The sequence below is a fragment of the Nostoc foliaceum FACHB-393 genome (assembly GCF_014698505.1).
GTDB lineage: Bacteria > Cyanobacteriota > Cyanobacteriia > Cyanobacteriales > Nostocaceae > Nostoc > Nostoc foliaceum_A.
The window spans coordinates 1-57,671 of record NZ_JACJTD010000010.1; the positions used below are offsets into that span (position 1 = coordinate 1).

General features: G+C 41.2%; 42 protein-coding genes (1 of these 42 running past the window's edge). 28 read left to right on the forward strand and 14 right to left on the reverse strand.

Annotation, left to right across the window (positions count from 1 at the left end):
* Window positions 1–57 precede the first annotated feature (57 nt).
* Both H6G92_RS10755 and H6G92_RS10760 read right to left on the reverse strand, forming a co-directional pair.
* A complete protein-coding gene (locus tag H6G92_RS10755) occupies window positions 58–561 on the reverse strand; it encodes an HNH endonuclease (protein ID WP_190893639.1) in 504 nt (167 codons plus the stop codon).
* Entirely contained in the window at window positions 558–791 is a 234-nt protein-coding gene (locus tag H6G92_RS10760; protein ID WP_190893641.1) for a hypothetical protein, read from the reverse strand. The genes H6G92_RS10755 and H6G92_RS10760 overlap by 4 nt, the downstream gene beginning before the upstream one ends.
* 39 nt (window positions 792–830) lie before the next feature.
* Between H6G92_RS10760 and H6G92_RS41085 the strand changes: the two genes are divergently transcribed.
* Both H6G92_RS41085 and H6G92_RS10770 read left to right on the forward strand, forming a co-directional pair.
* Window positions 831–908 carry a hypothetical protein gene (locus H6G92_RS41085; RefSeq protein ID WP_390625475.1) on the forward strand — a complete coding sequence of 26 codons (78 nt, stop codon included), beginning with the start codon at window positions 831–833 and terminating at the stop codon, window positions 906–908.
* Window positions 896–1,231 (forward strand): XisI protein, encoded by a 336-nt coding sequence (locus H6G92_RS10770; RefSeq protein ID WP_190893643.1) that lies wholly within the window; start codon window positions 896–898, stop codon window positions 1,229–1,231. The genes H6G92_RS41085 and H6G92_RS10770 overlap by 13 nt, the downstream gene beginning before the upstream one ends.
* Before the next feature lie 120 nt (window positions 1,232–1,351).
* Here H6G92_RS10770 and H6G92_RS10775 read toward each other — a convergent pair whose 3' ends face one another.
* The gene (locus H6G92_RS10775) at window positions 1,352–2,599 is read right to left on the reverse strand and encodes a bifunctional sterol desaturase/short chain dehydrogenase (protein ID WP_190893645.1); all 1,248 of its coding nucleotides are present in this window, start codon (window positions 2,597–2,599) and stop codon (window positions 1,352–1,354) included.
* Window positions 2,600–2,937: 338 nt separating this feature from the next.
* Here H6G92_RS10775 and H6G92_RS10780 point away from each other — a divergent pair, with 338 nt between their 5' ends.
* Both H6G92_RS10780 and H6G92_RS10785 read left to right on the forward strand, forming a co-directional pair.
* Window positions 2,938–3,240 carry an AbiJ-NTD4 domain-containing protein gene (locus tag H6G92_RS10780; protein ID WP_190893647.1) on the forward strand — a complete coding sequence of 101 codons (303 nt, stop codon included), beginning with the start codon at window positions 2,938–2,940 and terminating at the stop codon, window positions 3,238–3,240.
* A 669-nt stretch (window positions 3,241–3,909) separates the two neighbouring features.
* On the forward strand, window positions 3,910–4,722 hold the full coding sequence (locus tag H6G92_RS10785) for a PEP-CTERM sorting domain-containing protein (RefSeq protein ID WP_190893649.1): 813 nt from the start codon (window positions 3,910–3,912) through the stop codon (window positions 4,720–4,722).
* A 139-nt stretch (window positions 4,723–4,861) separates the two neighbouring features.
* Here H6G92_RS10785 and ebsA read toward each other — a convergent pair whose 3' ends face one another.
* Window positions 4,862–5,236 carry a type IV pilus biogenesis protein EbsA gene (ebsA, locus tag H6G92_RS10790; RefSeq protein ID WP_190893651.1) on the reverse strand — a complete coding sequence of 125 codons (375 nt, stop codon included), beginning with the start codon at window positions 5,234–5,236 and terminating at the stop codon, window positions 4,862–4,864.
* A gap of 676 nt (window positions 5,237–5,912) precedes the next feature.
* Between ebsA and H6G92_RS10795 the strand changes: the two genes are divergently transcribed.
* Complete coding sequence (locus H6G92_RS10795) at window positions 5,913–7,319, forward strand: glycosyltransferase (protein ID WP_190893653.1); 1,407 nt, start codon at window positions 5,913–5,915, stop codon at window positions 7,317–7,319.
* Window positions 7,320–7,385: 66 nt separating this feature from the next.
* Here the strand turns inward: H6G92_RS10795 and dnaX are convergent, their stop codons facing one another.
* Window positions 7,386–10,718: a DNA polymerase III subunit gamma/tau gene (gene dnaX, locus H6G92_RS10800; RefSeq protein WP_190893655.1), complete on the reverse strand. Its 3,333-nt coding sequence runs from the start codon at window positions 10,716–10,718 to the stop codon at window positions 7,386–7,388.
* Window positions 10,719–11,103: 385 nt separating this feature from the next.
* Here dnaX and H6G92_RS10805 point away from each other — a divergent pair, with 385 nt between their 5' ends.
* Together H6G92_RS10805 and H6G92_RS10810 are read left to right on the forward strand one after the other, a co-directional pair.
* Window positions 11,104–11,790 carry a hypothetical protein gene (locus H6G92_RS10805; protein ID WP_190893815.1) on the forward strand — a complete coding sequence of 229 codons (687 nt, stop codon included), beginning with the start codon at window positions 11,104–11,106 and terminating at the stop codon, window positions 11,788–11,790.
* 298 nt (window positions 11,791–12,088) lie between these two features.
* Complete coding sequence (locus H6G92_RS10810; protein ID WP_190893657.1) at window positions 12,089–15,952, forward strand: CHAT domain-containing protein; 3,864 nt, start codon at window positions 12,089–12,091, stop codon at window positions 15,950–15,952.
* Between the two features lie 58 nt (window positions 15,953–16,010).
* Here the strand turns inward: H6G92_RS10810 and recR are convergent, their stop codons facing one another.
* Both recR and H6G92_RS10820 read right to left on the reverse strand, forming a co-directional pair.
* Window positions 16,011–16,568: a recombination mediator RecR gene (recR, locus tag H6G92_RS10815; protein ID WP_199344772.1), complete on the reverse strand. Its 558-nt coding sequence runs from the start codon at window positions 16,566–16,568 to the stop codon at window positions 16,011–16,013.
* A gap of 237 nt (window positions 16,569–16,805) precedes the next feature.
* Window positions 16,806–17,156 carry a histidine triad nucleotide-binding protein gene (locus H6G92_RS10820; protein WP_190893660.1) on the reverse strand — a complete coding sequence of 117 codons (351 nt, stop codon included), beginning with the start codon at window positions 17,154–17,156 and terminating at the stop codon, window positions 16,806–16,808.
* 221 nt (window positions 17,157–17,377) lie between these two features.
* Between H6G92_RS10820 and H6G92_RS10825 the strand changes: the two genes are divergently transcribed.
* From H6G92_RS10825 to ribD, 5 genes are all read left to right on the forward strand, one after another.
* Window positions 17,378–18,904: a glycosyltransferase family 39 protein gene (locus H6G92_RS10825; RefSeq protein WP_190893662.1), complete on the forward strand. Its 1,527-nt coding sequence runs from the start codon at window positions 17,378–17,380 to the stop codon at window positions 18,902–18,904.
* A 208-nt stretch (window positions 18,905–19,112) separates the two neighbouring features.
* Window positions 19,113–21,059, forward strand: a complete 1,947-nt coding sequence (locus H6G92_RS10830; protein WP_190893664.1) for an amino acid transporter — start codon at window positions 19,113–19,115, stop codon at window positions 21,057–21,059.
* Between the two features lie 29 nt (window positions 21,060–21,088).
* Complete coding sequence (locus tag H6G92_RS10835) at window positions 21,089–21,676, forward strand: Uma2 family endonuclease (protein ID WP_190893666.1); 588 nt, start codon at window positions 21,089–21,091, stop codon at window positions 21,674–21,676.
* A 330-nt stretch (window positions 21,677–22,006) separates the two neighbouring features.
* Window positions 22,007–22,147 carry a hypothetical protein gene (locus H6G92_RS39085; RefSeq protein ID WP_190971463.1) on the forward strand — a complete coding sequence of 47 codons (141 nt, stop codon included), beginning with the start codon at window positions 22,007–22,009 and terminating at the stop codon, window positions 22,145–22,147.
* A 225-nt stretch (window positions 22,148–22,372) separates the two neighbouring features.
* The gene (ribD, locus tag H6G92_RS10845) at window positions 22,373–23,611 is read left to right on the forward strand and encodes a bifunctional diaminohydroxyphosphoribosylaminopyrimidine deaminase/5-amino-6-(5-phosphoribosylamino)uracil reductase RibD (RefSeq protein ID WP_190893670.1); all 1,239 of its coding nucleotides are present in this window, start codon (window positions 22,373–22,375) and stop codon (window positions 23,609–23,611) included.
* A 40-nt stretch (window positions 23,612–23,651) separates the two neighbouring features.
* Here the strand turns inward: ribD and H6G92_RS10850 are convergent, their stop codons facing one another.
* The 3 genes from H6G92_RS10850 to H6G92_RS10860 form a co-directional block, all read right to left on the reverse strand.
* Window positions 23,652–23,870, reverse strand: a complete 219-nt coding sequence (locus H6G92_RS10850; RefSeq protein ID WP_190893672.1) for a hypothetical protein — start codon at window positions 23,868–23,870, stop codon at window positions 23,652–23,654.
* 392 nt (window positions 23,871–24,262) lie between these two features.
* Entirely contained in the window at window positions 24,263–26,116 is a 1,854-nt protein-coding gene (locus H6G92_RS10855; protein ID WP_190893674.1) for a serine/threonine-protein kinase, read from the reverse strand.
* A gap of 383 nt (window positions 26,117–26,499) precedes the next feature.
* Window positions 26,500–27,546, reverse strand: coding sequence for a hypothetical protein (locus tag H6G92_RS10860; RefSeq protein ID WP_190893677.1), 1,047 nt, complete (start codon window positions 27,544–27,546; stop codon window positions 26,500–26,502).
* A 927-nt stretch (window positions 27,547–28,473) separates the two neighbouring features.
* Between H6G92_RS10860 and H6G92_RS10865 the strand changes: the two genes are divergently transcribed.
* From H6G92_RS10865 to H6G92_RS10875, 3 genes are all read left to right on the forward strand, one after another.
* Window positions 28,474–30,402: an alpha-amylase family glycosyl hydrolase gene (locus H6G92_RS10865; protein WP_190893679.1), complete on the forward strand. Its 1,929-nt coding sequence runs from the start codon at window positions 28,474–28,476 to the stop codon at window positions 30,400–30,402.
* Between the two features lie 363 nt (window positions 30,403–30,765).
* A complete protein-coding gene (locus tag H6G92_RS10870) occupies window positions 30,766–31,503 on the forward strand; it encodes a hypothetical protein (RefSeq protein WP_190893681.1) in 738 nt (245 codons plus the stop codon).
* Between the two features lie 127 nt (window positions 31,504–31,630).
* Window positions 31,631–32,368, forward strand: coding sequence for a class I SAM-dependent DNA methyltransferase (locus H6G92_RS10875; protein WP_190893683.1), 738 nt, complete (start codon window positions 31,631–31,633; stop codon window positions 32,366–32,368).
* A gap of 159 nt (window positions 32,369–32,527) precedes the next feature.
* Here the strand turns inward: H6G92_RS10875 and H6G92_RS10880 are convergent, their stop codons facing one another.
* On the reverse strand, window positions 32,528–32,935 hold the full coding sequence (locus H6G92_RS10880; protein WP_190893685.1) for a hypothetical protein: 408 nt from the start codon (window positions 32,933–32,935) through the stop codon (window positions 32,528–32,530).
* Window positions 32,936–33,124: 189 nt separating this feature from the next.
* Between H6G92_RS10880 and ppsA (H6G92_RS10885) the strand changes: the two genes are divergently transcribed.
* From ppsA (H6G92_RS10885) to H6G92_RS39335, 6 genes are all read left to right on the forward strand, one after another.
* Window positions 33,125–35,584 carry a phosphoenolpyruvate synthase gene (ppsA, locus tag H6G92_RS10885; protein ID WP_190893686.1) on the forward strand — a complete coding sequence of 820 codons (2,460 nt, stop codon included), beginning with the start codon at window positions 33,125–33,127 and terminating at the stop codon, window positions 35,582–35,584.
* Between the two features lie 271 nt (window positions 35,585–35,855).
* Complete coding sequence (locus tag H6G92_RS10890; protein ID WP_190893688.1) at window positions 35,856–36,449, forward strand: GNAT family N-acetyltransferase; 594 nt, start codon at window positions 35,856–35,858, stop codon at window positions 36,447–36,449.
* Between the two features lie 38 nt (window positions 36,450–36,487).
* Window positions 36,488–38,029 (forward strand): dolichyl-phosphate-mannose--protein mannosyltransferase, encoded by a 1,542-nt coding sequence (locus H6G92_RS10895; protein WP_190893690.1) that lies wholly within the window; start codon window positions 36,488–36,490, stop codon window positions 38,027–38,029.
* Window positions 38,030–38,324: 295 nt separating this feature from the next.
* A complete protein-coding gene (locus tag H6G92_RS10900; RefSeq protein WP_190893692.1) occupies window positions 38,325–39,395 on the forward strand; it encodes a Photosystem Q(B) protein 1 in 1,071 nt (356 codons plus the stop codon).
* Between the two features lie 262 nt (window positions 39,396–39,657).
* Window positions 39,658–39,849 carry a hypothetical protein gene (locus H6G92_RS10905; RefSeq protein ID WP_190893694.1) on the forward strand — a complete coding sequence of 64 codons (192 nt, stop codon included), beginning with the start codon at window positions 39,658–39,660 and terminating at the stop codon, window positions 39,847–39,849.
* Window positions 39,850–40,023: 174 nt separating this feature from the next.
* Entirely contained in the window at window positions 40,024–40,128 is a 105-nt protein-coding gene (locus tag H6G92_RS39335) for an adenine deaminase C-terminal domain-containing protein (RefSeq protein WP_242059091.1), read from the forward strand.
* A gap of 65 nt (window positions 40,129–40,193) precedes the next feature.
* Here the strand turns inward: H6G92_RS39335 and H6G92_RS10915 are convergent, their stop codons facing one another.
* Both H6G92_RS10915 and H6G92_RS10920 read right to left on the reverse strand, forming a co-directional pair.
* Entirely contained in the window at window positions 40,194–40,814 is a 621-nt protein-coding gene (locus H6G92_RS10915) for a CBS domain-containing protein (protein WP_190893696.1), read from the reverse strand.
* Window positions 40,815–41,026: 212 nt separating this feature from the next.
* Complete coding sequence (locus H6G92_RS10920) at window positions 41,027–41,479, reverse strand: hypothetical protein (protein ID WP_190893698.1); 453 nt, start codon at window positions 41,477–41,479, stop codon at window positions 41,027–41,029.
* Between the two features lie 540 nt (window positions 41,480–42,019).
* Between H6G92_RS10920 and H6G92_RS10925 the strand changes: the two genes are divergently transcribed.
* On the forward strand, window positions 42,020–43,120 hold the full coding sequence (locus tag H6G92_RS10925) for an ATP-dependent 6-phosphofructokinase (protein ID WP_190893700.1): 1,101 nt from the start codon (window positions 42,020–42,022) through the stop codon (window positions 43,118–43,120).
* A 170-nt stretch (window positions 43,121–43,290) separates the two neighbouring features.
* On the opposite strand, the gene H6G92_RS10930 is transcribed toward H6G92_RS10925, so the two are convergent.
* The gene (locus tag H6G92_RS10930; RefSeq protein ID WP_190893702.1) at window positions 43,291–43,686 is read right to left on the reverse strand and encodes a response regulator; all 396 of its coding nucleotides are present in this window, start codon (window positions 43,684–43,686) and stop codon (window positions 43,291–43,293) included.
* Between the two features lie 513 nt (window positions 43,687–44,199).
* Between H6G92_RS10930 and H6G92_RS10935 the strand changes: the two genes are divergently transcribed.
* The 6 genes from H6G92_RS10935 to H6G92_RS10960 form a co-directional block, all read left to right on the forward strand.
* Window positions 44,200–44,337: a hypothetical protein gene (locus H6G92_RS10935; protein ID WP_190893822.1), complete on the forward strand. Its 138-nt coding sequence runs from the start codon at window positions 44,200–44,202 to the stop codon at window positions 44,335–44,337.
* A 135-nt stretch (window positions 44,338–44,472) separates the two neighbouring features.
* A complete protein-coding gene (locus H6G92_RS10940; protein ID WP_190893704.1) occupies window positions 44,473–47,397 on the forward strand; it encodes a PAS domain S-box protein in 2,925 nt (974 codons plus the stop codon).
* Between the two features lie 179 nt (window positions 47,398–47,576).
* Window positions 47,577–50,039: a phosphoenolpyruvate synthase gene (ppsA, locus tag H6G92_RS10945; RefSeq protein WP_190893706.1), complete on the forward strand. Its 2,463-nt coding sequence runs from the start codon at window positions 47,577–47,579 to the stop codon at window positions 50,037–50,039.
* Window positions 50,040–50,616: 577 nt separating this feature from the next.
* Complete coding sequence (locus H6G92_RS10950; RefSeq protein WP_190893708.1) at window positions 50,617–52,434, forward strand: ShlB/FhaC/HecB family hemolysin secretion/activation protein; 1,818 nt, start codon at window positions 50,617–50,619, stop codon at window positions 52,432–52,434.
* A gap of 410 nt (window positions 52,435–52,844) precedes the next feature.
* Window positions 52,845–55,862: a two-partner secretion domain-containing protein gene (locus H6G92_RS10955; RefSeq protein ID WP_242059092.1), complete on the forward strand. Its 3,018-nt coding sequence runs from the start codon at window positions 52,845–52,847 to the stop codon at window positions 55,860–55,862.
* Between the two features lie 165 nt (window positions 55,863–56,027).
* Window positions 56,028–57,671, forward strand: partial view of a filamentous hemagglutinin N-terminal domain-containing protein gene (locus H6G92_RS10960; RefSeq protein ID WP_190893712.1) — the 5' portion only. The gene runs 1,434 nt beyond the window's last position; only the first 1,644 of its 3,078 coding nucleotides appear in the window; it begins with the start codon at window positions 56,028–56,030; its stop codon lies off the right edge, out of view.

The window sequence follows — 57,671 nt, forward strand, 5'->3', positions numbered from 1 at the left end:
GTAGGCGTTGTTTTAGTTCCTCTTCGCTTTCAGCGATTTCAATCTTAAATGGGCGGCTCATGGGTATATCAACTTACCGACTTTGCTTCTACCTATTATATGCATCTTCATCTTAAATTGGTATAAATTATTAATAAATACGTTAGATTTGTGCTTATTACAGGTATGGCAGCAAGGCAATAAATTTAAAGAGAAAACTGCAAATTCGGGAAAAATGCTTCTTGGCAAATAGTGGTCAAATGTATTAGCAGAACCTATCCCACAGTACTGACATTGACTACGTATAGGCAAAACCTGTGACTCTATAATATCAGCCAAAAGTCTATTCAGTGGATTTGTCTTACCTAAATAACAATCTTCTAAATCTTCTTTCTCTAATCCGGTAAAACCTATTGGATACATTACTGAAAGGTCAGATATAGAATCACAATAAATTTTATAATAAATACAGATTTCTGGAGCTATTCTTTTCAAACGTTCTCCTCTTTCTAATCTTTTAGCTGAAGCTATATCATTAAATACCTGATGCGGTTCTAATGAAGATGGAACTAATTTCCTCATACATCATCTTCCTCTATTTTGTCTTCATAAATTGAGAGTAAAAAAGATTTAGTATTAAGGCTTAACTGCCTATCAAATAATTCAATTATTTCCTCATAACTATAAGTTTTCGATAGGTTTTTAAGATGGGTGCGGTAATTATTACGCTCTTCTGATGTCTCAAAAACCTCATCTATTATAGTTGTCAAATTTTCACCAAAACACTCAATTCCTAGCTGGCTATTCGTCAAGAAACCTACTCAGAACTATTTCAAGAACCAATTGGTAAAATATTATTAGAAAATCAACGCCTTTGTTTACTTGTCTTCGACTCAAAACGAGAGGTGGTACTGCAATGGATACCTTAGATAATTATCGCCAAATCATTCAAAAAATATTAAACGAATACGCTCAACTACCCTACGCTTATGGAGAACTAGAAAGACAACTAATTATAGACCAAACCGCTAACCATTACCTACTACTAACATTAGGCTGGGAAAATAATCAACGGGTGCATGGTTGTTTAATCCATATTGACATTATCAACGATAAAATCTGGATTCAAAGAGACGGTACAGAATACGGTATAGCCAACGAACTTGTTAACGCTGGTATTCCTAAAAATCAAATTGTTCTCGCCTTCCAACCAATCGATATTAGACAGTACACTGAATTTGCAGTTACTTAATTAAGTGTAATTTAGTAGGTGCGTTAGCGACAGCATAACGCACCCTACGAAAGTTGTAGGTTCTCAAGTCTAAGATCCTAAACTATTTGAAATAGTCACTGGCTTATAATCTGGCAATTATTAACTTTTCGCTGTCCGGCTGAAGACTCGATAGTATAGCGATGTACTAGTTTCTTTTAAGGGAAACAGCAAATAGGTGAGAGGATTTATTGCCACAATAATATTTCGGAAGTCTCGCCGAGCGAAAAATAAGATAGCACGAGCAACTTGCTGTGCAGACATCACTCCATAAGGATTCAGTTGACTCTTAAACGGGCCAAGAATTAACTTGCGAATTACACAATCCCCGTCCAAACGCTTCAGGGTAACAATCTCTCCTAGCGATCGCTTGCTGAGTTCATAAAGCGGACTCAACGCGGGAGAAACCTCAGCCTCAGAAGTGTTTACCCAGATTTCCTTGGTTGCTTTTGCTTGTGGGCCTGTTACAGTTGTCAAAAATATATCCATCAACCGCAATGCTGAAAAGGTATTCACTTCATAAGAAGAGTTGATAGCCTCCGGTGTGCGACTGGCATAGACATTGATCCCGTGGTTGATAATTAAAATATCTACTTTCTCTAAACTATTCCTCAGTTCGGCTTCGTTACCCAACTGCCAGGGAACCACCTTCACCCCAACTTGTTCTACTAATTTTTCTGGATTAGTAGTTAATGCCACAACTTTAGCATTATTCTTTACAAGTTCAGCCGCCAACGCTTGTCCCAACGCTCCTGATGCTCCGGTTAAAGCGATGGTTTTACCCTTGAGAGACAGTCCTGTGCCAAGAATTTTATCCACTAGGGGAAAGACACCACTGTAATAAGCGTTGACATCATCAAAATGATGCCGCCAATGGTAAGACCGATTTACCCACCAAATGGATGGAATTGTTTCTAAAGGGCCGGGTAGGTGGTTGTAGTCTGTATCAATTTTTCCCTGGAAATATCGCACAGACGCGCCATACAAGAAGGTGCAACCATAAGCTACTCCTAACCATAACCCCATTTGCTGGACAATTAAGGCAATTACCACCAATACCACCAGCAATAAACTCGACTCTAAAATGTCGTGATAGAGCTGGGATTCTTGATAAACTTTCAGGGAAACTATTGATAAATCGCGGCGATAAGCCATGTGGTGCTTGTTGTGCCATTTAGCAAGCCAATTGACTTGGTGACACAAAGCATGGTAGCTGTCTCTCAAGACCTCAGCGAGTAAAAGTGAGAAGAGTGCCCAACTAGCAAACTGCAAGCTGGCATTTAGCCAAACCCAATTAATTTGTAATTTTGCCTCAATTCCAATCAAGTTTTCAGCTAGCATTTTTATCATGTTTGTCTATACTCGTTTTTCTTAATCATTCTTCATGATCTGATAAAGGTGCATTAAGGTCGAGTCTAGAGCAAATTAAAATCAAAGGAAATAGGGAACAGGTGACAGGTGGCAGAGGAATGAGGAGTAGGCAGGGATAGTAAAATGTAACTTTTGTTGTAAAACAGGATGAAAAACAATTTGTCTTGAGTTGTCAGCAACCTAGCTTTGCATCCTCCGCCCACGGCACGTTGACGAGGCTTGGTCTGTTGAGTCTCAAAGTATATGCTGCTAAAGCTGGGCATTAGACCATCAAATGCTTTCCGCTTCAATCCAGTTAATGCCCGCAACAGTCGATCTTGCTTCAGCGCACCTTCAATATTCAGCATCATCCTTGCCTAGCACTGCTGTCTATTCTCTCTTATTTCCCGACAACTCTAATCAACTGTTTCAGATATCCTAAACTAGTAAAAGATATAAACTCTGTATTACAAAGAGATCTAGCAGGTTATAGATTTGTCGGAGGTGTATTTACAGATATCACCAATGAGCAAGAAATTGAAATGCTTGAGCAAGCAGTAAATGATAAAAATTTTCCTGCTGTGTCCAGCCATTTGAAGCGCTCCCTTGCTTTAATGAGTGACAAGGAAAATTCTGACTAAAGAAACTCTATAAAAGAATCTATTTCTGCTGTTGAAAGTGTTCAAAAGCTATTACTGGAAAACCAAAGGCAACTTTAGGATAAGTCCTGAAAGTTATAGAAGTTTCTAACGAGTTACATCCCGCTTTAAAAAATTCATTCTTAAACCTGTATGGATATACAAGTCATCAGGAAGATATCAGACATGCTATGTTGACTGAGCCTGATCTAACTATTGCTTATGCAAAGTACTTTTTACTTTCATATACGTCTTTCATAAATTACCTGAAATCGAAGATTTAGAGCGCGATCGCTTCTTGGTTATATTTTAGGATATGAGGAGCGATTATCTTCGACACGCTCCGCGATCGCAAGCAAGAATAAAAATAGCGATCGCCTTGTTTCTTTGTGTAAAGATGAGAAGGATTAAATTCTGATTTGTACTAAATATTAGAGGTTGTAATCTAAGAACCACTTAGATAATTTAGTTTAAAAAACTTGTAATAAATTTGGTTTAGACAGAAGCACAATCCCTGCAAAATGTTCCTGCTTTCGATGACAATATTTTTTGCTACCGATGAAACTTACATCGCAAACTTGGGAATAATAAATCGTGCCTGAGAAATATTTGAAATGAATCTCGGCAGATTAAGTGTGTTTTCTCATTGGCGATTAAAGGAGCAAATTGTTAATGAAAGAGAGTTCATCAGGGATTAAGCTAGGCTGTGCAATTGTTAGCAACACTTGTTTAGCAGCAGTAGCGATCGCTTTAAACGGAGCGAGTGCTTTTGCTGCTCAATTCATCACAATTCAAAGCACTGGCACATTATCAGGAACTATCGAACTTCCCAGAAATAATCCCAATTTCAATAACAGTATTACTCGTATTGATACGGATGACACTGGAACTTATTACCGGAACTTAGGTACTAATAATAATCCTAACTATGTTCCTGTATACCAGTCAGACTATTTAAAAGTAGAAACACGCTCTGATGGAAGTCTGCATTACTTTGTTGACTTTAAAGGTATTCCCTTTGTCTCTTTCGATGGTGTTCTCACATCGCCAGTTCTCTCTGGTGGTCAGTTGACACCCTATAAATACCAAGGACAATTGGCAGGAACCACATTTCAAGGAGTAGTTCAAGATGAATTTAATCTTACAAAAGCCTTCTACACTGGTACTGTAACTGACCCAGGCACCGGAAAGCAGTATCAAGGCACTTTTGAAGTGAGTGGATATGGGGTACGATATAGCGATCACAATGGTAGTTTAACTCCCACAGTCTTTGATTTTCAGTCCGATATCCCAGGTTTGCCAAGCGTAACATCCTTGACCATCACTAATGCTACCTTGGCGAATTTAAGAATTAAAGTACCTATAGATGAAACTTCTATTCCAGAACCCGCTAGCGTTTTGGGAACCTTTCTAGTAGCTGGTTTTGGTATGGTTTTGAAAAGAAAAAAAGACATCTGCTTTAAAAGGATGTTTGAAAAGCCGTAAAGTATACTAAAAAACCCTCTTTCGTTCTTGAGAGACTTTGAAATAGCATTCCCGCACTTCGTGCAACAGCACGAAGTGCGGGAATGGGGTTTAGGTTTCTAAACACGAGCCGAACTGGCAAAAGCCCAGCTGAATTTAATCAATCATCTATACGCAGTAGTTTGCGGTAAAACGGTTGTGAAAAATCGGTTGCACGATGACGTTTATAGTTATCCATAAGTTCAATTAAAAAATTAATAAACTCGAAACTAGCCATCATCAGTTCGTAACTTAGGTCAGCGTTGCCATCAAACTGGATTCGGCAACGGGTTAAGTCTGAGGGTAAAGTAGCAACATTCCAGGAGGCGACAAAGGGAACATGTTCACTGGCTTCTATCTTCCGGTGTCCCTCCAAGACCCCTTTTTGATAGAGACTGATGGCATAAGGTAAGAAATTCCGCTTAGTACCCTGAACGTAAGGTAAGTAAACACTGGCTTGTTGTTGAGTGGCTGGCTGGAGTTGGTCAATAGACATTGTTAAATATTCCTCAAGTTAGTTGGCAACTAGGGATATTAGTGGATGTTAGTAGTATTCCCAAAAGATGTGTCTAAAGCACACAGTGGGGAGTGGGTAGAGACGCGATTAATCGCGTCTGAACTGGGAAGCAGAGGGAGAAATCAATTCAAAATTCTAAATTAAAGAACTTCTGCCTTCTGCCTCCTGCCTCCTCTTTCTCATTGCCCACTGCTCTATAAATGAAGTTACTGCTAAGAAATATTAAAATTTCGGTTAGAATAATGCTGCATTAACTTTTATCGAAGTTGGGGATGATAACACTAAAAATCTCCACTGTTAAAGTGGTGGATGTTATTATTGCTGTTTCTCCCAAAAACGAGCTGCTGCTACCTTGCTATTACTTTGCCCAAACCTGAGTTCTCATTGGAGAAAGTCCCACTCTACAAGCTTCCTGCCCAAGTGGCTATTAAAGGAATCAAGCCTCTGTCTAAGAGTAGCAAACGTGGTTAATGTGAGGTAATTACGCAGAGTGGCGGTGACAACAAAGGTAGTCCCAGCGGCTTTTGGCTTAGGGATAGCGGGTATTGCAGTTTGCCCATTCCGATTAATATCGGGAAAAGTAGCTTAGGGATATTTGTCCGTAAAATTACTAACTGTAGACAAATAGTGGTTTTTGAATCAAGCAACCTAACCTATGCCAGCGAATTCCTGGCCCGAAGAAGATTCTTATCAAGAGCTTGATCCGCTCAACTCCTTGTTGTCTGACCTATCAGTAGATGAGGAGTCAGTGTTAGAGACAGATTCTATGTCTCTACCATCCCGGTTTCAAGGTCGTAGAGGCAAAGCCGCTCTAGTCTTGACTATCGTCTGGAGTGGCACGATCGCTCTACATTTAGTTTCTTGGGCTTCTATTTTTATTCTAGGACTGACCACCATTCTAGGATTTCATGCCTTGGTGGTGGTGTTTACTAAATCCCGTCGCTATCCAAAAGAAATACAGGGAGATTTGCCCTTTGTATCTGTGCTAGTGGCTGCGAAAAATGAGGAAGCAGTAATTGCGAAATTAGTCAAAAATCTTTGTAATCTGGAATATCCAGGTGGGCAGTACGAAATTTGGATAATTGACGATCACAGCAGTGATAGTACGCCGCATTTATTAGCAGAACTCGAACAGAAACACGACCAGCTGAAAGTACTAAGGCGTTCAGCAGAAGCTACTGGTGGCAAATCGGGGGCGTTGAATCAGGTATTGCCGCTGACAAAGGGCGATATTATAGCAGTATTTGATGCTGATGCCCAAGTAACACCAGACTTACTGCAACAGGTAGTACCTTTATTTCAAAGAGAAAACGTGGGGGCGGTGCAGGTGCGAAAAGCGATCGCCAACGCTAAAGTAAACTTTTGGACTAAGGGTCAAATGGCTGAAATGGCCCTTGATACCTGGTTTCAGCAACAGCGGACTGCCCTTGGTGGCATTGGCGAACTGCGCGGCAATGGTCAATTTGTCCGGCGTTCAGCCTTGGAAAGCTGCGGTGGCTGGAACGAGGAAACCATTACGGATGATTTGGATTTGACAATCCGCTTACATTTGGATAAATGGGATATTGAGTGTGTTTTCCATCCAGCGGTGCAAGAAGAAGGAGTGACAAGTGCGATCGCACTCTGGCATCAGCGCAACCGTTGGGCAGAAGGCGGTTATCAGCGCTATTTGGATTATTGGGATTTAATTCTCAAAAACCGCATGGGAACTCGCAAAAGCTGGGATTTGCTGATTTTTATGCTGATTATGTATATATTGCCAACAGCAGCAGTCCCAGATTTATTAATGGCGATCGCTCGTCATCGTCCACCAATCTTAAGTCCCATCACAGGATTATCCATTTCTATGTCGATGGTAGGGATGTTTACAGGTCTGAAACGGATACGTCAAGATCAGAAATTCCCACTTTCTACATATTTTATGATGCTGGTGCAAACCCTGCGCGGCAGTTTATATATGTTGCACTGGTTAGTCGTCATGAGCAGTACTACTGCCCGCATGTCGGTAAGACCAAAGCGCCTAAAATGGGTGAAAACTTTGCATACGGGGAATGGGGAATAGCCCCTTTGGGGAATTCAAAATTAAAAATTAAAAATGCAAAATTACCAAAAATAATTTTGCATTTTTTTATTCATCATCAATTTCTGATTCTTCTACCCATTCTGGTGTAGTTATGGAATCGGAGAATTCTGGGAAATCATCTGCAAAACGGATAATTTGTCCATTGAAAAATTCTGCTAGACGTTGAGCTGCGATCGCTACTTCGTCAGGTTCCCAATCAGTTGCGGGTGTTTGTTTTGGGGGTGGAGGCACAGTTTGCATCCCGTTTCCATTTGCCCCGTTTCCATTTACCCCATTTCCATTTCTTCCTGCCAACTCGGTTTTTTGTGGTGCTGGTGGTGAATTAATTGGTTGTGTTACTGGCGCTGGAGGCGAAATTTGCTGGTTGTAACTGGGTGTGGGTGGTTGCTGAACGCGAGTAGAGTCTTTTGGCGGAGGATTTTTTTTAGCTGAGGTAGAGTTTGAAGAAATTCCTTTTTCTATATTTATCTGGATTTCACGCTGGAAAGTCTGCTGGAAAGCTGCCGTAATCATCGGTAGATAAGATTTCCCTTTGTCATACCATGCCTGTTTGATAGCAATTCGAGCCACAACACCGTCGAACTCGATAAGTTGGCTCATTTGACGCAGCATTTCTTGCCTTGATTTTGGCTGGAGGTTAGCAAGAACTTGTTGCCAAACCTGAGTTAAGTCATATTCTGCTTCCCCAACAACTTCTGAAGTTACTGGTTCAAAGTTCACAGGTGACACAGGAACAGCTACAGGTTCTGGGGTTGGTGGTGAAACTGAGTTAGCAGCAGAATTGTGATTTGTTTGCCGTTCAACTGGGGGAGATGAAACGACGGGCTGATTTTGGGTAGCCGCTAGATGATGGTTTGCAGAATTATGATTTTTTTGCGGTTCAGCTAGAGGTACAGAAGAGACTGGGTGATTTTGGGCAACTGCTGGAGGATAGCTTGGAGATACAACAGGTGTGTTAACTCGCGGCGCAACACTTGGCGCTTGTGGCTGAATATTTGTCGCACTAGGTAACAATCCTAGTAATGTTACCTCTAACCATAAACGCGGCTGGGTGCTGTTTTTAATTTGCACTTCCGATGTTCGCAGGTGTTGCTGTCCTGCCAAAATCACGCTCATATCGAAGTATTGAGCAAACTCAACCAGCGCTGTCCAGGTTTGCTGAGTACAAGCAACCAAATCGTGGCGATTGGGCGCAGTTTTGGCAATGAGTAAATCGCGGTAGAAGGCGGCGAGATTTTGCAGAAGAGTTAGGGGTTCTCGACCACGATCTAGAATTTTGTGGGTACAGTCGAGAACTGCTTCGGGTTTATCTTGAGTGATCGCATTTAGAAGCCCCAGTAAGTCCTGCTCGCTCACTGTCCCAACCAAATCCCAAACTCTATCCGGTGTCACTTCACCCGCTAATAAACCCAATTGGTCAAGTAAACTTTCGGCATCTCGCAACCCTCCCTGAGAAAGTTGGGCTACCAGGGTGACAGCATCAAGTGAAATATGAATGTTTTCAAAAGATGCGATCGCACTTAAATGCTTCACCATCGCTTCTAACTGAATGCGTCTAAAATCAAACCTTTGACAGCGCGAAATAATTGTTGGTAATACCCGTTGCGGGTCTGTTGTCGCCAACACAAAAACTACATGTCTTGGTGGTTCTTCTAGGGTCTTAAGTAGCGCGTTGAATGCCTGGGTACTTAGCATGTGGCAATTATGCACTAAAAGTCCATTTGCCACAAAATTATGATTATCTGCTACTTCAATGTCATAAACTCGCTCAACGCCAGCGAGGTGAACAGATTCGACTGTCTCCAAACTTGTAATCCATCGAGGGGATGGAATATTGTTTAAGGTCTGCCAGCCATTTTCTACTGGTGCTTGCGCCCATCTAGATGTAGTGGTATGTTTTGCTTGTACTACTTCTGGTATAAAATTTTGTTGCGGCTGAATACCCCATTGTTGTAAGCCAACTGGCGATAAGTTGATTTTCTGCTCCAGAGAATCCTTCTGTATGCAATTGAATTTGTGGACTTCCTTGTGGACTGAGACTGAGTGAGCCATCATCCATGTACCACCAAGCAAGTCCTTCTGGGGTAATTCGATTAAGCCAGTCGATAGAGACGAGTTTTTTATCCCTATTTGGTTTAACGATGTCAAAGACATCTTTGAGTTGGGGATGACAAGCTGTGTTACAGGTAACTGAGATGTTTCCGTATCCTTTGTTAGCTGTAATTCACAGTTTTGGACGCAATTCTTGAAGGCGATAGGCTTTGTATTCCAACCATTCTTGCTGCTTTTCTGAGTGTGTCCAACACAATCTGGGGAATCTGCTGTATTTATTGGGATAACTGATAGAGCAATCTCCAAGCTAGGTTCCGTAGATAAGCCCAAGTGCATTTGGCTGGATAACTGACGCATCTGCAAGGAACTTTTCTGTTCTAAGTTCCCAAATTCCGTGTCCTTTTTTATATGGATGTTTTTCCCAGCGAGACTGGATACTGATGATTCCTCTGCCCTTTTTTTGTAAAAAGGTTGGGATATCAAGCTTTTCTCCACACCCGCAAGCACAGAAAGGTCGGAGTAATTCGGCTTGTTTAAGGATAGATTCCAGGTCGTATGATTTTTGACCTGATGTATTGCCTTTAAACTGATGTCGGCTAGCAAATCTCCGGGTACGTCCATCGATACCAAATTTGTAAATGAGGATGCCGCATCCACATTCACAGGGGATAGTATCTCCACTCCTTCTTTTACGTCCTTTGCTTGTAACCATCCCTGGTTTGTCCTAATTAAATGATTACCCGTACATCTAATTTCTCGGTTAGTTGTCTTGATAACCAGGGTTTGCCGTTCTCCTTGATCTAACCAGCCAACAACTTTCTTGAATTCCCACTTACCTGATGAGTCGTTGTAACTCAGAACCCTCTTATCTTTGATTTTGGGGTCATCGATTCTGTTAAACCCTTCATCAGTCAAGACTAGAGAATCTCCAGTTAGGCATTCGTCGATTACATAAACCTTGTAGCGACACTGCACAGGAGCAAACTGGGCTTTTTCAATCAATTCGCGGATATTATCGACACCAGTGTTGCTAGCGGCATCGATTTCAATTATGTCTAAGGCGTAGCCCTTGGTGATCCCCTGACAAACTTCACACACGCCACAGGGTTCAGCGGTGGGCTTATCGCTTTTGAGACAATTAAGAGATTTGGCCAGAATCCGGGCACTAGAAGTTTTCCCCGTACCTCTAGGCCCAGTGAATAAATAGGCGGGGGCAATTTTGGCTGTGCCGATCGCGTTCGTGAGAGTGGTGGCGATCGCCTCTTGACCCACCAGTTCAGCAAAACTCTTGGGGCGATATTTGTGGTGCAGGGGTTCGTAAGACATGGAAAAATAGACTTCAATGCCTTTCAACGTGAATTAGTAGCACCGAGTCGAGTTTAGGATTCAACTATTTTAAACTCTCGTACCTGCTTTGTTTATCGATGTTGCCATAGCCCTTGCACTCAACTCATGCCGTAAATTTTGGCACTCAGGAAAGCAAGAAACCAGAGCTTATCCTCTACTATGATTTCAACATCAATGTATCGGAATTATAGCATATCATTTAGTACATTTGTTCTAGTAAAGGAGTGGGAGCAGGTGAGAATAACTCTTGACAAATGACTAATGACTAATGACAAATAACTATACATTTTATTGAATGAACTAGCGTCATCGTCCAGTGCGATCGCTACAATTTTAGGATAAACAAAACTCGATGGTGCAGCAGATGCTCAAGCGGCTATTTCAATGGCTCAAAAAGCTTTTTCAGAGCTTGTTTGGTGGAAAACAGACTACCTCAAAATCAAGAGGAAATGTGGAAAAAGAACCAGCCCCACCCCTAAGCGATACGGATCTGGAATTTCTTTTCAACGAACTGTTGCAAGGAGTACATCAAGCACGAGGAGAAGAGTGGGCACGGAAGTGGTTGCATAATATTGAACATCGCATCCCTACTGAACGCTGGGTTGATTGGTTAGGGCGCTTTGGCGACAAATTGCTTGCATCACCTACACCTAATAATGAAATGGCTGCGCGGTTAGTGCAACTGGGTGAGTTGGGCATCGGGGAAATTGCAGATGTTGCCTATAGTATCGGGATGCAGTTGTTAACACGCAATCAAGGCGAACCAATTTGGGAATATGAAGGGCCAGATGCTGTTAGTACAAATTTGCCCTCTGAGCCAACTACCCCAGTATCAGAGTCAGCAGATGCACCAGAGAACCCCCCGGAGGGAGAATACCAAACTGTCACTCTAGAAGAGTTGTTTGTGATGTTGCAGGAAGATGAAAGCTTACGCCAGCAGATTGCTCAACAGCTTGCCGTTGAAACAGATGATCCACAAGTGCTTGTCCAGGCATTGATTAGTCAATTATATCCTGCTGGTCAATCGACTACAGAGCAAACAGAAAATTAACTGCTGCGTAGAATCAACAGATTTTGGATTTGCGTTATCCACAAAAGGTGTTAACGTAGCAGGACGTTAGTCTGTTATGAACCAAAAGAATCTGAAATCTAAAATTGGCAAAGTCAAAATTCCAGAGTCGAATCTGGAAATTGTAACGTTGTAATGCTATGCTCTTGAAGATTTGTATATTTTTTGCTAACCTGCTACGGAAGCGCTGTCCGAATCTAATGGGTTTTTACGTAATTGATGATTTTTTTAACACAACGATGGCTACAATCTAGAAAAACAAAATCCAAGAGTGTGGCAGATGCTCAGGCGGATATCGCAGTCGCTTAAAAGGTTTTTAAAGCGCCTCATTGCAAGTCAGCAGACTAGTTCTCTCAAGGGTGCGAGAGGACACAACCTGGTAGAGGTACTACCAGAACTAACCAATGCGGATCTGGAACAATTGTTTATCCAATTGTTAGAAGGCGTGCATCAAGCACGAGGACGACAGTGGGCATTGAGGTATCTGCAACGGCTCGAAAATCGGATTCCGGCTGAACGCTGGATAGACTGGTTAGTGATGTTTGGTGAAAGCTTGCTAGCTTCACCTACACCAAATTCTCTTTTAGCAACACAGATGCTGCAATTGGGGGAACTTGGTGTTGGCAGAATTGGAGACGTTGCTTATGACATTGGTATCCGACTGATGCAAAACTCACCTACACAGATAGAGTATGAGGAGAATCAGGCGCAAGATGTAATCGAAACTACACCTACTCCTGGGCAAGAACTGATCCGTGATTTGGGCGAACAGTTATGGGAGTATGATGAGCCAGATGTTGGAGAAACTACTCCTGGACAAGAACTGATCCGCAATTTGGGCGAGCAGTTATGGGAGTATGATGAGCCAGATGTCGTAGAAACTATAACTGATGAAGAAATTCTCCCAAGTTCCCCTGGACAAGAGCTAATCCGTAGCTTCGGTGAACAGTTATGGGAATATGATGTGCCAGATGTTGAGCCAATAACGTCAGCACCTCAAAATGCCTCTTTTGAGGAAAGATTGCCCGAAAACTTAGAGGAACTGGTATTAGAGTATGAACGGGAAGAGACCCAAGCCACAATATCAGAAAATGTCCCTCTCCCCGCTGCGGAAGATTCAATCACCTTGTTAACCCAACTGAGGTTCGAGGATGAAGAAGAAGTTGTTCAAATTACAACACCAGCAAATTTCCTTTCCACTAGACAAAGGACTGAATTAGCAACGTCTCCCTCAGTGGAAACCTGGGATAACACTCTGACGAATTTAGAGCCAAATGTAGCTAATACTCTAGATGAATTGTGGGTGAGGTTGGATCAAAGTACCAATTTAGTCCAGCAACTTGCTTCTAACTTGGCAGTTCAAAGTATTAATTCCCCCGGTATTATTGAGCGACATAGTGATCATCCGATTACCCATGCTCAAGGTTGGTTTTACCAAGGTCTTCAGCAAGCTAAAACAGGTGATTTGTTAGGCGCGATCGCATCTTATGACCAAGCCATTGAACTTCAACCAGAATTCTCAGAATATTGGTTTAACCGAGGCTTGACGCTGTTCCATTTAGAACGTTTTGATGAAGCGATCGCATCTTACGAAACAGCCACACAACTGAAACCCGACTTCTACAAAGCTTGGTACAACCGGGGTGGAACTCTCGGAGAATTAGGATACTTTGAAGAAGCGATCGCTTCTTTTGACAAAGCTATAGAAATTAAACCAGACTATCAAGAAGCTTGGTCTAGCAAGGGTTTAGCGCTACTGAAGTTAGGTTGGCTACCAGAAGCTATTGCGAGTTATGACCAAGCGCTGCATTTGGAACCAGAAGACCAGGAAAACTGGTATCACCGAGGTATAGCCCTGGCTGTAGGCGAACAATTTGCCGAGGCGATTATATCTTACGACAGAGCGCTAGAAATTGACTCAGAATATCATGAAGTTTGGATAGACCGGGGTGTAGTGCTATTTAATTTAGGAAAGTGGTCAGATGCGATCGCCTCCTGGGACAAAGCGCTGTCAGTTCAAGCCGACTTCTACTTAGCTTGGTACAACCGAGGTATAGCATTAGATAACTTAGGGCGTAGACAAGAAGCGATCGCCTCCTATCGCCAAGCGATCGCCATTAAACCCGACTTCCACTTAGCTTGGTATAATCAGGCAGTAGCACTGTTTTATTTAGAACAATTTGCCGAAGCGATCGCTTGTTATGATAACGCTTTGCAAATTAAACAAGATTATTGGGAAGCTTGGATTGGTCGGGGAACTGCGATCGGTAATTTAGTCAACTCTGACGCATTGCTGAATTTGTCGAGTAGTATCACAGTGACAAATCCCGCCTTACAACAGGGCGGCTACGAAGGAAAATTAGCCAGCTACGAGGAAGGGTTAAAACATCTACGGACAGATACCCACCCAGAAGGTTGGGGTAGATTGCATTTTGCGATCGCTAATACTTACTACGAGCAAGGCAAAAAACACACCAATACCCGCGATTATTGGCGCAAAGCCGCATCTGAGTACCATCAGGCACTGTTAACCCTTACACTAGAATATTTTCCCCAGTTGCACCTAGAGGTTTTACAATCTCTAAGCAAAGTGCTGATGGGGTTGGGACAAACAACACAAGTTCAAGAATTGCTGCAACGCGGTACAGAATTATTGCGACAATTATTGAGTGAAGAAACTCGCTCAGACGAAAGTAAAAAACAGCTAACTTTAAAATTTGCAGGCTTTGATCAATTGGCAGTTGATTTAGCCGTAGAGTCTGGTGATTTGGTAGAAGCGTGGGAAATTGCCGAACAAGGTAAAAATGCTTGTTTAAACTGGCTGCTTTATGGCTGGAATGATAATATTTACTCTCCTTATTATGGGGCAATTCAACAACTATTCAATCCCACAACAGCAATTATTTACTGGCATATTAGTCCAGTCGCTCTACACACATTTATTCTCAAAGACCAAGCTCCATCACCCATCCTCCTCTTTACACCCATGCAAGATACTGGGGTAATACCTTTAGGAGAAGACGCTATCCGTCTAAATGAATTGCCCCTACCCGAAGCAGTGCAACGCCTAATTGAATTTGAAGGTTGGCTAGAAGATTGGCATCAACAATACCAAGAATATCGCACCACGGCCCAAGACAAAGAAAGTAAAAGCCAGCATTCTTGGCGAGTTGATATGGAACAGAAGCTGTCACAGTTGTATGAAATTCTGAATATTTCCACAATTGCACAGGAACTCGAAGGCATCACCCAACTGGTTTTAATACCTCACCGTGACTTGTACAGATTGCCCATTCATACCCTTTTCCATCTTTCTTCGCCATCACCGGAAGAGTTGCCGAATGTAGAGTCAAATTTCACCGTCACTTATCTACCTAGCGCCCAAGTAGGTTTATCAATAAAAACTGAAGATATTTGGCAGTGGCAAAATCAGTTATTGCTCAGTGTTGAACATCCTGATAATACAGCTTCCCCCGCACTTAAATTTGCCAAACTTGAGTCGGAAGTTGTTAGCCAGATGTTCAATAACATCCAACGAATTCAGGGGTTAGAAGCTACAAAAAATATTGTCGGAAATGCCTTATTTGATAATTACAATATCTTTCATTTTACGGGTCGTGTTACTAATAATTTAGCTGAACCTAAAAAGTCAGAATTAGCATTAGCAGGTGAAGATAAACTTACTCTAGATGAAATCTGTCAACACAATCTAGCAAGTTACAACCTTATTACTCTCTCTGCCTGTGACAATTTAAATACTAGCAACCACACTATTAGCAGTGAATATGTGAGTTTAGTCAGTGGTTTTGTGAGTCAAGGTGTTCCTCATGTAGTAAGTACTCTTTGGAGTGTAGAATCTTCAGCTAGTGCCTTGGTCATGATAGAATTCTACCGACGATTACAGCCCAACAAATCAGCAGTTACTGCCTTAGCTGAAGCAACACGATGGCTAAAAGAACTAACTGCTGGAGAACTGACAAAATGGTATGAAGATGTTTTGAATAATCTGCATCCTGAGGAAGTTAGAATTCAAACTTATTTAGCAACACAACTATACAGAAATAGCAAAATGGCATCAGATAAAAATCTTTATAATCATCCTTACTACTGGGCAGCATTCATGATTACAGGTAAGCCGAATTAATCGTTTGAAACTTGTCAAAATAATTTTTAATTTATAATTCGTAATGCGTTTGTTGAACCTAATCTAACTCCCGTCGTCCTTCTAATGCCCTTGCTAGGGTCACTTCGTCGGCGTACTCTAAATCACCACCTACAGGCAAACCAAAGGCGATCCGCGTCACCTTGGTAAATGGTTTCAGTAGCTGACCGATATACAGTGTTGTTGTCTCCCCTTCTACACTCGGACTAATTGCGAGAATTACTTCTTGAGGTTTTTGCTGACTCACCCGCCGCTGCAAAGCCAGAATAGTCAACTGTTCTGGCCCAATTCCATCAATTGGAGAAATCACCCCACCTAAAACGTGATATTTCCCTTTGTACTCGCGGGTTTTTTCCAGCGCAATCACATCACGAGGATCTGCTACGACACAGATAGTGTTGTTGTCACGGTTGGCATTGCGGCAGATTTCACAAACAGGTTCAGCGGATAAGTGAAAGCAAACAGAACACAAGCCTATCTGTTTCTTTGCCTCAATCAACGCCTGTGCCAAAGCTTCTACCTCTGCTTCTGGTCGCTTCAAAATATGCAAAGCCAGTCGTTGGGCAGATTTAGGACCAACTCCCGGTAGGCGTTGCAATTGCTCAATTAACCGTGCTAAAGGACGTGCGTAAACCGTTGTCTTATCTCCAGGATGTTTTCACTTTAACTATGATGACATTTTTTGGGTGCTTCCATCTCTCTAGAATGGCTTGGCTGGTAGAAATAACAATCCCACGGCCTCAAGCAGTGGGAGCATCAAATAAATATTTATTGATTATAACAGTGAGTTTTTTAGTGATGAATCGCGTCTATAGACACAATTCATCCGGTTTTATCAACCAGGGGGCCAGTCTAACTGCCGTCCTCCCAAAATATGCAAATGTAAGTGGTAGACCGTCTGACCACCATCATCACCAGTGTTGATAACAACTCGATAACCACTTTTCAGCCCAGCAACTTCTGCAACACGTTTGGCGGTTAACAAAAGATGTCCCAACAGAGCATGATCTTGAGATTCAGCATCAGCTAGTGTGGGAATGGGTTTTTTGGGAATGACAAGGATGTGAACGGGCGCTTGGGGGTGGACATCTTTGAATGCCAGGGCCAAATTATCCTCATAAACAATATCAGCGGGAATTTCCCGACGAATGATTTTGCTGAAAATCGTTTCAGTAGCTTCACTCATACTTAATCAACCTACTCATCTGCTAAAGATTTTAAAATTTTACTGTAGTGACTTGATCTTCTACCCAACAAAATACTCCTTAGTTATGATAAAGTCTTGCATAGAAACATTAGTCCCACCCCAGCATAGAGACAAAATCACAATCTCTCACTCGACAATAGAGTGGATTTTTCATGTTTAGAAATTTGCATATTTTGTGTAGCAGTGCTTTGGAGGTTTACGTGAAACAGTCAAAATACTATTTTATTGTTTTTATCATTATTATCATTAGCATATTTTTGCGTTTCTGTTTGTTGCAAAATCAAAGTCTTTGGTTTGATGAAGGTTGGAGTTTAGCTTTATCTAATCGTACAACCTTTCAAGAGAATCTCGCCGCAATTGTAAATCGAGAAGCTGGTGACAAATACCAACCGCTTTATTATTTGGTATTGTTTTATTGGCGTTCGGCTTTTGGAGATAGTGAATTTGCTATTCGCTCGCTCTCAGCCTTGTTGGGAGTCGGCTCAGTAATTGCCGTATTCTTTACTAGCCTACGTGTTTATGGAAAAAAACATGCCTTATGGTCATCCATGCTCCTAGCAGTTAGTTCTTTCAGCGTATTTTACAGCCAAGATGCCAGACCTTATGCATTATTAATATTTATAGCATCACTTCAAATATATTTTTTTAGTTATGCAATGAGTGTAAATAAGAGTAATAAAATTATTTCACAATTGCTTTTTGCTATCTTTACTGCCATAGGAAGTTGTGGCAGTATTTTGTCAATAATCTTTAGCTCATCTATTTTTGTGTCCCATGCTATTGTTTATAGAAACTTAAAAGAATTAGCTAAATGGTGGATAGCTCCAGTAATTTTTTCCTCCCCAATGATTTGGTTCTATTTATCTTCATCGGCTGTATCTGATCCAACGGCTACTGATGTTACTCGGACTGGATTACCTATAGTTCAAAACATTATGTTTGTGATCTACGGTATATTAGTCGGTACATCCTATGGGCCACCAATGGATAAATTACGCGATGAGGAAAAGATAAATGTTTTACTTAGTTACTGGCCTCTTTTACTAGTATTTATTATTGTCAGTACTGTGATTTTTATAGCTTTATTAAAAAGCTTATTAATACCCCGTAAAAGAAAAAGATATCAACAGGCTGATTACTTTTTCACATCAGTTTTGTTCACATCATTTTTACTAAGCTTTCTGTTTGCTTTGGCGACCAAAATTAATTGGCTACCACGGCACTCTTTTTATCTATGTATACCACTTGTAATTCTGATCCCATCAGCTTTTTTACATAATTACCAGCATAAAAATAAATTTTTTATAGCTCCTAAACTTACAAAGTTGGCTACAGTTTCTTTGTTAATTATGAATGTTTATTCAAATTTTCAATACTATTTAAATCCAGCTTATGCAAAAGATGACTACCGTTCGGCTGTTCGCTACCTTCTAAAAAATAGAAATGAATCCGCAAAATCTGTATTGTTATATGGACAGCCTAGATTACTCCGATATTATGGAGATTCATCAACTACATATCTTACAAAAACTGTGAAAGGAAAAAATATGGCAGAAAAAGTTAGTATTTTGACCAAAAATGCAGATACAGTTTTTGTGGTAGTTAATCGTGAATTTGATTGGGAACTCAAAGATGTTTTTAAAAAAGAAATGAGTTATTTATATAAATTGGAAGATCAGGCTGATTGGCCTTATATGAAAATATATCGATTCACAAAGAAGAAGTAAAAAAATTTTAGATGATATTCTGCCTCGTTAAGTGTAGGTGTAGAAGAGAGTGAGAAGCGTAGGTGCAGACATAACTTGCTTTAAATTTTGCAAATCGGACAGTAAGCTTAACCTACAATAATGGTGTTATATCTTTGTAGCTCAAAATTTTAATCAACTACGAAGGCTTAAAAAAATCACAAAGCCCATTGTAACACAACCGTATTTGATGGCTAAATCAATTGTTTCAACAAAACGGTTCAGCAGCCAGTTAATTGACTGGTTGCTTGAAGAAGATCGACGAGAGAAGGAAGGGCCTTACCGCAAGGAAGAACCACATCGCCAGCATTCTTGGTGGCAGGTGATGTGCTTGACTGGTGTAGATTATTTCTCTACTCTTGGCTATCAACCTGGAATTGCAGCACTGGCGGCTGGCGCTCTTTCTCCTCTAGCTACCCTGATTCTGGTTTTGCTGACGCTCTTTGGAGCATTGCCAATCTATCGACGCATTGCTGCCGAAAGCCCTCATGGTGAAGGGTCGATTGCAATGTTAGAGCGTTTGCTGCCTTGGTGGCAAGGCAAATTACTTGTGCTTTGCTTACTCGGCTTTGTGGCAACTGACTTTATTATTACCATTACCTTGTCAGCTGCTGATGCCACAGCTCATATCATCGAAAATCCACTGGCTCCAAATTGGCTTCACAATCAAACGATCGCAATCACCCTAATATTAGTTGCATTACTAGGCGCAGTTTTCTTAAGAGGTTTCCGGGAAGCGATTGGTATTGCAGTCGTTTTGGTGGGAGTTTATCTGCTGTTAAACTTTATTGTCGTTAGCGTCGGTCTGTATCAGATTGTAACTCACCCTGGAGCGATCGCTAACTGGCGGACTGCACTTTTTACCCGTCATTCTAATCCTTTGATACTAATCGGCATTGCTCTCTTCATATTCCCCAAATTAGCGCTGGGATTGTCAGGTTTTGAGACTGGTGTAACCGTTATGCCCCTGGTAAGAGGTAGCAGCAACGACACCCCACACCATCTCAGAGGGCGGATTCGGAATACACGCAAGCTGCTCACCACTGCTGCTCTGATTATGAGCTTCTTTTTGCTGACCACCAGCTTTATAACCACTTTACTGATTCCAGCCGCAGAATTTGCATCTGGGGGCAAAGCCAATGGACGGGCCCTTGCTTACCTTGCACATCAGTCTTTAGGCAATGGTTTTGGCACAATTTACGATCTAAGTACTATTTCCATTTTGTGGTTTGCAGGTGCATCTGCAATGGCAGGGCTGCTGAATATCGTGCCTCGCTACCTACCACGCTATGGTATGGCACCCAATTGGGCACGAGCAACGCGACCTTTAGTGTTAGTCTACACAGCGATCGCTTTTGTTGTCACAATTATTTTCAGAGCAAATGTGGAAGCCCAAGGTGGGGCTTATGCAACTGGTGTGCTTGTGTTAATCACCTCAGCCGCCTTTGCCGTTACCTTATCAGCCCACCGTCACCGAGAAAAGCGGGCAAGACTCGTTTTTGGAATTATCACACTGTTATTTTTATACACCACTATTGTCAATATTATCGAAAGACCAGAAGGGATTAGGATTGCTGGGTTTTTCATCGGTGCGATCATTTTTACCTCGCTGGTTTCTCGTGTTTGGCGTTCAACAGAACTGCGAGCAGAGCGGATCGAAGTTGATGAACTTGCTGGCCAATTCCTTGCTGAAGAGAGTCAAGGAGCAATACGGCTAATAGCTAATCGATTGAATGCGGGCGATGTCCAAGAGTATTTTTTAAAAGAGAAAGAGGTGCGTGAGGACAACCATATTCCAGCTAACGATCCAATTCTATTTCTAGAAATTATGGTATCAGATGCTTCGGAGTTTGCGGATGTGATCAAAGTAAAAGGGGTGCAAGTTGGTGATTATCGCATCTTGCGGGCTGAGAGTGCAGCAGTCCCCAATGCGATCGCGGCTTTACTGCTCTATATTCGTGACCAAACAGGTAAGATTCCCCATGCCTACTTCGGCTGGGTTGAGGGCAATCCCATACAATACTTACTGCGTTTTATCTTGTTTGGAGAGGGTGATATTGCTGTAGTCACCCGTGAAGTACTCCGTCGGGCAGAAAAGAATCCTCAGAGGCGGCCTGGCGTTCATGTCGGGGGTTGAGTAAGCATCTTGAATGGTTAAAGAGGACAATGACATATATCTCCGCAAAAACCCTTACATTGCAAGATTTTCTCTCTCAATACCGAGATAATCCCCGCTATGAATTGGCTGATGGAGAATTAATTGACATGGAACCCACTGGCCCACACGAAACGGTAAGTGGCAAACTTGCAACCCAAATTGGTATCTACCTTATTGCAGAACAACTCCCCTGGTTTATTCCTCGCACTTGTTTAATTTATCCCTTTGCAGATGCAGCTACAGTTCGTCGTCCTGATATCGTAGCTCTCGATGAAACCGTTCTCAACCGTGAACCCGTAATTACTCTTGGACGCTCAATTAAACTGGTGGTGGAAGTCGTTAGCACCAACTGGGAAACTGATTATGCGCGGAAAGTTGAAGAATATGCACTTTTAGGCATTCCCGAATATTGGATTGTGGATTATCGAGGATTGGGCGGTGTAGCATTTATTGGTAAACCCAAACAACCTACTTTCACTGTTTGCCAACTAGTTGAAGACACTTATACTCAACAACAATACCGACTAAACCAATCAATTAATTCACCGCTTTTGCCCAGTCTTCAACTTCGCTTAGATGATATTCTGCCTCGTTAAGTGTAGAAGAAAATTGAGATGCATCACTGAACAGCCCGTCGCAGACATCGCCTGTTCTAAGCAACTTTTTCAAGATGCAAAACGGATAAACGCGGCATTGGCTTTTGAGGATCTGACTAACATTAGTATATCTTCAGTATATCTTCCTGGCTATCGTAGACGTTTCCTATAGGACTAGTATTTGATTTTTGAAAAGATACGTAGGGTGCGTTAGCGACAGCGTAACGCACCATTCTTAAGGCTTTGGTGCGTTACGGCTTACGCCTAACACACCATACAAATACTTAGATTTTTTCAGAAATCAAATATGATTCCTATAGTATTACTTACTTGGCTTCACACTTACCTATTCAGCGATCGCTCAGTTCGCTTAATTCTGTCTGTGAAAAAACGTTAGCTTTCAAAGCGGATGGTTGTCCCGTCTTCCGCGATGGAAGCGATCGCTTACAGAAACTTGTAGCAAAGCTATAAATGGGTGGGTAGTGGAGCAAGCGGCACAAGCAGGAATGTTGATATTTCCTGGCCATAAGTGGGATAGTTAACGCTACAGTTGAGTGAAATAATATCACATAAGCTGAGATAGCCAATAATAGCGCCTGGATTTGACTCTGTTTCATTATCAGGAGCAAAGCGCGATTCTCCTGTGGAAAGGCTGCGCGATCGCGTGCAGAATATTTACAAGTGTTGCCTAAAATTATGGATAATTCCCCAGTGGTCGCTCAAGCAGATGCATCCTTAGCAAATTACACTCAGGAAAGTATACATCTAGTGGAGTCAGCAGTTGGATTGAATTCACCACCGAAGGAAAAAATAGGAAGTGACTTTGACTCTCGCATGATGCTGCGGTGTTTAGAACTTGCTCGCCGCGCTTTAGGACGTACTTCGCCAAATCCGCTAGTGGGAGCAGTGATTGTCAAGGATGGCGAGATTGTCGGCGAAGGGTTTCATCCTCGTGCAGGTGAGCCTCATGCAGAAGTGTTTGCCTTGAGGGCAGCAGGCGTTGGCGCAGCCTCTCCCCAGGAGAATCGCGCCCGTGGTGCAACAATTTATGTCAGCCTAGAACCTTGCAATCACTACGGACGGACTCCCCCATGTTCAGAAGGATTGATCCAAGCAGGGGTGGCAAAAGTGGTAGTGGGTATGGTTGACCCCAATCCACTGGTAGCTGGAGGTGGTATTGCCCGTTTACGTGCGGCGGGGATCGAAGTGTTGGTAGGAGTAGAAGAGTCTGCTTGTCATCAGCTAAATGAAGCTTTTGTGCATCGCATTCTCTACAAGCGACCTTTGGGAATTTTAAAGTATGCCATGACTTTAGACGGCAAAATTGCTACCACCTCCGGTCACAGCGCCTGGGTGACAAGCCAAGAAGCCCGCAATGAAGTACATCAGTTGCGGGCGGCTTGCGATGCAATAATTGTTGGTGGTAATACAGTCCGACAAGATAATCCTTACTTAACCACCCGTCAGGTGGAGGCACATAATCCCCTGCGGGTGGTAATGAGCCGCCATCTCAACTTACCGGAAAGTGCCCATCTCTGGCAAACTGCGGATGCTCCAACTTTGGTGTTAACAGAGAAGGGTGCTAATCCCGACTTCCAAGAACTGTTGCTCAAGCAGGGGGTGGAGGTGGTGGAATTAACATTACTTACACCAGATAAGGCAATGGCGTACTTGTATGAGCGGGGTTTTTGTAGCGTCTTGTGGGAATGTGGTGGTACCTTAGCTGCTAGTGCGATCGCTCAAGGAGCAGTGCAAAAAGTTTTAGCATTTATTGCCCCGAAAATCATTGGTGGTAGCATTGCTCCCACACCGGTGGGCGATTTAGGTTTTACTACCATGACTGAGGCGTTGTCTCTAGAACGGGTTAGTTGGCGTGTAGTAGGCTCTGACTGTTTAGTAGAAGGTTATTTCCCCCAAAAAGCAAATAGTCAATAGTAATAACACTTGACTATCAATCAATTCATCGTGATATTGCTCATAAACACTGACGTTCATGAGCCATATCACGTATAAGGGCTAGCCGAGATTGAATGTAGTGGCATAGAAAATCAGTTTCGTTAGAATCTAACAACACTTGCGTTTCGGTTTGTTTTACTAACCACTGCACCAAGCTAGCATCATCCAGTTGTAAGAGGAGCTTGGCTTGGGCAGTTTCAACCACTGACCAAAGCTGACGCATGATTGTAGGAGTCATCAGACCTCAATTGAATAATTAGCTTCGCTGTCTTCAGATTACACAATTACGATCGCACTTTACGATATGAATGTAGAAGCTGAGACAAGTATTATTAAAAACTTAATAATGGTATTTATAACTTTATGAAGATTAAGAATTGAAAACTTAGTTTAAAAAATGCGTATTCGGCATGGGTCGCGGCATGGGAAGGATATATTTTCATTGCTTTAGTTGCAAAACCTAGAAAACAAATCCACTAATTCTAAAAACTGGCTTTTTGTGCTTGTTAAGACCGAAATTGTCTTGATTGTAGCCCAATAAAGTCAGTTTTTTAATGACTATATTGAATCCTCAATTTGTCTTATAGGATACAAAAAATCTCACTTTTGAGACCAATGTTTAACAGGAAATTAACACCTTTTACCTGTAGATGGACTCACAAAATCATGTAAGTTTGCATCCCAAATGCTAATGTAAATAAAATTACATTCTTGGCGGATAATCTGACCCTTAACTGAGCCATTCTTAAAACTAAAATTATCAGATTGGCGCTGTTGTACCTGTTTGAGTCCCTGCTTAATTTCTTCAGTGGCTTGTCCATCTAACAATCCATTCAAGGTAGCCTCCATTAACTGTGGGTCTACCGATTGGGCAAAAGATACTTCAGTTTGACGCAGCACTTTAGAATTACGATCAAATAAGTAACCAAGGTCAATTTTGTTTGGCACTAGTTTGTAAACGACAGCACGGGTATTGCCCCATGCACCTCTTAAATCTCGATTTGGTTTGCCGAGGGTAGCTTCTACGGCGCTTCTTGGTGTACCTGTAGGAAAAGCGGGAACGTTTTGGCTACTAGGGGGCTGATCGTTGTTTTGTGGTGCTGAAGGCGCTTCTGGTGTAGGAGATGCAGGAGATGCAATATTTTCTGGTTCTGGCTGTGGTGTGGATACTGCTACTGGTGCTGGAGTATCTGAAATTACAGGCTCTTTTTCTGGCTGTGGTATGGATACTGGGGGATTAAAGGTTGGCAGAGGATCGGGAATTACTGGCTGTCGTCGTCGTGAGGTCGGTATAACTGGAACTGGAGAAGTCTGGGAAGAAATGGGCGGTTTGGTAGATGTGGGAGTCGGAGAAAATTCTGGCGATGGCGTGGGACTTGTAGCAATGTTTGTTTCTGGTTGTTCTTGACGAGTGATGCCAGAAATTGCTACTGCACCAAGCAAGCCGCCTATCAGCAAACTACCAACAATCACAGCAGGTTTTTGCCAGTTTCCAGGGGATGCGATACCTTCTCTACGAGAGGCTACGCCAACGGTGAGCTTCGCTAACGTAGAATTCTTTTGCGGGGAATATAATGGCTGGGTTTGTCGAGTTGATGTAGCAGTGGCAGAAAAACTGACTGTGGAATTATTTGCACCTAACTCAGGAGGTATATTATTAGTAGATTGCAAGGCATGTAGCATTTTACTGGCAGTGCTGTAGCGATCGCCAGCATGAGGCTTAATTGCTTGATTGAGTACCGCTGCAAATTGAGAAGAGACATTAGGGGCGTGCTGCTGCCAAAGTATTTCCCCAGTTTTGAGATCGGTTAGTAGTTCTTGCGGGTGTTTGCCAGTCAGCAGATAAATCGCCGTTAAACCTAAGCTGTAGATATCAGTGCCGTAAACTGGGCGGCCAACGGCTTGTTCACTTGGCATATACCCCGGCGTACCAATGACGAGCGATCGCGTGGGGTATCCTGGAGAATTAACCACTGAACGGATTGTTTCTTTGACTGCGCCAAAATCAATCAAAACTGGTTTGCCATCAACAGAACGGAGAATAATGTTCTCAGGCTTGATATCCCGGTGAATAATGCCTTTGCTATGGACATAATCTAAAACTGAAAGCAGACTCAAGAGAATTTGCCGAACAGCAGTTTCACTCTCGAATCCTTTGGATTCAACAATTTTGGTCAGGGTTTGGCCGTGAATCCATTCTTGGACGAGGTAAAATTGCCCATTCTCAGAAAAGTAGGCGTAGAGTTTAGGGATTTGGTTACTACTTTCACCCAAATACTCCAAGGTTGCGGCTTCCCGTTCAAACCGTTGTTGGATAAGCTGGTAATTTTGCGGGTCATTATTGGTTATCGGTTTTAGCTGCTTGATTACACAGCGACGGCGAGAAGGCATATGGACATCTTCCGCCAGAAAGGTTTCGCCAAACCCACCAGCACCGATTACCTGGATAACTTGATAGCGATTGTTTAGCAGGGTTATTGTCATGAAAAATTACAAGCGTAGACACCGGAGACATTCAGCCTCTGGGCTTGTCGTCAGACATCGCCCTTTCCAAATGTACATCAAGATAAGTTCATGAGTTATGCACACTAAATTGAAAACGCCATCCGTTCCCAATAGTTTATGGGTAAAGTGATGGCGTAAATACCTTTAGCGTAGGCGTAGCCCGTCGTAGACATCGCTTTTTTGGATGGAGAGATTACTTAATTAAACCTCACCAAGGCGGCGGGAAGCCCACTTCTTCTTGACGAGACGCTGTGCGAACAAGGGGTGTTCGGGATAGCCGCCCCGCCGCCGTTAACTATTAACTGTTAACTGATGACTACTTAATCAAAACTCTATTTCTGACACTTTTTGCGGTGACTGTACTAAGTAAACTCTATAGTCTCAACAAACTCTAAAATACTCTCCTTGATGTCTTCGGCTTCTTCTTCAAGGGAATCGGGAGTTTCGCCGTTGATAAAGCTGTGCTGACTACTAACTATATACAAAAATTCACCACTGATAAAGGTGAGCAGCCCCCGGTAAGCGTCTAATCTGATAGCAGTTCCATTATTTTCTTGCTTAGAAATCGTTGAACCTTTGGGCATATCGATTAACACGTAGTAAGCGCCTCGCAAAGTATCTTCCAGATATTCGGTATACTCCACAGAAGCATCTGGTACATTGACAAAAATCGCTTGGGGTACATACTTGTCTACTAAGATTGTTTGTAAATATTCTTCTTGTCCAACAGACTCAAGTTCCTCTAACTGTTCTAGAGGGAAAGGATAATAATCGATTCTTAGCAAAGTACCGATATCATCGGAAAAGCCAACTACTCCTTCCTGGCTTTGAATTCTACCGCCCTGCTGCGGATCAACCGGAATCGGCACGGTAAAATTACCTAAAGGGGATTCATAGGTCTGTTGACTAAAATCTTCTATGACTACTGTCTCATCTTCGTCGTCTGTATATTCTTCTTCTGCTTCTTTAAAGGCTGCAATTACCTCCTTAATGATTTCCTCTGCCTCTTCATCCTCCAGTTCTAAGGCTGCTTGTAGCTTTTTGAGGTAGGCTTGTTTTGATTTGGGGATGGCGAGTTCATCGTCTAAAAGCACTATCACCCCAGCGGCAAAACCATCCAGCACTAATTCATCTGAGAGAGATACTTTGGCGACATTAAATAGGGGCCCAATTCCCTCTTCTTCTACAATGCCTATGAGTCTATCAACTATTTCGGCGATTTCATCTTCTGAGTATTCCTCGAAAACCTCGAATTCCCAAAGGATACCCGCTAAACTTTCTGCATCAACATCTTCAATGGATGAATCAGCGATCGCAGTGACAGTTGCGATCGCCGCCACCGCTTCCTCTGGACTTAACGATTCCTCTGATGTCTTTGGTGAGTTAAAAACCTTGTCATACTTGGTCATAAATGCTACCTCAATTAATTGCTTTATAGTAATAACAGATTGAAAGTGACAATGGTCAGTTTACCAATGGAGCGAATCTTCTAGAGAAAAAGTTGGCTAATACGTGGTTTACTCAGTATTTCTCAGGTGTAACCAAACCTTGTTGACAGCTAATCTCCAGCGCTAATTCAGTCTTGCTGTAATCCGACTTTACAAACTGCTGACTTTACGTATCATGATTTGATACATACTCCGAAGCGATGGCGATATTTTTGTAAAAACTTGAATCTAACCAGTAACTTTCGTGTCCTTGGTCTTCCCAGGATGCCTGATATTTCATTTCAATGTTGTCCAGGTTTTTATAGTAATTCAAATGACCCCTATTCGAGTCTTTCAGATGGTAGTAATTAACCCAACAAATTTGATCGAGTTTCCATCCCATTGGGTTATTAACTAGCTATTGACTTTACAGTGCAAATTCTAGTTTCACACAGAAGGAGTTAAGGTTTTATAAAATATGTTATCGAATATACGCTTAAATACGAGATAAACTCAGTATTTGCCGTAGATCACATTTACTATGTAATGTAAATTTTTGTGACGAGGCAATTAATACAAGTAGACATAATTAAACATAAAATAAAATCCTAGTTCGTAGTCAGCGATTAATCGCTTAAAACAAGAATTATCAGCACTAAATTCCTTACTCCATACTTTAATTTATTTACACCCAGCTACTTACCGTTAATTGCTACTATATTTTTTTATTTTTATCCTCTAACAAATGAATTATATCTATCGGCATAATTATAAACTAGCTAGCGATAGATACCTACACCGTGGGCAGGATGTCACAATACCGACGTTATCTGTAGTGACACACAATACTCGAAACGTTGTACTGTTGGTTCTACAAGTGTGAATTACATAAAATTTTGAGTTTTTTTTATGATAAAAACCCCTCCATCCCAGTTTTCACCAGATCAATACAAAGTTGATTCTGCACAAGAAAAAGTAGAAGCTCTAATAGAAACACCACCATCAGATACGGAGATTGACTTAGAGTTTCTTTACACCAGAGATATTGAATTTCGTCAGGAAACCATTTATTTTCTTGTTGTTGATCGCTTTCATGATGGCGATCCACATAATAGTGAAGGTGCAAACTCAGAACTGCACGATCCAACTAGACAAGATTGGGGTAAGTACTGGGGTGGCGACTTGCAAGGTGTCATCGATAAACTGGACTATCTCAAAAACATGGGAGTGACAGCTATTTGGCTAACTCCACTGTTTGAGCAGGTTGAAGAGTTATTTGTTGGTAATGCAGCGCTACATGGCTATTGGACAAAAGACTTTAAGCGGATTAACCCTCGCTATATTGCTGATGGAGAGAACCCTTCATTAAACGCTACCCAAGAAGAAAAAAATACGACTTTTGATCGGTTAATTACAGAACTGCACAAGCGGAATATGAAGCTGGTGCTGGATATTGTCTGCAACCATAGCAGCCCTGACACCAGCGGTAGCAAAGGCGAATTGTATGATGATGGAGTCAAAATTGCTGATTTTAATGATGATGTCAATCATTGGTATCACCACTATGGCGAAGTGCAAAACTGGGAAGACGACTGGCAAGTACAGAACTGTGAGTTAGCTGGTCTAGCAACCTTTAATGAAAACAATACTGAATATCGTCAGTATATCAAATCAGCAATTAAACAATGGCTAGACCGGGGTGTGGACGCACTACGGGTAGATACTGTCAAGCACATGCCTATCTGGTTTTGGCAAGAATTCACTGGCGAGATGACCAATCACAAACCAGATGTATTTATTTTTGGTGAATGGATCTACAGTAATCCTAGTGACGATCGCTCGGTGGAATTTGTTAACCACTCAGGCATGACACTGCTAGACTTTGGGTTGTGCGTGGCAATTAGAGCCGCACTAGCGCAAGGTTCAGAAAATGGATTCCACACAATTCAATACATTTTTGACCAAGATTATCGCTACAACGGGGCAACAGAGTTAGTTACCTTCATTGATAATCATGATATGTCTCGCTTCCAATCGCTGAACCCCGATCCAGCGATGTTGAAGGTTGCGATCGCCTTAATTATGACCTGTCGCGGCATTCCCTGCATCTATTACGGTACAGAACAATATCTGCATGACGATACCGATGGCGGTAACGACCCGTATAATCGCCCGATGATGGAAAATTGGGATACTGAAAGTGAGATTTATCGTTGCATCCGGCTACTGTCTGGCTTACGGCGACTAAATCCAGCTGTGTCAATGGGTAGCCACTGGCAAAAATACCTAACACCAGATATTTACTGTTATGTACGCCGCTATCGTGACTCTGTGTGTTTTGTAGCTTTAAACCGGGGAGCAGAAGTTACTCTCCCAGAAGTAGAAACAGAATTGCCCGATGGAGAACATACTTGCGTAGTGACTCGCAATAAGTATGAAGTCAAAGATGGCAAGATTTATGACCTAGTACTAGAAGAACGGGGAGTGCTTGTTTTCAGCCACGTTGGGGAACGGATCAAAGCACAGACAATTGTGCGCGTGCAACTCAATGGCGTGGATACCCAACCCGGCGAAACTATTGTGGTAACAGGAGATTGCCCAGAGTTGGGTAACTGGGATATCAGCAAAGCATATCCTTTAGAGTACATCAACTCGAATACCTGGTCTGCCGAGATTCCTTTTGATGAGAGTACTGGTAAGCTGATTGCTTATAAATATGCCATGTGGCGCGAAGGGCGATCGCCTCTGCGCGAAAACTTGGTAAATCGCCGCTGGGTAATTGCCAAAGAAGGTACTGTCAAATGGCGTGATACTTGGGCATCGGGAAGAGAATCGTAGAAATTTCAGATAAAAAATGAAGTGTGAAGGAGCAAAATTTTCATCCTTCGCATTTCATTGTTTGGGAATTGATAGCGCTTCTTATACTCAGTGGTCAGCCACTTTATCTTTATGGATGCAATACTCTAATTTCTAAATGCTTCTTCAATATATTTTAGTTTATAGTGATCTGGATCACATCATTTTGTGAGCAACAACAGATAATATCAAGCAGATAAACACCTTCAAACTGTCAAAAGTATGAGCAAAAGGACTCTAACTTTTACAGGATAAAACAATGAATGATACCTTTATAAGCACTAAACTCACCAGATTTTAATACTTACCAGGTCATCTAAAAAAGTTAGAAAAAGGTAAATGGTAATGTATGACCTCTTACTCAAAAATCAATTAAGCGCCCCAAAAAAAGTAGAATTTAAAAATGAAATTTTGGCACGAGTTCAAGATAGAACTCCAGAACCTTTAAATGATGAAATAAATTTTTATAAAACTGAATTACTTCCCTATTTTATCAAGTTGAGTCAACAGAATCCTGTTTTCAGCGTTACAGAGCAACTACGGCTTTTAGTGGGTGTTTGGACACCAATCTGGTCTACCATATCATTTCATGAAAGTTTACCCAAAAGAATACAAGAACAGTCCTTCCAAATTTTCCAGCATGATGGTTACTGTGCAAGTATAGCTCGCTATATACTGGGGAAAGAGCCGTCTTTATGCCATGATTTTCAATCAAGATTACCAGCTTATGATTTCATGGTGCTCCAAAAATATGGAGTTCAAAATGGTAAATGGCATCTTAAAAACATTGATAGATTTCAGGCTTTTAAAAATAGAGAAGTTCCTCTAACTTTAGAATCAGTCTACAACTGGTTTACTAATGTAGTTAACACGAAAGTCAAACTGAATACGTTAAAATTGGCTTTACCTAAAGCTCTCGAATTAGAAAATATAGAGATAAATCATACAAATGATTTAAAAAAAGCATCCTTAACAACTTCTCAAGTGTTTGAGCATTTATATATAGATCATGACTGGCGACTTGTAAAAACTCAAACAGATGCCTCACATCTACCTAGTTACACAATTTCTGTGAAGAGATAATAAGAGGTTATTTATAAAGTAAAAATAAAATTACCCTAGTGGTATGGCAAGGCTAAAATAGTGTCACAGCTAAAAAATCGTAATAAAAATTTAGCCCGAAAAAATTTATAAATAGCCTCTAAGCAATATGAATGAATGGTACAAAGAAGACCTTGCATTTATTCATGACGACGGTTTCCGTGACTTCGCTCTCAAATCTGCTCCTGGTATCCTAGAAATTTTGGCTCAAAACAAAATATATGATGGATTAGTGGTTGACTTGGGTTGCGGTAGCGGATTATGGGCGCAAGAACTCACCAAGGCTCATTATCATGTTCTCGGAGTTGATATTTCTGAGTCGATGATTAATATTGCACGAACAAGAGTGTCAGATGCCGAATTTCGGATCGATTCACTATTCAACACAGATATTCCACCGTGCAATGCTGTCACATCAATTGGTGAATGCTTCAGCTACTTGTTTGATCCAAACAACGATCACCAAATTCTTGTTCAGCTTTTCCAGCGCATATATAATGTCTTAACTCCTGGGGGTATATTCATATTCGACATTGCAACAACAGGACAAGTCGCGCAGGGAACCACAACTAAGGGCTTCACCGAAGGAGAAGGCTGGGTAGTATTAGTTGAAAAGGAAGAGGATCAAGAGCAAACAACTTTGACTCGTCGAATTACCAGTTTCCGCAAGGTAGGGGAACACTACAGACGATCTGACGAAGTACACTGTCTGCGAGTATACCAAGTGACAACTGTTGAAAGTGAACTCCAGCGCGTAGGCTTTAGAGTTGAAACGGCTTATAGTTACGGGCAATACCTTCTGCCAAAAGGTCATGTAGCATTCATTGCACGCAAATTATGTGAATAAATACTTGAATCAAATCCAATCTCTAATTTTTTTTGCTATGGTGATCCCAAAGGAATTGTTAAGTACTTATGAGGTGTCAATCAAGTGACTAGTCGATTACCTTGTATATTAAAATACAAATACATAGAGATATTTTCTCTATAAAGTGGATCTGTTTTGTTACTTATTCGGTTGGGCAATACGCGCTTCAATATCTTCCAATGTTTGTAACAATAGACGACTTGCCTGCAATTGCCAACCCCATTTCTGAATTCTAAAAGCTAATACAGTTCCAACTATAGCTGCTAACAAACCTATGGGTTGGTTTAAAGAAATTCCGAATAACAAACCCAATCCAGCAATTCCCCAAAATGGTAAGGCAGCTGTTTGTCTTTGTTCTTCCACAATTTGAGCAATCATATTAGAAGATTGCTTAGTGGCAAGTAATGCCTCTTTTACTTGCCGCTGTTCGGCTGCCGATACTGATAAACCTATTTTGCGCCGTAGTTTTTCAATTTTGCGGGCATCAGTGCTGTACTCAGTTAGCTCATCTTCTGCCATTTTCAGAAGTCGTTCTAGTTGCGCCATTGTGCATTGCATCCTGTATTACGATACAGCCATTATCCCGAATAATTGTTATTTATGGACTATAGATTTGTATTTAATTGCACAATCCAAAATCAGGCCACTAACTGTAATATCTAAAATTGAATATGGGAAAAATATACTAGCGGTTACCCACTGTCAAACTGAGTATAAAGTTAAAAGGTAATACTTATGACTACAGTATCTAAAAGCACATTATCTCAATCTTCTCAAGAGCGATCGCTCATCTTGTGGTTTGATGAAGTTGGTATTGCTGATATCCCCGTAGTTGGTGGTAAAAATGCCTCACTGGGGGAAATGATTCAACAGCTAACGCCCAAAGGGATTAACGTTCCCACAGGATTTGCCACCACTGCTTATGCTTATCGTTATTTCATTCAATCAGCCGGCTTAGAAGCAAAGCTACGCAAACTCTTTGCTGACTTGGATGTTGAGGATGTCAAAAATTTACGAGAACGGGGAAAAAAAGCGCGATCGCTATTAATCCACACCCCATTTCCTTTAGAATTGCGGGAGGCGATCGCTAAAGCTTACCAGAGCTTGTGTGAACGATATAACGCAGAGACAGATGTTGCAGTCCGTTCCAGCGCCACCGCTGAAGACCTCCCCGATGCTAGTTTTGCTGGACAGCAAGAAACTTACCTCAACGTTGTCGGCGCTGAAGGAGTTTTAGCAGCTTGTCATAAATGCTTTGCTTCCATATTTACCGATCGCGCTATTTCTTATCGTCACGCCAAGGGATTTGATCACTTTAGCATTGCTCTGGCTGTGGGCGTGCAAAAAATGGTGCGTTCTGACTTAGCAACCTCTGGGGTGATGTTCTCTATTGACACAGAAACCGGATTTAAGGATGCTGCACTGATTACAGCCGCCTACGGTTTAGGAGAAAATGTTGTTCAGGGGTCTGTAAATCCCGATGAATATTATGTTTTTAAACCAACTTTAAAAGCAGGCTTTCGCCCAATTATCGATAAAAAATTGGGTAGTAAAGAACTGAAAATGATTTATGATGACGGCTCCAAATTTACGAAAAATGTTTCTGTTTCATCCAGTGAAAGAAGTAAATTTGCCCTGAATGATGAAGAGATTTTACAACTAGCAAATTGGGCATGTTTAATTGAAGACCATTATTCTCAAGTCCACGGTATTTTCACTCCAATGGATATTGAGTGGGCAAAAGATGGAATTACTAACCAACTTTTTATTGTGCAAGCGCGTCCCGAAACCGTCCAGTCGCAGAAGACGGGAAATGTGTTGCGGAGTTATCGGTTGCTATTGGGGAATAAGGAAAAATCTTCCCACTCTCCACTCCCACTTATTACGGGACGTGCGATTGGGGAAGCGATTAGTCAAGGGAAAGCCCGCCTAATTTTAGATGTTCAAAAACTCGAACAGTTCCAAGTCGGGGAAGTTTTGGTGACAGAGAGAACTGACCCCGATTGGGAACCGATTATGAAACGCGCCAGTGCAATTGTTACCAACTCTGGAGGTCGCACGTGTCACGCAGCAATTATTGCGCGAGAATTGGGTGTACCTGCGATCGTCGGATGCGGCAATGCTACAGAAATCCTGAAACCTGGTCAAGAGGTGACGATTTCTTGCGCTGAAGGCGAAGAAGGAAAAGTTTATGCAGGTTTATTACCTTTTGAAGTGAAAGAAGTCCCTTTAGATAATTTACCCCGCACCCGCACTCAAATTTTAATGAATGTGGGTAATCCTCAAGAGGCATTGAGTTTATCTGCAATTCCCAATGATGGAGTAGGTTTAGCGCGGACAGAATTTATCATCGCTAACCAAATTCAAATTCATCCAATGGCGCTGATTCACTATGACTTATTAAAAGATGAATTTGTCAAAGCTAAAATTGCTGACATTACCGCACTTTACGACGATAAACCCCAGTATTTTGTAGATAAATTAGCCCAAGGCATAGGTAGAATTGCAGCAGCATTTTATCCCAAACCAGTGATTGTCCGAACATCAGATTTTAAAAGTAATGAATATGCCAACTTGTTAGGTGGGCGACAGTTTGAACCCCATGAAGAAAACCCAATGCTGGGTTGGCGGGGGGCGGCACGTTACTATGATGAAGGCTACAGAGAAGCTTTTGCCCTAGAATGTCATGCTATCAAGCGGGTACGGGAAGAAATGGGCTTGACGAATGTTATCCCGATGATTCCCTTTTGCCGTACTCCCGATGAGGGGCGTTTGGTTTTAGCAGAGATGGCAAAAAATGGTTTAAAGCAAGGTGTTAACGACTTGCAGGTTTATGTAATGTGCGAGTTGCCTAATAATGTGATTATGGCTGAGGAGTTTGCTGAGGTATTTGATGGCTTCTCCATTGGTTCTAATGACCTAACTCAGTTGACACTGGGGTTAGACAGGGATTCGGCATTAGTGGCACAGTTATTTGATGAACGCAGTCAAGGTGTAAAGCGAATGGTAAAAATGGCGATAGAAGCGGCGAAAAAATGCGATCGCAAAATCGGCATTTGTGGACAAGCACCCAGTGATTACCCAGAATTTGCTCAGTTTTTGGTTGAACAAGGAATTGACTCGATTAGTCTCAATCCAGATTCGGTTTTAAAGACGATGCTAGAAGTTGCAAAAGTCGAGGGTACTAATTTGTAATTGGTAATTCGAGTAATTTATGCCAGTTAGAGACCGTTACGACGAAAAATATCCAAAGCGGGAGGTTGAGGAACTGCGGAAAGATTCAGAATTGGCGTAGTTTACCGCCGCAGACATCGCATAACCAACGGTAGTTGAACTTCTGGATAACTGCCCATTGCATAGCGATCGCCATATTTTCTTTGTGTTATTGTCTACAAAACTTTTGACTCCTCAACCATAAGTATCTTAGTATTTTGCAGAATGGCGATTTAGTTTAGCCAAAAGCAAGATGACAAATCTGTTGGAAACAGAACGCTTGATTATTCGCAGTTGGATACCCGAACGCGATGCCGAGCAAGCCTTTGTAATTTACAGTGACCCCAAAGTTACGCACTTTCTTGGTAAAGCTTCTCTGGTTATAAGTGTTGAGTCACAGCGTCAGCGTTTGATTGACAATATCGAGCGTTCGCACCGACGCAACAATGGTACTGGGTCTTGGGCAATTGTCGAAAAGGAAACTACAACAATTGTGGGAACTATCCTTCTCAAACAATTGCCCGACAAAGATGGTTTACCCACTCAAGATTATGAGGTAGGCTGGCACTTAAGGCGAGCTTCTTGGGGTAAAGGGTATGCAACAGAAGCAGGACAAGTTATGCTCAACTACGGCTTTAGTGTTTTGAACTTGCCACTGATTTATGCCGTAGTGAAGCCAGAAAATCATGCTTCAATCCGTGTAACTCAAAGACTGGGTATGAAACCAATAGGGCGAACAAACAAGTATTACGGTATTGAACTACTCCTGTTTCAACTAGATTCACCTGAAAAGTGTAGGGAAAACAAGGGATCAGAGCGGCAGAGAATAGGGGACAATAACTCTTGACTAATGCCCAATGCCTAATGACTAATAACTCTTGACTAATGAATAAAAAGTGGTTCCGAATTGGGATGGTGAGTGTATTTGTTCTCTCACTTGCCTTACGGTTTTGGGGACTGGAGCGATTCAACACTCTGGTATTTGATGAAGTTTACTTTGCAAAATTCGGTAATAATTATCTCACGCATACGCCATTTTTTAATGCTCATCCGCCGCTAAGTCAATATATGATTGGCATCGGCATTTGGATTGGCAGTCATATTCCTTTTTGGCACGATACGGTAAATGGATTGACAGGTTCATTGCGATCGCCTTGGACTTATCGGTGGTTCAATGCCCTTACTGGCTCATTTATCCCTTTAGTTGTGGCTGCGATCGCTTATCAATTAAGTTATCGTCGTAGCTTTGCAATCCTAGCAGGTTTGTTCACAGCTTGTGATGGCATCTTTTTAGTTGAGTCTCGCTATGCTTTAAGTAATATTTATATCGTCATCTTTGGTTTGTTAGGTCACTGGTTTTTATTATTGGCATTAGATAACCAAAACCGACAACGTTATTTTTGGTTAGTTTTTGCTGGCATTAGTTTTGGTGCGTCAGTTGGTACTAAGTGGAATGGTTTATGGTTCCTGTCAGGTGCTTATCTCATTTGGATAGCAGCTTGGGTAGTTCATTCAATCCATTCTTTTTCTAACTCGAAACTCTTTATTACATCCCCTTCATTGAAGGAGGCAGGAGGCAGGAGCCAGGAGGAGGCAGAAGGTAGGAGGCAAGAAGTAGGAGTTAGTACTTATTCTTCCTTATCTTTCTCATCTCAGACACCACTACAAAACTTAACTCAGCTAAATATTTTTCACATGCTGTTTTATCTAGGAATTATCCCAGCTTTGATTTACAGCATCATCTGGATTCCTCACCTTCAGCTAGATAAAACATACGGATTTATTGCAGTACATCAGCAAATTTTGAAGTTTCACTTACAGTTAGGTGGCAATAGTCCTAACGTGCATCCTTACTGTGCTGCCTGGTATAAATGGCCATTGATGACTCGACCAATGGCATATTATTATCAAACGGCTGAAAGCATCACCGAACCGTTACCTGTGATGGGGCCGCCTTTACCTGCGGGTGTTGGACAAGTTATTTATGATGTCCATGCAATGGGCAATCCATTTTTGTGGTGGTTTGGTGTCGCTGCCATGTTGTTTTTAGTAGGAATGCTGGTGTCACAAGCCGTAATTCCTTGGGTGAAAGAAAAGCGTTTTTCTATGCCTGCAACTCTTAGTGTTGATACTTGGATTGCCTTGTATTTAGTTATAAATTACGCTGCTAACTTATTACCTTGGGTGAAGGTAACAAGGTGCGTTTTTATCTACCACTATATGTGTGCAGTCGTATTTGTATTTTTAGCGATCGCTTGGTTTGTAGATCAATGTCTTCGCAGTTATTATCAACAACTCCGGGCGTTAGGTGTCACCATTACTTTTATCATTCTGGTTGCTTTTATTTTCTGGATGCCCGTTTATTTAGGTTTACCACTTTCCCCTGATGGTTATAAGCTGCGAATGTGGTTCAACTCTTGGATTTGATTAAAGGAGCATTGGTAGCCATCGGTACATAATTAAGGGTTCGCCCGTGCCATTCTCCTCAACTGAGTTCAGGAATTTCTCAAGCTGTTTAGTACTTTCAGATGCATTTGCCCTTCTCCAATCTGAATCCTAACAAAATTTAAGTTTTGATAAGCACTGTATTTCCTCACAAGTTCCTCAAATTCTTTTTCTAACTTCAAGATAAAGATGCTCAACTGGTCAAGCAAAAGAGATAGACATCTGTTAAAAGTAGTTGAGAAATTTGGAGTTTGGAATTGCTTAGGAGGTACAGACCATGAGTACCATTATTCAACCTCAAAGAGAATTTGATTTTTTTGATTTATGGGATAGTTTTTGTAGCTGGATTACTAGCACAGAAAGTCGAATTTACATCGGCTGGTTTGGTGTGTTGATGATTCCCAGCTTGCTAGTTGCCACCACCTGTTTTATTTTGGCTTTTATTGCCGCTCCCAGCGTAGATATGGATGGTATCCGTGAGCCAATCATGGGTTCACTGATGGATGGTAATAACTTAATTACAGCCGCAGTTGTGCCGACCTCCGCTGCTATTGGTTTGCACTTTTATCCGATTTGGGAAGCTGCATCAATTGATGAATGGCTCTACAATGGTGGGCCATATCAGTTGATTGTGCTGCATTTTCTGATTGGTATTTGGTGCTTCTTAGGGCGACTTTGGGAATTGAGCTATCGTTTGGGAATGCGCCCCTGGATAGCAATTGCCTATTCGGCACCAGTCATCGCCGCAACTTCGGTTTTGCTAGTTTATCCCATTGGTCAAGGTAGTTTTGCTGATGGTTTGCCTTTGGGAATCGCTGGGACTTTCCACTTTATGTTGGCTTTCCAAGGGGATCACAATATCCTTATGCACCCGTTCCATATGTTGGGTGTAGCAGGTATATTTGGCGGCGCACTGTTGAGTTCTTTGCATGGTTCTTTGGTGACTTCAACGCTAGTTCGGAATACCAATGAAAATGAATCAATTAATGCCGGATATAAGCTGGGTCAGCCGAAAGTTACCTACAATTACTTGGCAGGACATTATGGCTTCTTGAGACGTTTATTGATTCCTACCTTTGCTAGCAAAAATCATCGTGCTTTTCATTTATTATTAGCAGCATTGCCAACGGTAGGTATTTGGTTTGCAGCGATGGGTGTATGTTCGATGGCATTTAATATTAATGGCTTGAACTTTAATCATTCCATCTTAGATAGTCAGGGTGAAGTAATTAGAACCAATGCTGATATACTAAACCGTGCCAATCTTGGTATAAGTGCAATGCACGCTCCTAATGTTCATCATTTTCCTTTAGTTTTGTCTAGTAGTCAACCTGTTCCAGTTAGTTAAGGATTGCATCTATGCATTTTTATAGTTGTTTATAACCTACCTGTAATTCTGGGATTAGTTAATATTACGGGTAGGTTTTTTGCCTGAAAAGTTATGTAAAGCATCAGATTCCAGATGATTTATAACATAGAGAATTTTCTCTTTGAGTGTTATCTGAGCCAGAGAGATTAAGGAGGAATATTAACAAGTATTTTGAAAAGCTCGGAGAAACTCTGGGAAAATATTGATCTGATAACACGAATTAATTAAGGAGGGAACTATCATGCAAAAAGAATATATGGAGATTTTAGAAGCATTAATTGATAAATTGACATTATCTACAATCTTAGAAATGTTAGAGCGAATATGTCACAAAAAAGCTGAAAATCTGAGAAATCATTGGCAAGATGAGGCTTCAGCAAAGCTTTGGGAGAAAGCTGCTAGACAGATAGAACAGATAAATATTGATGTTTGACTAAACAATAAAGCCCGCTAAATAAAAGGGATTGGCGAAGTTACCGCAGACTTAAAACGGGATATTCTCAAAATTACCGTTGTCAACCGTTACCAAAATGCACCACCAGTACACCCGTAGGGGCACGGCAGCCGTGCCCCTACACCTCGTGATGCAATGTTGTACCGCATCTGAATGGGAACCGCCATAGCACTGATTCATAATTTTGGACTGAAACGAGTTGCGATCGCTTTTAGTGTTGCTCATGATTCCCACAACATTGTGGCAGTGGGTGCATAGTGATCAGGAACTCTGTGCAATTGTCAATGCCGTAATTAGCATTCAAGGAGGTATTATTGAGGAGCTTACCCACTACACCAAGTGTCATAAATTTCCTTTGCTTCTGGATATTCATCGCAGTATTCTTCAAGGGCTGTTTTCACGATTTTCTCTGCTCGTTGATGTGCTATCTCGGCTTGTAATTCTTCGATCGCGTCCCAAACAGCAGCACATTCTTCTGAGCGGATGCCTTTTTGATCGCAAACGGCACGAGCTTTTTTAATTTCGTCCTGAAGCTGTTGTTCTAGCAGGATAGTATGGGGTTGCTCAAGAAAGTTACTATTAGCGAGAATGTCAGCCAGAGAAATGATACCTAATAGTTTGCCCTGAATAACAGGCGCTCTCTGCAAATTATGGTCAGCAAATAATCGTGCTACGTATTCTAAGCCCAGGTCAGGATTGACGACAATACAAGGCTTGGTCATGACTTCATAAACACGCACTTTATAAGGATCTTTACCATAAGCAATTACTTTATAGACAATATCCTTTTCGGTAATCATGCCGTAGACATCCTGTTCATAGCGACGATCTACAACCAGCGCTTTCCAATCCATTGCCCTTAATAGTCTGACTGCTTCAGCCACCGTTGCTGAACTGCGAATCGTAGCAACATCTTTAGTCATAATGTCAGATGCTTTCAACATAATGCTCTCCAAATGTTTAATGAAGCTGATGTAATAGGGCTTTAATAACTTTAATAATTTTCAAGTTGAGAACTGATTGCCTCAAATATTTAGCATGTATATTAATATTTTGAATAAGATTTTATATTGAAACGCTCAATGAGTCGAATGTGTTTGATTTACTACACTCGATAAATTACCAAATCAACTTTTATCCGAAATTTAATTAACAGCTAAAAAAGTGTTGTTTCTAGCTGCTCTTGTGATTGATTAGCCCGATTTTGCAGCCGCATCCATTGAAAAGCAGTAATGTTTAATAATAAACCTACAAAGAATAAAAAGACCATCAAAGCTATTTGATACCAGAGAAGTGGCTGAACAAATAAATCTAAAATCACATGTAGTAAGTTCATGATGCTGTAAAAGACAGTTAAGCCAAAATGAATAATTCGATAACGCTTTGAATCAGTAAAAGCGGTGGCAATCATTGCTATCATTGGTAGTGCAAAAAACCCTAACATCAACCACATAATTCCAGAAATATCATTGATGGTTGTGGCTGGTTGAGATTCGACGACAGGTAAACCGTGAAAAAGCGGTATTAAATTTAGTTGTGTATGAAACAGTGTTCCAAGTAGAAAGACTGTCCACAGAGTAATGATTCTTTGCCGATAATAAACTGCCATAATTGCTTCTAAAATTCTTTTGCAATTGCCTCACTTTCAACTTAGACAAAGAATTTGAGTAACTTGTGAAGATAAACAAAATTGATAACTCTACGTCCTTCTAAGTGTGGTTTTTCTCTCACCAAGGCGGCGAGAAGCCCACTTCTTCTCTACGAGACGCTGGGCGAACAAGGGGTGGGAGGGTAGCCGCCCCGCCGCCGTTAACTGTTGACTGATGACTGTTAACCGTCATCAGTATGCACGTGTTATCCCACCCCTAAAAAGGGATGGGATGAGCTTAACGCAACGCCTCTAATATCATTCGAATTTGATCGCTATTTGTTTGGATTGCCGTACTCTCAGTAATTTTTGTCACACAAGCAGGTTGGAGTTTATTACTGCTAGCAGCATAATACCTAAGTTAGAGCCTCACAACTTCCTCAGATTTTTGGCTTAATCTCAACATATAGCCGAAACAGGGTTTAAAAGTGAGGCAGAGGACAGTATTAGTTATGCCTCCTCTCCTCTGCCTCCTTCCTTTGTTGTTGAGGTGTGATGACCATGCAAAAACGACTTGGTATTCTTACTAGTGGTGGCGACTGTCCTGGACTCAATGCTGTAATTCGGGCAGTTGTAAACCACGCCACTCTAACCTATGACTGGCAGGTAGTGGGTATTCCTTATGCGACTAGAGGGCTTTTAGAGAGAAAGGCGATTCCTCTGAGCATACATGGTCTAGACCTACGTGGTATTGACCCCTTGTTGAATATGGGAGGCACTATTCTGGGTAGCATCAACAAAGGGGATACTCTAGCTCATGTTGACGAGATTGTTGCTGGTTATCATGCTTTAGAACTAGATGCCTTGATTGGTATTGGTGGAGATGGCAGTTTAGCAATTCTCAACCAACTACAAAGCAAAGGAAATTGGCAGTTCGTTGCCATTCCAAAAACAATTGATAATGATGTATGCAAAACAGAAAGAGTAGTTGGGTTTGATACTGCGGTCAACACGATTGTAGATGCCCTAAATCGTTTGACATTTACAGCTGCTAGTCACGATCGCGTGATGATTGTCGAAGTCATGGGACGGAAAGCAGGTCACTTAGCACTACAATCTGGCATTGCAGGCGGTGCAGATGTGATTTTGATTCCTGAAATTCCCTACACAATTAAAGGTGTGTGCGAACATTTGGCAGAATTACGCGATCGCTGGGGACGCAGATTTGCAATTGTAGTCGTGGCGGAAGGCGCTCAAATAGCAGCTGATTCATCTAGCCATCCATCCTGTGAGAAGCCATCCTGTGGTATGGGTCAATATATTGCTGATGAAATTCGCCGTTGCAGTAACGATCAAATTGATATTCGGGTTTCCGTTTTGGGACACATCCAACGAGGTGGTATTCCTTCAGCTTTAGACCGTTTGATAGCAACCGCTTTTGGTAAAGCTGCTGTGGATTTATTAGCTGATGGGCAATCTGCACAGATGGTAGCTTGGCAAAATGGACAAGTTGTAGCAGTTCCTTTAGAGGCAGTCTTGGCTTGTAGTCCATGTCTTGTAGATCCCAATAATTTCTTAGTGCAAACGGCGCGATCGCTCAGTACTTATATTGGCAACCTTACTCCAGCGATCGTCAAAACACAATTTAATGTCACTTTGTAAAAAACCAAGTTCAAAATTGTCTGACACTGAAATTAGCAAGGGTTTTACATCCATATAAATAGCCATCTCAAAGTTAATGGAATAATTGATGTAGAGTATACATGGACTAATTTCCAGTTTTACTTTCTTCAAAACTGTAGTCTACATTTTGATAATTTTCTAAATGTAGTTTAGTTTAATAGATTGGTAACTTGATTCCAATTAAGAATCTTACAGATGTTATCAACTAAATCTAGGGGTAGACAAGGCTTAGTAATTACTCCTGCCACTCCTAAATCCCTCAACTGCTGTTTTTCCTCAGGTTGAGCTTTAGCCGTCAGCATAATAGTAGGAATGTCACAAGTTGCAACAGTTGCCTGTAGTTGCTTAAAAGTAGTTGGCCCATCCATCTCAGGCATCATTACATCTAGTAAAATGGCATCAGGATGCTCAGATTCTGCAATTTCTATTCCCTCTCTACCTGAAGATGCTGTTAGTATATCCCAGCCAGCCACTGACTCTAACGAGATTTGAATAATTTCCCGCACACTATCTTCATCATCTATAACTAATAATCGCTTTGTCATATTCAATACTCCTCCTTGAGCTACACATTTATCAATCAAAACCCTAGTATTTATTAGCCAACTTTATTTTGATTGTGACTTCAAGTAAGATGACAGAAAAATTTTATTAACACCCTGACAACAAGATATTAACCAATAATTGTGAAGATTCTGTGAGTAGGCAAAAGTTTAAAAAATACAATCTAACATGCAAAAAAATATCTCACAGATCAATATTACTTCTAATTTGCTAATTAGTAACAGGAAGTTAATCAAGATGAGGATTTTTCACTGAAAATGAATTGATTTAGGCATTATGTTAGATATTTATTACAGATTTTTTGGGTAGCACTACAATTGTATCAAAATTAACAATATAGCTTGGTGAAGATGATAACTATTTTCAATTGCCACTATTTTACATAATCTATTGGTTGTGATAAAGGATTAAACTTCTTCACAAAATCCTCACAAACTTTCTATAAAATTAGTATAAGCAAATATAAATTAGAAAGTTTTTAGAGTTAGTTTTTATTGGAAATACTAGTCCCTCAGATTGAAGAAACAGGCGAATATGACCTAGAAGCATTATTTATTAGATTAGGCTACGAAATTGATGCGGTCGCAGTGAATAAGTTGTTGAATATTCGTGCAAGAGGTCTAATGAATTGAGTGCATCATAAAATTAATTACGTAGCCTGCTTTTACCGGAGGAGAGTATTACGTAGACGCGTTGGCGAAGCCTCTCGTAGAGAAGCAGCTTGCCGCAGGCTATTACGAATTACGAATTTGTTTAGGATAATTGCAGTGAAAACACATCAAGAACTTGAACTAGAAAATATAGCTCTACGTAATCGGATACAAGTATTAGAAGAGACTTTTAGAGCTATCAGAATGGGTGAGGTAGATGCTTTAGTTCTATCTAGCGCTCAAGAAGAACGAATTTTCACTTTGCAAGATGCTGATTATCCTTACCGTGCTTTTTTGCAGCAGATGCATGAAGGCGCTGTGACTATAAATAATCATGGAACAATTCTTTACTGTAATCACGCTTTAGCGGTAATGCTCAAAAAGCCACTAGAAAAAGTAATCGGCTCTAACTTTGAGGATTACATAGCGCCACAAGAACAACAGGTATTTCAAGCATTATTTCAACAAGCAAAACAGGAATTTTGTCGAGGTGAGGTTTACTTAATTACTGAGGATGAAACTCAGATACCTGTTTATTTGTCTTTTAGGGCATTGCAAATTGACGATGTAGTAGTTACTTGCATAGTAGTAACCGACTTAACCGAGCAAAAACGTAATGCAGAAATTGTGGCGGCTGAAAGACTAGCAAATTCTATTCTGGAACAAGCAGCCGAAGCAATCATTGTATGTGACCAAAACTGGCAAATTATTCGCTCCAATCAAGCAGCACAGCAACTGTGTGGTAAGAATCCATTATTTCAAAAATTTGATTTGTCGTTTCCACTACTATGTAACTATTGTAGTAGCTATCAAAAAATAGAAGAGTGTTTGTTTATTGATAAATTAGCAAATTGCCAGCAAAAACAAGAAGTATTTTCACTATCTAGCTTGCTGCAAGGTCAATGTTTTCAAGGTGTAGAAGTATTCTTGAACCGCGAAGATGGTAGAGAATTTAATTTATTGTTGAGTGCTACTCCATTATTAAATTTAGACAAGCAAATTATTGGTGCTGTAGTGACGCTGACGAATATTACAGAGCGCAAACAGACAGAAGAAAAAATAGCAGAGATGATAATCCGCGAACAAGCTGCTTGTGCAGAAGCGGAAGCAAGCAAAAATCGTTTATTTAATATATTAGAGAGTATTAGTGATGCTTTTATAGCTATCGATGCTAATTGGTGCTATACATACGTTAATCAAAAAGCAGCAGAAATTTTTGGCAGAGAACCAAAAGATTTAATTGGTAAAAATATTTGCCAAGAATGTACCGAAGAATTTCGTCAGCATTCTTATGAAGCTTATTTACAGGCTTTCACTGAGCAAAATTTTATTCAGCTAGAAGAATATTATCCATCGAGCGATCGCTGGTTTGAAAATCGCATTTATCCTTCTTTGGAAGGCGTATCAGTTTTCTTAAAAGAAATAACCAAAGAAAAACAGACTGAGATTGCTTTGCAAGAAAGTGAGGAACATTTAAGGTTAGCTTTAGAAGCTTCTCAGATGGGAACTTGGGATTGGAATCTTTTGACTAACCATCTCAAATGGTCAAGTCGCCAAGAGCAATTATTTGGTATAACTCCGGGTACGTTTGTAGGTAAATATGAAGCTTTTCTCGCCTGCCTCCACCCTGAGGATAGAAAAGCAGTGAATCGAAAAGTAATGGATGCCAAAGACAATAAATCTGAGTATTATGTAGAATACAGAGTAATTTGGACTGACGGTAGCATTCACTGGATTGCGGCTAAAGGAAAATGTATCTATGACGACGAAGGTACAGCAATACGAATGCTTGGTACTTGTTTGGATATAACCCAACGCAAGGAAGTAGAAGTAATTTTACAACAATCAAAGGCAGAGTTAGAAATAAGAGTTGCCAAGCGCACTGCTGAATTATCTCAAGCAAATGCACACTTGCATAGATTCATCAATATTTTGACATTAACGATTAATCAACAGATAAAAATTAAAGCTCAACTACGTGAAGCAGAACGCCGTTGGCGCAGCTTATTAGAAAATGTGCAGTTGTTAGTTATCGGACTGGATAATACAGGTAAAGTTGAATACGTTAATCCTTTCTTTTTAGAATTGAGTGGGTATACCCAGGAAGAAGTTTTAGGTAAAGAGTGGATTGCCAATTTTATCCCGCAGTATCAGCAAGATAATATACAAAAGGTTTTTGTAGAAACGTTAGAGCAAGAATTACATTCTCACTACCAGAACCAAATTATTACTAAATATAGAGAAGAACGCGTTATTGCCTGGAACAATACGCTACTGCAAGATTCACAAGGCGCAATAGTAGGTACTATGAGCATTGGTGAAGATATCACTCAACGCTACGCATTAGAAAAAATCAAGAATGAGTTTATCTCAGTTGTTAGTCACGAATTACGTACCCCCATGACTTCAATCCAAGGAGGTTTAAGCTTATTGAAAACTGGTTTGGTAAAACTTGATTCTGACCAGGGTAAGCGCATCATTCAAATTGTGTCAGACAGTTCTGAACGCTTAGTTAGACTAGTAAATGACATTTTAGATTTAGAAAGATTACAATCTGGAAAAATTAGTTTGAATAAGCAAAAAGTTAATACTGCTGACTTATTAATAGAAGCTACAGAAATAATGCAATTAATGGCTAATAATGCTGGCATCAATTTATCAGTGTTATCTCAAGCTATTGAATTAACAGTTGACAAGGATCGGATTATTCAGGTACTAACCAATTTGCTGAGTAATGCGATTAAATTTTCACCTCAAGGGTCTACTGTATTAATATCAGTAGAAGAAATCAAAGCAAAAGATGGTCAAACTTCGGATGTGTTGTTTAAGGTACGAGACGAAGGTAGAGGAATTCCTCCTAACAAATTAGAATCTATTTTTGAGCGATTTCATCAAGTGGATGCTTCCGATTCTCGCAAACAAGGTGGAACAGGTTTAGGTCTAGCTATTTGTCGCAATATAATAGAGCAACACAACGGGCAAATCTGGGTTGAAAGTAAAATAGGATCAGGTAGTATTTTTTACTTAAAACTACCTTTATAAGATAAAACGCTAAAACCCCAAATGAAATCAAATTTTCTAAATCATGTAGCTTGCTTATTGCCGGAAGCGAGAATTACGAATTAGCTACACCCTCACAAGTTCCTCAAATAATCGTCCTATAACCATAAGTATGAGACGAATATAACCCTCATGATTAGCTTGATAAAAGGAAATTTTCCATGCCAGAAGCACTAGTTAATCAACAAACTACTCATCAATTTTCCCAAGACAAAGCCTTGGTATTACCTTTAAACCAAGTTGGAATTGCAGATATACCTTTAGTAGGTGGCAAGAATGCTTCTTTGGGAGAAATGATTCAGCAGCTTGTACCCAAAGGCATCAAGATTCCCACAGGTTTTGCTACTACAGCTTACGCTTATCATTATTTTATCTCTTCAGCAGGTTTGGAACCTAAATTACGGCAATTGTTTGCAGATTTAAATATAGAAGATGTAAACAATCTCCATTCTGTTGGAAAGCAAGTACGGGCTTTAATGCTGCAAACTCCATTTCCACTAGAATTACAACAAGCAATTACCCAAGCTTATCAAGACCTTGAAGAACAATATGGCATTAATACCGATGTCGCAGTCCGTTCTAGTGCCACAGCAGAAGATTTACCTGATGCTAGCTTTGCCGGACAGCAAGAAACCTACCTGAATGTCCACGGCTTGCAAGGTGTACTAGAAGCTTGTCACAAGTGCTTTGCCTCAATTTATACTGACCGTGCTATTTTCTACCGTGAACTTAAAGGGTTTGACCACTTTAGTATAGCCCTCTCGGTAGGTGTACAAAAAATGGTGCGTTCTGACCTAGCAACATCTGGGGTGATGTTCTCAATTGATACTGAGACAGGTTCTCATGATGTAGCACTAATTACTGCCGCTTATGGTTTGGGAGAAAATGTAGTACAGGGAGCAGTCAATCCTGATGAGTATTTAGTATTTAAACCGACCCTAAAGCAGGGATATCGTCCAATTTTAGAAAAACGCTTGGGTACAAAAGAAATCAAGATGATCTACGATACTGGTGGATCGAAATTGACTAAAAATATTTCTGTTGCGCCGTGCGATCGCCTAAAATATGCCCTTACTGATGAAGAAATTTTACAATTAGCCCAAGCTTGCTGCCTCATTGAAGAACATTACTCACAAGTCCGTGGTGTCTACACACCAATGGATATTGAGTGGGCTAAAGACGGGATTACCAATGAACTTTTTATCGTGCAGGCGCGTCCCGAAACAGTACAGTCTCAGAAATCAAAAAATGTTCTCCGCACTTATCAATTACAACAAAAAGGTGAAGTGTTGAGTACAGGGCGGAGTGTGGGTGAGATGATTGGCCAAGGTAAAGCCAGAGTGATTCTGGATGTGCATCAAATTAACCAGTTTCAACCTGGAGAAGTGCTAGTCACAAATCGCACTGATCCCGACTGGGAACCAATTATGAAACGCGCTAGTGCAATTATCACTAACCAAGGTGGACGTACTTGCCATAGTGCAATTATTGCTAGAGAAATAGGTATTCCGGCAATAGTTGGTTGTGGTAATGCCACCGCCGTATTGAAAACAGGACAAGAAATTACCGTTTCTTGTGCAGAAGGTGAAACTGGGAAGGTTTACCAAGGTTTATTGCCATATCAAGTCAAAGAATTAGCATTGGAAAATTTGCCCCAGACTCGTACCAAAATTATGATGAATGTGGGCAATCCAGAAGAAGCATTGAGTTATGCTGCTATCCCTAATGATGGAGTAGGATTAGCGCGAATGGAATTTATTATTGCTAATCATATTAAGACACATCCACTAGCATTAATTCACTTTCATGAATTAGAAGATCAGTTGGCTAAATTCAAGATTGCCGAATTAACTGCGCAATACGAAGATAAAGCCACGTACTTTATCGATAAACTAGCTCAAGGTATTGGCACGATCGCAGCTGCTTTTTATCCCAAACCTGTGATTGTGCGCCTATCAGACTTCAAGAGTAACGAATATGCTAATCTTTTGGGTGGCCAGCAGTTTGAACCCCAAGAAGAAAACCCGATGCTGGGGTGGCGTGGTGCTTCTCGCTACTACGATGAACGCTACCGTGAAGGCTTCGCTTTAGAATGTCTAGCGATGAAAAATGTGCGCGATCGCATGGGTTTAACTAATGTAATTTTAATGGTGCCATTTTGTCGCACTCCCGAAGAAGGTCAGCGCGTGCTATCAGAGATGGCGAAGCATGGTTTGGTGCGGGGAGAAAACAGTTTACAGGTTTATGTGATGTGCGAGTTACCGAGTAATGTGCAATTGGCCGATGAGTTTTGTGAAATCTTTGATGGGTTTTCAATTGGCTCAAATGACCTGACACAATTGACATTAGGGGTAGATAGAGATTCGGAATTAGTAGCGCATTTATTTGATGAACGCAATGAAGCTGTGAAGCGGATGATTGCCAAAGCCATAGCCACAGTTAAAAAGCACGGAAGCAAAATAGGGATTTGTGGACAAGCACCCAGCGACTATCCAGAATTTGCTAAATTTCTGGTTCAGCAAGGTATTGATTCTATCAGTCTTAATCCTGACTCCGTAATGAAAACTCTTTTAGAAATAGCAAGTACGGAAGAAGGTAGTTACAGTCAGATAATTGAATCATAGTTATCTCATGAGTCTGATTTTTTGATTGCTCTTTTTTGTGGCGTAATTATCCTAATTGCTTACTGTTTCAAGTTTGTTTCTGTTTATTCTCACTCGCTCGTAATCAAAAAGGGAATAATAATCCTGTCCTCCTCAAGGTGGATGAAATTTCGTCACATTTTTATAAGCTTAAGAAAATATCCTGTTTTATGGAATTTATTTGAATCATAAAGATTGTCATCAATAGATTGTGCAATTGGTAGAGTTTTTGAATATGACTGTGCCAAATATTGTTGTCACTTTCCTTGATTAGTTACGTTTATATAGCGGTTCCCATTCAGATGGGGTACAACATTACATCACGATGTGTAGGGCACGGCAGTGCCGTGCCCCTACGGGTGTACTCAGCTTCTATTTCGTCATTGCTTCGCCTATTTAGCTTTCTTATTTATAAGTAGTAAATAAATCTTACTCAAGCTTTTTAAGCTAAATGCAAGCACTTTTAGATAATCAAATATTTAGAGAGATATCGACGATAGGGTTGAGTTTTAGACATAACTTAATTCCTACCTACAACCCTATCTTAAAAAACTGGCTTATGCTGTTGAAAAAAATCTTACAGAAAGTTCGGTTATTTATTATAGTCACCACTGTGAGCGTTGGCAGCAGTAGTATATCTGTTGCTAGTCCAACAAAAACTTGGCAAGTAATAAACGTACAGGCAAAAAACACTTCATCACTCCATTACTTGACCACACCACCAATTTCTACAAACGAAAACAATTTTGTATTAACTCAAATACCATCACCAGTTAGGCCGACAATCCCTGAACCACCAAAAATACCAGCACCATTGCCAAACGAAAATTTATTGCAAACACCATCTCCCAGTTCACCTACGCCTCAAACTCCCCCCGAAATTCCAGAAAAGATTGTAATTGAGCGGTTGGAATTTATCGGCAATACTGCTTTTAGTAATGAAGAATTAGCTAAAGCAACTGAGAAATTTATAGGCAAGCCAATTACCTTTACAGAATTACTACAAGTAGAAGCAATTATCAGTCGATTGTATACCGACGCTGGTTATATTAATTCTGGTGCAGTAATTCCAGCCCAGCAACGTTTTTCCAAAGACCAAGCTGTTGTCAAAGTTCAAATTGTGGAAGGCGGCTTAGAAGACATTCAGGTGACGGGCACAAGTCGCTTGAACCCAGGATACATTAAAAGCCGGTTAGCGATCGCAGCCCGCAAACCTTTAAATCGCGATCGCTTGCTGCAAGCCATACAATTATTACAACTCGACCCTCTAATTCAAAATATTTCCGCCGAACTATCTGCGGGGACAAGTCCAGAGTTAAGCCTTCTGAAAGTGACCGTCAAGGAGGCTGATTCTTTAGAGGGAGAATTTTTTGTTGATAATGGTCGCGCCCCCAGTGTAGGTAGCATTCGCCGGGGATTGCGATTGAGTGAAGGAAATTTACTCGGTTTCGGGGATAAACTCAGAGCGACTTACAGTAATACTGATGGCAGTAATTCATACGATATTAGCTACACAGTCCCCATTAATCCCCAGAATGGTACAGTGCAATTAACATATGGTGCAAGCAACACTCAGGTAGTTGAACCACCTTTTGACCGCCTCGATATCCTGGGTAATTCTGAATCTTTTGAACTAACCCTACGTCAGCCTTTATTGCAAACCCCCAGACAAGAATTTGCTATAGGTTTGACTTTTTCGCAACAACAAAGCAAAACATCTCTGTTGGGATTAGATTTTCCCATTTCCCCAGGTGCTGATGATAATGGCAGAACTCGCATTTCTGCATTGCGATTTTTTCAAGAATGGACGAGTCGCAATTCCACAGAAGTATTTGCCTTACGTTCACAATTCAATCTAGGGATAGGTGCGTTTAACGCCACAATTAATGATGAGCCGCCAGACAGTCGTTTTTTTTATTGGCGGGGACAAGGACAGTATGTCAGACTTCTGGCTCCAGAGACATTGTTAGTGCTGCGCTCAGATTTACAATTGACAACACGCCAACTTGTACCTTTAGAACAATTTGCGATCGGAGGCTTAGGGAGTGTCCGGGGTTATCGCCAAGATTTACTACTAACTGACAACGGCGCTTTCTTATCTGCTGAGGTGCAATTACCAATTTTACGAGTACCGGAAGTCCAGGGAATTTTACACCTGACTCCATTTGTTGACTTTGGCATTGGTTGGAATAGTTCCGCAAACTCTGAGCTAAATTCTAATACCTTGCTATCAACAGGGTTAGGCTTGCAGTGGCAAATGTCAGACTGGTTAAATATGCGCCTTGACTGGGGATTACCATTGATTGATGTTGATGGAAGTAACAATTCATTACAAGAAAATGGACTGTCTTTTTCTGTCAATGTTAAGTCGTTTTAATCAAGTTATTTTAATCACAAAAAAAATTGTTGAGAGACGTTATCAAGGTAAGGAAAAACAAGATTTGGAGATTAATCTCTATCAAAAGAAACAGAAGTTGGATGAGACTAAAGAATGATGGAGGAGATATAGATATTACTTACTGTACAGATGTACGATGCGTAAGTTTTCAATCTTGATTATTTGAGTTGTGGGGAAAAATTCTCATTGGCAGTGAATATCTGACTGATTGGATGTTTTTATTAGATAACTAAACTTTCAATCTCAGCATTAATCAACCTTCTGTGAAATAGTTGAAATTTACCATCGCCTTCCTAAGGGACTTCCAGAGGTTGGAGAGTATGCAAGGACTGAGGCGATCACTCTTTCTCATCACTTTACCCCTAGCCATATTCGGGTGTCTGTGTTCTATGGACACCGCCACAGGGCAGATAATTCCTGATAATAGTCTCGGTAGTGAAAGTTCAGTTGTCAAGTTGAATGCCAACACCGATCTAATTGATGGCGGTGCGCGTCGGGGGGCGAACCTTTTTCATAGTTTTCAGGAATTTAATGTTGGTCAAGAAGGAAAAGCCTATTTTTCCAATCCGGCTGGAATTGACAACATTCTCAGTCGGGTTACAGGGGGAAAACCTTCCAATATATTCGGAACGCTTGGTGTTGAAGACGGCAACGCCAATCTATTTTTCATCAATCCTAATGGGATTTTCTTTGGGCCAGATGCGCGTTTAGATATGCGCGGTTCATTCTTGGCTAGTACAGCAAACAGTTTATTGTTTGATAGTGGGTTGGAGTTTAGCACTACCAACCCGCAAGTACCACCCATGTTGGCGATTAATATTCCTATTGGATTGCGATTTCGGGATAATCCAGGGAGTATCACTAATCAGTCTGTAGCCGATGGCGTGGGGCTTCAGGTCAGTCCAGGGAAAAGTTTATCTCTTGTAGGTGGGGACATTAGTTTAGATCGGGGAAGATTGACCGTAGCCGGAGGACAAGTCAACTTAGGGGGTTTAGCAGGGAAAGGAATAGTTGGTTTTAACAGTGATGGTAGCTTGAGTTTTCCTGATGGTGTGACACGAAGCGATGTATCACTTAGCAATGGTGCTCACCTAGATACCAGCACCTCTAGGCAAGGGGATGCTGGCAATGTAGTTATTAATGCCGATACTGTTTCATTTGATGAAAGTTCTGCTTTCAGTAGGGTGGAAAAAACAGGCGAGGGTAACGGAGGTAACATTAATATCACCACAGAAAATCTTTCTGTTACCAATGGTGCTCGACTAGATAGCAGCACCTTAGGACAGGGTAATGCAGGGAGCATAACGATTAATGCTAGCGAGACCGTTTCTTTCGATGGAACAAGTAGTAATAGACCTAGTTTGGCTTTGAGTGGTGTAGCACCTAAAGCCCAGGGGAATGGGAAAACAATTGAAATTACCACAGGCTCCCTTTCTGTAACTAATGGTGCTCAACTAGATAGCAGCACCTTTGGACAGGGTAATGCAGGGAATGTAAATATCAATGCCCGCGATACAGTTTCTTTTGATGGGTTTCACAATCAGATCATCCTAGCCCCTAGTGCAGTATTCACTAAGGTAGAATCGGGAGCTGTTGGGCAGGGGGGTGATATCAACATTACAGCTGAGTCACTTTTTATGACAAATGGTGCTCAACTACTAGCTAATACTAGTGGAAAAGGAAATGCAGGGGATGTAAATATCAATGCCCGCGATATAGTTTCTTTGGATGGGGTAGGTAGTAACAAATTATCCAGTGCTGTATTCAGCTCGATCACAGCAGGAGGTGTAGGGCAGGGAGGCAATATTTACATCAAATCTAGAGCACTTTTTATAACAAATGGTGCTTCATTAGCTACTAGTAATACTGGTCAAGGAAACGCGGGTGATGTAAAGATTTACACCGAGAGTATAGTCTCCTTAGATGGAGTGGGTAGCAATGGATATCCCAGCGCTGTATTCGGCAGCGTGGCTGAAGATCCCTCTGGAAGCCTAGAAAAACCAAGGGGTAATGGTGGTCACATAGACATCACAACTGGGCTGCTGACTGTCACTAATGGAGCTCGGCTAGCTGCTAGTACCATAGTAGGATGGGGGAACGCGGGCAGTATAACAATTAATTCCCGTGAGGCCTCCTTTGATGGGGTAGGTAGCCGTGGTCCTAGTGGGGCTTTTAGTGCTGTGGGATCTCAATCTGTGGGCAACGGTGTTGGTCTCAACATTACTACGACTGAATCGCTCTCAGTGAAAAATGGTGCTGTGTTGAGTACTAGCACTCGTGGACAGGGGGATGGAGGTAACATCAAACTTAATGCTAGTACTTTGGAAGTCGTTAACGGTGGACAGGTTATCACCACAAGCTTCGGCAGTGGCAAGGCAGGTAACATTACTTTGAATACAAGTGATAGCATTATCCTTGCTGGTAACGATCCAACCTTTTTTGATCGGCTTGCCCAATTTCGTAGGGATGCAGAGGATGTAGTTATTGGTGTAGGTCCTGCCAGCGGATTATTTGCCAATACTGAAGTAGGTTCCACTGGCAATGGTGGTAACATTTCCATCTACCCCAAAATCTTAACGGTTCGCGATGGTGCGACAATCACCGTCAATAGCGATGGTGAGGGTATTGGCGGTAATATTCAACTTTCAGGCGATTCCGTCAGTCTGGATGGTGGTGCTATCTCTGCAAAAACCCGTAGTAATAATGGTGGTAATGTTAACCTTCATCTTCAAGACTTACTACTATTACGCAACAGTAGTCAAATCACCACCGACGCAGGGGAGAAGCAGTTTGGTGGTAATGGCGGTAACATTAAGATTGATGTTCCTAATGGCTTTATCGTTGCCTTACCTTCTGAAAATAGCGATATCACTGCTAACGCTTATAGCGGTAGAGGGGGTAACATCTACATAAAAGCTAAGAGTATCTTTGGTATCGAACGCCGCATATTTCCAACTCTACTGAATAGTGACATTACTGCTAGTTCAGAGCTTGGCATTGCTGGCGATGTAACACTTAACATTCCAAATGTAGATCCCCGCAGTGGCTTAGTTGAATTAAAAAGGAATGTTGTAGATCCCTCAGAGCAAATTGCCCAAAATCCCTGTCAACGGGGTGTAGGCAGCAAATTTATCATCACTGGACGCGGTGGCTTACCACCTAGCCCCAATGAAGCTACTAGCAGTGATGCTGTAAGAGTTGATTTAGTTGAGCCTGCACCTGGGAGATCAGGGGAGCAGAGGGGCAGAGGCACAGAGGAGAAAACTAAATCTTCAGTTGCCAAACCAATTGTGCCTACTCAAGGATGGATATTCGACAAAAATGGTGAGGTGATGCTCACAGCTTACGATCCCACAGGCACAGGTTCTCAACGTCCTCTCAGTTTAGATTCTTGCCCAGTGCCTTGAAGCAATTCGTAATTCGTAATTGGTAATTCGTAATACCCTGCGGTAAGTAAGCTACGTAATTAAGATTCGTCAGATTTTATCTAAATTTCCAGAGTTGCTTCTGTAGCCTGATTTTGATTTTTTAGTCTATTAAGCTCTAGAAAATATTGACAAGGAAGACAGAATATGAATTTTAAACTGTCTAACCTATTTCAGAGATTACAAAATCTAGCCAAACGATCGCATAAAATCAGCAAATGGCGATCGCTCTTTCTCATCACTTTCCACCTAGTAACGTTGGAGTATCTTGTATTTATCAATACTGCTAGAGCACAAATTACTCCTGATAATAGTCTTGGTGCTGAGAGTTCAGTTGTGACCTCTGACAATATTAAAGGCATTATTAGCGATCGCATTGAAGGTGGTGCGCTTCGGGGAGCGAACCTTTTTCATAGTTTTCGAGAATTTAATGTGGGTGAAGAAAGAGGAGCGTATTTCTCTAATCCGGCTGTAATTGAAAACATTCTTAGTCGGGTGACAGGGCATAATACCTCTCATATATATGGGACACTCGGTGTTTTGGGCAATGCCAATCTATTCGTTATTAATCCCAATGGTATCGTCTTTGGAAAAAATGCCCGTTTGGATGTAGGTGGTTCATTTTTAGCGAGTACAGCAAATAATCTAATATTTGATAATGGATTGGAATTTAGTGCTACTAATCCACAAACATCACTATTAAGTGTGAATATTCCCATTGGTTTGCAGTTTCGAGAAAATCCACAGAGTATTATTAATCATTCTATAGCTGATGATGTTGGGCTTAAGGTCGCTGGAAAAACATTATCTCTAATAGGTGGGGATATTAGTTTAGATGGAGGAAGATTGACAGCAGATGGAGGGCAAGTTTTTTTAGGAAGTTTGACAGGAGCAGGAACAATAGGGCTTCGAGTTGATAGTACTAATTTAGCTTTTACCTTTCCTCAGCAAATAAAACGAGCAGATGTGAAGCTTGATAAAGCAGCGGAAGTAAATGTTAGCTCTGGAGAGGGCGGTAGTATTGCCATTTATGCCAAAGATGTAACTATTTTGGAAGCAAGTAAACTGATTGCAGGAATAGCATCAGAACTTGGTTCAATTAACAGTAAAGCAGGAGATATAGAAATCGATGCCACAGGTGCAGTTAACTTGGCAAATGATAGCTCTATAATTAATTCAGTGCCAGCAACAGGTATAGGCAATGCAGGTGATATCAAAATTAAAGTTGCTTCTCTTGTTTTGACTGATAACTCTTCTATTGAATCTTCTACATACGGGCCGGGCAAAGCTGGTAATTTGAAGATTAATACTGAACATTTAAGTATAAAAGATGGCGCAGAAGTATCAACTTCAACTTATTCGTCATTTGTTCAAGGAGATGCTGGTAATTTATCTGTGCAAGCAAAGGACTTAGTAGAGGTCGTAGGCACTGATGCTTTTGAAAACCCCAGTTCTCTAGCATCTCAAGTTAATCCTGGAGCTAAAGGCAAAGGGGGAGACTTATCCATCGAAACTAGGCGCTTAAGTGTTAGAGATGGGGCACAAGTGTCAGCTTCTACATCAGGTATAGGAAATGCAGGCAATTTAACAGTTCACGCTTCTGACTCAGTAGAGTTGAGTGGAGAAAGTCTTAGGGGTACTAACGAGAAAAATCCAAAGTTTCCTGGCGGCTTGTTTGCTCAAGTTAACATAACGCGTACAGAGAAGCAGGGGCAAGGGAAAGGAGGTAAACTGACTATTGAGACTGGTCATTTGAGTATTAGTGATGGTAGCAAGGTACAAGTCTCTACT

Bases quoted from the DNA above. Each gene is read 5' to 3' on its own strand.
- H6G92_RS10755 (WP_190893639.1), bottom strand. From the start codon at position 561: ATGAGGAAATTAGTTCCATCTTCATTAGAACCGCATCAGGTATTTAAT.
- H6G92_RS10770 (WP_190893643.1), top strand. From the start codon at position 896: ATGGATACCTTAGATAATTATCGCCAAATCATTCAAAAAATATTAAAC.
- H6G92_RS10775 (WP_190893645.1), bottom strand. From the start codon at position 2,599: ATGATAAAAATGCTAGCTGAAAACTTGATTGGAATTGAGGCAAAATTA.
- H6G92_RS10785 (WP_190893649.1), top strand. From the start codon at position 3,910: ATGAAAGAGAGTTCATCAGGGATTAAGCTAGGCTGTGCAATTGTTAGC.
- ebsA (WP_190893651.1), bottom strand. From the start codon at position 5,236: ATGTCTATTGACCAACTCCAGCCAGCCACTCAACAACAAGCCAGTGTT.
- H6G92_RS10795 (WP_190893653.1), top strand. From the start codon at position 5,913: ATGCCAGCGAATTCCTGGCCCGAAGAAGATTCTTATCAAGAGCTTGAT.
- dnaX (WP_190893655.1), bottom strand. From the start codon at position 10,718: ATGTCTTACGAACCCCTGCACCACAAATATCGCCCCAAGAGTTTTGCT.
- H6G92_RS10805 (WP_190893815.1), top strand. From the start codon at position 11,104: ATGCTCAAGCGGCTATTTCAATGGCTCAAAAAGCTTTTTCAGAGCTTG.
- H6G92_RS10810 (WP_190893657.1), top strand. From the start codon at position 12,089: ATGCTCAGGCGGATATCGCAGTCGCTTAAAAGGTTTTTAAAGCGCCTC.
- H6G92_RS10820 (WP_190893660.1), bottom strand. From the start codon at position 17,156: ATGAGTGAAGCTACTGAAACGATTTTCAGCAAAATCATTCGTCGGGAA.
- H6G92_RS10830 (WP_190893664.1), top strand. From the start codon at position 19,113: ATGGCTAAATCAATTGTTTCAACAAAACGGTTCAGCAGCCAGTTAATT.
- H6G92_RS10835 (WP_190893666.1), top strand. From the start codon at position 21,089: ATGACATATATCTCCGCAAAAACCCTTACATTGCAAGATTTTCTCTCT.
- ribD (WP_190893670.1), top strand. From the start codon at position 22,373: ATGGATAATTCCCCAGTGGTCGCTCAAGCAGATGCATCCTTAGCAAAT.
- H6G92_RS10850 (WP_190893672.1), bottom strand. From the start codon at position 23,870: ATGACTCCTACAATCATGCGTCAGCTTTGGTCAGTGGTTGAAACTGCC.
- H6G92_RS10855 (WP_190893674.1), bottom strand. From the start codon at position 26,116: ATGACAATAACCCTGCTAAACAATCGCTATCAAGTTATCCAGGTAATC.
- H6G92_RS10860 (WP_190893677.1), bottom strand. From the start codon at position 27,546: ATGACCAAGTATGACAAGGTTTTTAACTCACCAAAGACATCAGAGGAA.
- H6G92_RS10865 (WP_190893679.1), top strand. From the start codon at position 28,474: ATGATAAAAACCCCTCCATCCCAGTTTTCACCAGATCAATACAAAGTT.
- H6G92_RS10870 (WP_190893681.1), top strand. From the start codon at position 30,766: ATGTATGACCTCTTACTCAAAAATCAATTAAGCGCCCCAAAAAAAGTA.
- H6G92_RS10875 (WP_190893683.1), top strand. From the start codon at position 31,631: ATGAATGAATGGTACAAAGAAGACCTTGCATTTATTCATGACGACGGT.
- H6G92_RS10880 (WP_190893685.1), bottom strand. From the start codon at position 32,935: ATGGCGCAACTAGAACGACTTCTGAAAATGGCAGAAGATGAGCTAACT.
- ppsA (WP_190893686.1), top strand. From the start codon at position 33,125: ATGACTACAGTATCTAAAAGCACATTATCTCAATCTTCTCAAGAGCGA.
- H6G92_RS10890 (WP_190893688.1), top strand. From the start codon at position 35,856: ATGACAAATCTGTTGGAAACAGAACGCTTGATTATTCGCAGTTGGATA.
- H6G92_RS10895 (WP_190893690.1), top strand. From the start codon at position 36,488: ATGAATAAAAAGTGGTTCCGAATTGGGATGGTGAGTGTATTTGTTCTC.
- H6G92_RS10900 (WP_190893692.1), top strand. From the start codon at position 38,325: ATGAGTACCATTATTCAACCTCAAAGAGAATTTGATTTTTTTGATTTA.
- H6G92_RS10905 (WP_190893694.1), top strand. From the start codon at position 39,658: ATGCAAAAAGAATATATGGAGATTTTAGAAGCATTAATTGATAAATTG.
- H6G92_RS39335 (WP_242059091.1), top strand. From the start codon at position 40,024: ATGGGAACCGCCATAGCACTGATTCATAATTTTGGACTGAAACGAGTT.
- H6G92_RS10915 (WP_190893696.1), bottom strand. From the start codon at position 40,814: ATGTTGAAAGCATCTGACATTATGACTAAAGATGTTGCTACGATTCGC.
- H6G92_RS10920 (WP_190893698.1), bottom strand. From the start codon at position 41,479: ATGGCAGTTTATTATCGGCAAAGAATCATTACTCTGTGGACAGTCTTT.
- H6G92_RS10925 (WP_190893700.1), top strand. From the start codon at position 42,020: ATGCAAAAACGACTTGGTATTCTTACTAGTGGTGGCGACTGTCCTGGA.
- H6G92_RS10930 (WP_190893702.1), bottom strand. From the start codon at position 43,686: ATGACAAAGCGATTATTAGTTATAGATGATGAAGATAGTGTGCGGGAA.
- ppsA (WP_190893706.1), top strand. From the start codon at position 47,577: ATGCCAGAAGCACTAGTTAATCAACAAACTACTCATCAATTTTCCCAA.
- H6G92_RS10950 (WP_190893708.1), top strand. From the start codon at position 50,617: ATGCTGTTGAAAAAAATCTTACAGAAAGTTCGGTTATTTATTATAGTC.
- H6G92_RS10955 (WP_242059092.1), top strand. From the start codon at position 52,845: ATGGACACCGCCACAGGGCAGATAATTCCTGATAATAGTCTCGGTAGT.